Below are 47,991 nucleotides of genomic sequence, written 5' to 3' on the forward strand. Positions count from 1 at the left end.
TGATGGTGAATCTACCTATAATATAGGTTTTGATGGAGGATACTTCATTATGGATGATTTAGCTATTAAAGCCGGTTTAGGATACGGCGGCGGAAGTGAAGATTTTGTAGCTAGTGTATTATCTTATCGTTTAGGTGCTAAATACTATGTTAATTCTCAGTTTCCTATCGGAATCGATGTAACTGGTGCAAGTATTGAAGATGCAGATCAAAATCCATTATGGTTAGGTCTACAAGGAGGATATGCTTGGTTTGTTGCTGATAATGTAGCCATCGAACCTGGCCTAAGATACAATCTTTCTTTAAACGAAGATTTCACTGATGAAGGAGTATTACAATTTAATATTGGCTTTACATTATTTTTGTAATTATAACTGAAACAATAATATTTAAAAAAGAGCCTCTTGAAGGCTCTTTTTTTGTTTTAGAAATATTTTCTTTAAAACATTTAAAGCTTATTAATTTAAAGAGATCTGAAAATATCTCTTTTTTTTGTGAATATCATACAGGAAATTATATTTAAAGTTTATACCTTTAATCCTCAACAAAAATTAAAATATAACAAATGAAAAAATTATTTCTTTTAGCAATTTTTACTGTTTTTGGGTTAAGTATAACTAACGCACAATCAGATTCGGGGGATTTTACAATTGCCCCCCAAATTGGTTTAAACTTATCAAATTATACTAGTTCAGAGAATCTATCAAATAAAATACGAACTGCATTTAATATTGGTGTTGTAGGTGAATACTATTTTAGTGATAGATGGAGTCTTAGAACAGGTTTGTTTTATGATTCTAAAGGAAGTGAAATTGCTTCGAATGTTATAGAAAAACTAAATTATTTAACTATACCAATCCATGCAAATTGGCATTTTGGATCTAATAGAAATTGGTTTTTAAACTTTGGGCCAACGGCAGGTATATTGCTTAGCGCTAAGGGAGATTATCCTGATGGTGAAGTAGATATTAAGGATGCAATTGAAAGTACCTTGGATTTAGGTTTAGGATTGGGTATTGGGTATAAATTTGAGATTTCGGAGGGTACTGAGTTATTTATACATTACCAGGGATATAATGGTTTTATTGACTTAGTTGACGCAAACATAAGCTTATTTAATGCGACCTCAGCTTTCAATGTAGGTGTTATTTTTCAACCATAATAGGTTCCATTATAAACTTAAAAAGAGCTAGTTAATAACTAGCTCTTTTTTTTTAACTTTACTAAATGAAGAAACTCATAATTATCAACGGTCCTAATCTTAATCTATTAGGAAAACGTGAACCCGAAATTTATGGTGGAGAAACTTTTGATAGTTTTTTAGAGAAAATACAATCAAAATATGTAAACGTACAAATAGACTATTTTCAATCAAATATTGAAGGAGAGCTTATAAACAAGATCCAGGAGGTTGGATTTTCTTATGATGGTATTGTACTAAATGCTGCCGCTTATACACATACTTCAGTAGGCATTGGAGACGCTATTAAAGCAATTGAAACTCCAGTTGTTGAAGTACATATTTCTAATACGTTTGCTAGAGAAGCATTTAGACATCAATCTTACATATCACCTAATGCCAAAGGTGTTATTTTAGGTTTTGGTTTGCAAAGTTACATTTTAGCTATAGAAAGTTTTCTTTAGTTACTTTTTCATCTAAACGTGTGAGTAGTTCAAAATTCAACTTAAAGCAATAAATGTGATTGTTTTTTAGTTTAACTTAATGATAAACACTAACCCATGAAAACATACCGCCATTTACTAATTCTTTTTTTTGCCACTTTTTTGATTACAAACTTGAATGCTCAAGAATTTGGAATTAAAGGTGGGCTTAATATTACTTTCTTTAAAGTTGTAGAAGGAGATTTTGGCACCAATCCAGATACTGAAACTGGTGTTTATGGTGGGATTTTTGCAGTTTTTGAATTTGAAAATAATTTTCATCTGCAACCCGAATTGATATACGCTGGAGTAGGTGAGTTGAATTTTGTAAACGTACCTATTTACGTAAAATACGATGCTACAGATACTTTTCATGTACTTGTAGGACCAAGTTTAAACTACTTCTTTGATTTGTTTGCGAATAATTTTAAGGTGCGTGCAGATTTGAGTTTTGAATATGATTTTAGTCCAGATCTCAATGTGCATATGAAATATACCTTTGGGTTGGAAGAGCTATCACCCAATATATTATTCATAGGATTGGGATATAGATTATAAAAAAAGCGCTTTATTAAGTAAAGCGCTTTTTATTCAATTTAGTTATCTATTTATAGATGAATCACTTCATCATACGCATCTGCAACAGCTTCCATTACGGCTTCGCTCATTGTAGGATGAGGATGTACTGCTTTTAATACTTCATGACCTGTAGTCTCTAATTTACGGCCTAAAACAGCTTCAGCAATCATGTCAGTAACACCTGCACCAATCATATGGCAACCTAACCATTCACCATATTTAGCATCAAAAATTACTTTAACAAATCCATCTTTGTTACCACCAGCGCTTGCTTTACCTGATGCTGAGAATGGGAATTTACCAACTTTAATATCATAGCCTTGGTCTTTTGCTTGAGCTTCAGTTAAACCTACACTAGCAACTTCCGGTGAACAATATGTACATCCTGGAATGTTTCCATAATCTAAGGCCTCTACATGCATACCAGCTATTTTTTCTACACAAAGGATGCCTTCAGCAGAAGCAACGTGAGCTAAAGCTTGACCAGGTGTTACATCACCAATAGCATAATAGCCTGGAATATTAGTTTGGTAATAATCGTTCACTAAAATTTTGTCTCTATCTACGGCAATGCCTACATCTTCTAAACCAATATTTTCGATGTTAGATTTTATACCTACTGCAGATAATACAATATCTGCTTCTAAAATTTCTTCACCTTTCTTGGTTTTTACTGTAGCTTTTACACCAGTTCCTGATGTATCAACTGAAGTTACTTCAGCTGAAGTTTTAATTTTTATACCAGACTTCTTAAAACTACGCTCTAATTGTTTAGAAACTTCATCATCCTCAACCGGTACAATTTTTGGCATATATTCTACGATTGTAACTTCTGTACCCATCGAATTGTAGAAATAAGCAAATTCTACACCAATAGCACCAGAACCTACAACAATCATCTTCTTAGGTTGCTTTTCTAGTGTCATGGCTTTTCTATAACCAATGACTTTTTTTCCATCTTGTGGTAAGCTTGGTAATTCTCGTGAGCGTGCACCAGTTGCAATTATAATATGATCGGCAGAGTATTCAGTTCCTTCAACATCTACTTTTTTTCCTGGCTTTATTTTACCGTATCCTTCAATAACATCAATCTTATTTTTTTTCATTAAGAATTTGACACCATTACTCATTCCGTCAGCAACACCTCGGCTACGTTTTACAACTGCATCAAAGTCATGCTCGGCATCCTTAACTTTAAGTCCATAGTCACTTGCGTGTTTAAGATATTCAAAAACCTGAGCAGATTTTAATAAAGCTTTAGTTGGGATACAACCCCAATTTAGGCAAACACCACCTAAACTTTCTTTTTCTACAATTGCCGTTTTAAAGCCTAATTGGGAGGCTCTAATTGCTGTAACATATCCACCTGGACCACTTCCAAGTACAATTATATCATATTTACTCATGGGAAAATTTTTGTCTGAATTTTGAGGGTACGAATTTACGAAACCAAAATGGATTTATAAAAAATATAAGACATTTGTGACTTTAATTTTATCACATTAATTCAAATTTTTTGCAGGCCCCATTATTAGCTTAATATCGTGGATTTTATATCCTCCCTATTGTATGGTTTCTGAAAATACTTTGAAATGGTTTTGTTATCTATAGCTTCTCTTATCTCTGCAGTGATATCAAACCCTGATAATAAATAGAATAACTTATCTGGATAAAGACTTTTCGCTTCATTTATAAATTCTAAACCACTCATTTTTGGCATTCTATAGTCACTTATGATGTGGGTAACATCTGAAAATTCTTTTAGTTTATCTAATCCATCTATACCATCTTCAGCAAATCTTATATCGAAGTAGTCTCTAAAATTAAACTCAAAAATTCTTCTATTAAGTGTTTCGTCGTCTATGTAGAGTACTTTTACCTTTTCTTTCATGATTAATCGGTTAGTTAGAATTAGGAAATTTTAAAGTAACAGTAGTGCCTTTTTGTAATTCAGAATCAAAGGTAAGAAATCCGTTGTGTTCTTGCACTATTGAATATGAAATTGATAAACCAAGACCAGTTCCTTCACCAGGGTCTTTAGTTGTAAAAAAAGGGTCAGTAATTAGCTCGAGGTTCTTTTTGCTAATGCCTTGACCATTATCTTCTATATTAATTACAATAAATCCATCTTCATTAATGGTTGAAATATTAATAATGCCACTTTCATCAATTGCTTGTATGGCATTTCTCAAAATATTATTAAAGACTTGATGCAGTCTTCCATTGTTTCCCAATATTTTGAAGTCTGTTGCTTTGTAGGCTTTAGAAATATCTACCTTATACTTGTATTGATTACTTAGTATGGTCAAGCAATTATCAATGATATTATGGATATTACACATTTCATCAAAGCTTTCATTAGTTCTGCTGAATTGATTCAGTCCGTCAACAATATTTTTAGTTTTATCCAATCCAACTTTAATACTTTCTAATAAAAAAGTGATGTCCTCATTTTTTAGGTTATTATTACTGTAATAATCATTAAGTCCGACGTAAGCACCTTTTATGTAGTTTAAAGGATTGTTGATTTCGTGCGCAATTCCGGCAGTTAAAACACCTAAAGAAGCCATCTTATAAGTTTGCACAAGCTTAGTTTGTGCCTGTTTTAGGTTTTTTAATGTTTCCTCGAGTTCTTTATTCTTACTGTTAATGATTTCATTTTGCTCGCTCAGCATAGAATTAGTGTTCTTTAGGTCTAAATATGCACTTTTTAGATTTTGAGTTTGCTGCTCTACTAATTTCTCAAGATTTTCCTTATGAGATTCAAGCTCTATTGCTATTTCCTCTCTTTTTCTAACCTCTTTAAATGCACTTTTTACCGCTAAATCATTAATATCAAAAACTGCATAAACTGCAACTGAAGCAAAGGATAAAGATAAAAATGCATCAAAAAAGGTGTCAAACAGCAAATCAGCCTTTATATTACTATATTCTAAGAGCGTGATTTTAGCAAAAAGTAAAACCAACATTAATATATTGATTATCCAGAAATAAAATACTTTGTTTTTATTTTGAATTATCAATGGTAGCATTGTTAATGCTGTAAGCATGTAAAAAAAGGTATTTAGCCTTGACAAAGACGGTATTGTAGCACCAAGAAATATTATGCCCCATAATATTGAGGATCCACCATAAAAGATGATGTTACCAGTTAATTTTAAGCGCTTTTTATATAAGCAAAAGAGTGATGTCCAAAACACAGCATGAATCAAACCAATGCAAATAAGAATTGGTAATTGATAATCTATGTCTGGCAAAATATATGATTGATATAATGTGCTTAGTAGCGCGATTAAAGTACCTATTAATCCTACAATTACAAGGTAATATATAAAACAGGCACGGCGTTGAGTAATTTCGTCCCCTTTGGGGTAGAGTTTAAGTATCTTTTTTTTACTAAAAATAGATTGACGCATAGGAAGTTAAGATACTAGTTTTTAGAGAAAAATTCAAATTTTCTTAAGAGGAAAACTATGTGTTCGGCTGCCTCAAACTTAATAATTTAACTGCTAACAATAGAGATAGGTAGTTTAATAGTAACAGTTGTTCCTTGGAATTCTTTAGATTTAAATTGAATAGTTCCTTTCAAATCATTGATTATTGAGTATGAAATGCTTAATCCAAGTCCAGTACCTTTACCTGGTGGTTTTGTTGTGAAAAATGGATCTGTAATTTTATCGATTTGCTCTTTTTTTATGCCATGTCCATTATCAGTAATCTTAATAACTAACTGTTCACCTTTATTTTGAGTGGTGATTTTTATTTCACCATTTTCTGAAATGGCATCAAGAGCATTAGTTAATATATTATGGAAAACTTGATGAAACCTACCGTTATTTCCTGTTACGTTAAAATGATTAGCTTTAAATTCTTTAGTGATTTCTGCTTTGTATTTTATTTGCGTATTTAAAATCGCAATGCAATTGTTAAGAATACTATGAATATCACATGTCTCGTTATTATCAACATTGGTTCTACTGAATTGATTTAAACCATCAACTATATTTTTTGTTTTTTCTAGTCCTGTTTTAATACTTTCTAGCAAAAACTCAATTTCAGCTTCATTTTGATTGTCTTTGTTTTTAAAATAATCTTCAAGTCCTAAATAGGCTCCGTTAATATAGTTCAGTGGATTATTTATTTCGTGGGCTACACCAGCAGTTAAGACACCTAAAGATGCCATTTTATCACTTTGAACTAAGCGTGCTTGAGTATTTTTTAAATTGATTAATGTATTTTCTAATTCGATATTTTTTAACCTCAATTCGTTATTCCCTTTTTTAATATCAGAAAAAGCATTTTTAAGATCTATGGTTTGTTCTTCAATAAGAACTTCTAAATTAGATTTATGAAATCTTAATTCCTCAGCAATTTCCTCTCTTTTTGCTATTTCTTTCGCTGAAGAATCTAAGGCCATTTCGTTTAAGGTATAAACAGCATACATCGCTAAAGACCCAAAGGTCATAGATAAAAAAGCATCAATAAAGGTGTCGTAAAGAAGTACTGGATCCATTAGGTCACTTTCAAAAAAGTATATTTTTACATAAAGCAAACAAAGCATTACGATATTAAAAAACCAAAAAAGAAAAATCTTCTTTTTCGTTTCAATAATTAACGGTAAAAGTGTTAAGGATATTAAAATAAAGAAGTAAGTATTAAGTCTAGATAGTGGTACAGTACCACCAATCAAAATGGTTCCCCAAAGTATAGAAGTACATCCATAAAAAACTAGATTACCTGCTATTAAAAGATTTCCTTTTAAAAAATAAAAGAGGGTAATTATGAAGACAACATTGATTAGTAAAATACTAAGAATAATTGGAAGCTGAATATCAAAATTGGGTAAACTATAACTCTGAAAAATTGTACTTATCAAGGCAGCAGCAGACGCAAAAAAACCAAAAATAATAAGGTAAAAACTAAAATGAGCTCGTTTTAAAGTAATGGCATCTGTATTACCATAAACTTTAAGCACCTTTTTGTTTTGAAATAAGATTGAATCCATCTCGTTAAGATAATCAATTTATAATTTGTTATTAATAGTTTGGATCTAAATTGTTAAAGGTCTTTGTTTAATTACATGTCCTCGGTAAAATGCTTTCTTTGTTTGACTTGATTAAATTTATCAGAATTATATTCTGAGGATTTACCTTTGGGTATTGATAAGGATTGCCATCTTTCACCTTTGATAAGTTTACCAATAAAAGTAATTTGACCAACATGATACGCATAGTGCATCATTTGTCTGTTGATGCCTTCTGTAATTGTGTGACCTTGATTCCTTATATAAATTATGTCTTCTAATTGATTAGAATGAAGTGGTTGTAATGCATTAAAAAGACAATCCCATCCTTTTTGCCAATACTCCAATAGTTCTTCTTTTGTTTCAAATGACTCAATAAATTCTTCATCTCTATGGCGCCATTCCTTTTCACCATCTTCAGTTAAAAAGTTTGTCCATCGACTTAGCATATTTCCTGCCATGTGTTTAACTATTATTGAAATGGAGTTAGAATCATTACTAAACTCTTTTTTTAATTCATCAATATTTAATAGATGTATCGTTTTATCACCAAGGCTTTTGTAATATTCAAATTGCTTTATAACACTATCTAGGTAAGAGTTTGTCATTTGTTTTTAATTATAGTGAAATACGGCATTATAAATTCACGCGAAATATATTTGTGGTTTATAATGCCTAAGTTTAAAATGAACTAGTCATCAGTAACAATTTTATTGTCGTTTTTTTTATTCCATTTTTTAACAATTTCTGGTAGTTCTTCACCTTCAGCAACAAAAATAAGAGATGCAGAATTCATACAATATCTCAATCCTGTTGGTTCTGGCCCATCATTAAAAACATGGCCTAGATGAGAGCCACTTCCACTATCTATAACTTCAGTTCTCGCCATACCGTGGCTTCTATCTGCTACCTCAATGACAGCGTCTTCACTTATTGGTTTATAAAAACTCGGCCAACCTGTACCAGATCTATACTTATGTTCTGAGCTAAAAAGGGGTTGACCTGTCGCTGCAGAATAATAGGTTCCTTTCTTTTTGTTGTCCCAATATTCGCCGGTAAAAGCACGTTCTGTTCCTGCTTTTCTTAAAACATAATATTGTTTGTCGGAAAGTTGTTCTTTCCATTCTTTTTCAGTTTTTGTCACCGGAAAAGAATCTTGTGCTTTTGTTTGTTCTTTTTGCGCATTAGAATTGCAACCAAACACTACACTAATTAACGTAAGTAATAAAATCTTTTTCATAAGTTAAAAATACAAATTTTGATTAAGGTTTGAATAGTAATTATGAACAAAACCTTACGAAATTGTTATACATTATTTTTATGTTTAGGATTATAGTTTTTTTAGCTATCTTCATGCTCCGAGTCAATATTTTACAATACTTAACGGAACTATTTAGCTATTACTGATTTATATGAAAGCATTATTTTTTACAAGAGAATTTCCACCTTATGTCTATGGCGGTGCAGGAGTGCATGTAGAGTATTTAGCAGCTGAACTTTCTAAATTAATGAATATTGAAGTTAGGGCTTTTGGCGACCAAGATGTAAATGAAGACAATCTTAGAGTTAAAGGTTTCCCTTTTGAAAATTCTAATTTTGATAATGCAGACGATAAATTAAAAGCTGTATTTAAAACATTAAGTACAGGTTTAAGTATGAATGCTGAAATCATAGATGCAGATGTAGTGCATTGTCATACGTGGTATTCTCATTTTGCTGGCATTATGGCAAAACTATGTTATGGTACACCACTTGTATTAACAACACATTCTTTAGAACCTTTAAGGCCTTGGAAACGCGAACAACTTGGTCGTGGTTATGATGCTTCATCGTGGATAGAAAAAACAGCAATTGAAATGGCAGATTGTCTTATTGCGGTTTCTGAAGAAACTAAAGAAGATGTTTTAAAGTATTTTGATGTTGATGAGAGTAAAATTGAAGTGGTTTATAATGGCATCGATTTAGATCAATACGTAGTTGTGAATGAAACTGAGGTTTTAGATAGATACGGCATTGATAAAACCAAGCCATATGTGTTGTTTGTTGGTAGAATAACACGCCAAAAAGGAATTATTCATTTAGTGAACGCCATAAAATACATAGACAAAGACACTCAAATTGTGTTATGTGCGGGCGCACCAGATACAAAAGAAATTGCAGCTGAAATGGAAGCTGCTGTAGCAAAAGCTACAGAAACTAGAGATAATATTTTCTGGATAGATGTCATGCTAGATAAAAAAGATGTCATTCAGTTGTATTCTCATGCAGATGTATTTTGTTGTCCTTCAATCTATGAACCATTTGGTATAATTAATATTGAAGCAATGGCATGCGAAACTGCGGTTGTTGCAAGTGCTGTTGGTGGTATTAAGGAAGTTGTTGTAGAGGGCGAAACCGGACTTTTAATAGAAGTAGAACAGCAAACTGAAGCACCTTTTGAACCTGTTGACCCAGATAAGTTTTCGAGAGATTTAGCTGAAGGTGTTAACAAAGTGATTAATGATAAAGCATTAAGACTAAAAATGTCAAAAAATGGAAGACAACGTGTCCAAGAGTTTTTTGATTGGAAAGCGATTGCAAAACAAACTCAAGATATTTACAAATCTATAATTAGCTAAAAATGATTAACGACAAAGTTCTAAGTATCATCTTAGGAGGAGGACAAGGATCTAGATTATATCCACTTACAAAAGATAGGTCTAAGCCAGCAGTACCAATTGCTGGTAAATACAGATTGGTAGACATTCCAATATCTAACTGTATTAATTCAAATATAAAAAGAATGTACGTGTTAACACAGTTTAACTCAGCCTCTCTAAACAGGCATATTAAAAACACCTATCATTTTAGCTTCTTTAGTTCGGCTTTTGTAGATGTGTTGGCAGCGGAGCAGACCATTCATAGTGATAAGTGGTTTCAAGGTACAGCAGATGCAGTAAGACAAAGTATGCACCATTTTTTACAGCACGATTTTGAATATGCATTAATTTTATCTGGTGACCAGTTGTATCAAATGGATTTTAACGAAATGATTGAAGCGCATGAGAAGAGTGGTGCTGAAATTTCAATTGCTACACAACCTGTCAATGCAAAAGAAGCCACAGCCTTTGGGATTTTAAAAACAGATAAAGAAAATTTTATTTCATCGTTTATTGAAAAACCTGAAGCTTCACTATTACAAGACTGGACATCTCCAGTGAGTGAAGACATGGTAAAAGAAGGTCGTCATTATTTAGCGTCAATGGGTATCTATATCTTCAATAGAGATTTGTTAGTAGAATTGATGGAAGAACCAGATAAGATAGACTTTGGCAAAGAAATCATTCCAGACGCTATTAAAAATCATAAAACTTTAAGCTACCAATTTGAAGGTTATTGGACAGATATAGGAAATATAGATAGTTTCTTTGAAGCCAATCTTGGACTAACTGATGAAATACCAAAGTTTAATTTGTTTGACAATAATAGACGTATTTACACTAATGCAAGGATTTTACCAACATCTAAAATATCAGGCACCTTATTAGACAGAACTGTTATTGCGGAAGGTTGTATTGTACATGCTGCAAAAATTGAGCGTTCAGTTATTGGCATTCGTTCTCGTATTGGTGCAGAATCTACTGTTATTAAATGTTACATGATGGGCTCCGATAGATATGAATCCTTAGAAGAAGTTGAAAATAATAACATAAAGATTTTTACAGGTATTGGTGAACGTTGTTTTATTAAAAACGTCATTTTAGATAAAAACTGTCGTATCGGTGACGATGTGCGTATTAATGGTGGACCGCATTTAGCAGATGTAGAAACTGATAATTACATGGTCAAAGATGGAATTGTTGTTGTTAAAAAAGATGCTGTAATTCCTTCAGGTACCATAATACAATAGTTGCCTAAATTCATAATTGTTAAAAAGTTATCCAATTCAAACGTTGTAGTGTTTTCTTCAAAATAGATAATCTTTTTTATGAGGATATTCTATGTTAACTTCGCACTGTTTAAATAATTAACTAAAACTATGCTAAACCAAAAACGAGTAGTTATTGATTATGTTTCACCTCAAATTAATGGTGGTGAATTTTATATTAAGAGAGTTGTAAACGAAGTTGTAAATATTGACGCTAACGTACTTGTTGATGGTCACGATGTTATCGCGGCTTCAGTATTATATAAACATGAAAAAGCTAAAAAATGGAATGAAGTTAGAATGCATCATGTTGGTAATGACGAGTGGAAAACTTCATTTGTAGTTGAAAAGCAAGGTTTTTATAGCTATAAAGTGCAAGGTTGGGTAGATGATGGTTTAAACTGGCAGCATGGTATAGAAAGAAAGATTGATGATAACCAACATGTCAATTCAGAATTGCTTGAAGGTGCATTATATCTAGAACCAATTCTGAAGAAAGCATCTAAAGAAGAAAAAGATTATTTAAACTATTGTATTGACGCTTTTAGAGACGAAGCAAAATATGATGCAGCAATAAAAGAAGCCATTAGCGCAGAACTTCATGATTTATTTGTTAAATACCCAGAAAAGCATTTGGCAAATGAAACTAAAGAGCTTCAAGTATATGTAGATAGAAAGAAAGCAAGATTTAGTACTTGGTATGAGTTCTTTCCGCGTTCTGCTTCAGAAGAAAAAGGAAAACATGGCACATTTAAAGATTGCGAGCGTTTGTTACCAAGAGTCGCTCAAATGGGCTTTGATACCTTATATTTTCCACCTGTACATCCAATAGGTTACGTTAATAGAAAAGGAAAAAACAATACCACTGAAGCTTTTGAAGACGATTGTGGTTCTGCTTGGGGAATAGGTTCACCAGAAGGCGGACACAAAGACATTCACCCAAAACTAGGTACGGTTGAAGATTTTAAAGAGTTAGTACAAAAAGCTAAAGATTTAGGTATTGAAGTTGCCATGGATTATGCCTTGCAAGCTGCTCCAGACCATCCATGGGTTAAAGACCATCCAGATTGGTTTAAATGGAGACCAGACGGAACAGTGCAGTACGCCGAGAATCCACCAAAAAAATATCAAGATATCTTACCAATTTATTGGGAAAGCAAGGACTATAAAAACCTTTGGAAAGAGTGTTTAAATACCTTATTGTATTGGGTAGATTGTGGTGTTAATGTATTTAGAGTAGATAATCCACACACAAAACCGTATTATTTCTGGAATTGGGTAATGACAGAGGTAAAGAAAAAGCATCCAGATGTTATTTTCTTAGCAGAAGCATTTACAAAGCCAAAAGTAATGCAGCAATTGGCTAAGCAAGGTTATTCGCAGTCATATACATACTTTACTTGGAGAAACTCTAAGCATGAGTTGATTGAGTATATGAATGATTTAACCCAAACTGACCAGCGCGAATATATGCAACCTAACTTCTGGCCAAACACGCCAGATATTAATCCTTATCATTTACAAGGCGCTAATGAGTCAAAGTACATACAACGATATGCTTTAGCAGCAACTTTAAGTTCGAGTATTGGTATTTACGGACCTGTTTTTGAGCAGCAGATAGATGAAGCTATTCCTGGTAAAGAGGAATATTACATGTCTGAGAAGTTCGAAGTAAAACACTACGATTGGTTTATAGAAAATAAGCTAACATTATTGATTACCAAGCTAAATAATATTCGTCATCAAAACGAAGCCTTACAGCAAACTAACAATATTAAATTCTGCGATGTTCATAATGATAATCTGTTAGCATTCTACAAATGGAATGAAGATAAAACCAATGAGTTGTTGATTATCATCAGTTTAGACCAATATTATTCTCAAAGTGGAAGTGTACAATTACCAATGGCAGAATTAGATGTGCATCATGGACAACGTGTGCAATTAGAAGATTTAGTAACGTCGAGCTCATACAATTGGCATGACGAATGGAACTATGTAGAACTGCACCCAACATTACCATTTCACATATTCAAAATAACGAAGTAATATGGCTAAAAAAGAGACCAAACCAACAAAGCTTCAACCACCATATAATTTTAATAATAAATGGGAGGAATTATTAGAGAATGAGGCTTTCATTAAAGTTTTTTTGTCTGATGTATTAGAAAAATACATTGTAAAACAACGTTGGTATGGTGGTAAATCTAGTAAGTTAAAATATATAGAGCTTTCGGAATATTTTAAACTTCAAAATAATGAAGAAGTCTATTACGGTTTAATTTTAGAAGTTAATTTTTACGAAGCATTCTTTCAACATTACTTCTTACCGATTGCTTTTGTTTCAGACGAAAGTTTTGCAAAAGATGATCGGATACTACCTATAAGCATACAAGACCAAGAAGGTTTTATCATCGATGCTGTTAACCTTGACGCATTCAGACGTGTTGTTTTTGAGCGTATAAGAACAGCAGTACCAAACGATACAACAAGAGTACAATATTACAAAAGTCACCTATTTACAGAGCAAGTTTATGAATCTTCAAGATTTATGGGCTTAGAGCAGAGTAATACTTCAATTATTTATAACGATAAGTATGTGTTAAAGTTCTTTAGACGCATCTACGCAGATAGAAATCCAGATTACGAAATGAGTCGTTTTTTGTCTGAAAAGAAAGCATTTAAAAACACACCAGGTTATTTAGGAAGTATTCAAATTAAAGATCATGAAAATGTCAATATTACTATTGGTCTTATGCAAGAATTGGTGCCAAATGAGGGTGACGCCTTTGAATACTTTAAGAGTGAAATTCATAAGGTGTTCCATAATATTGATGACAAGAAAATTAATATAAAAACCTTGCCATTAGCTGAACGTTTTGAACGTTTAGGCATTAGCGATATACCACCACAAATTATTGATTGGGTAGGTTTAAATTTATTTATGAAGGTTCAAAAGCTTGCCATGCGTACGGCAGAAATGCATATTGCTTTGGGTTCTGAGTTTGAAGATACAGCCTTTACACCAACACGATTTAATGGTGATTATACGGTTTGGTTAAAGAATAGATTGTTATATCAATTTCAAAATAGACTGAATTCAGTTGAAAATAATCTACATAAGTTAGATGGTTTGGCCTTAGAACTCGCCAATGAGTTTCTAGAAAAGAAAAATGAAGTAAGAAAGCGTTTTGTTAATTTTGATTGGACGAAACTCAAAGGTGAACGACTTCGTGTACATGGAGATTACCATTTAGGACAAGTCCTCGTAAAAGATGATGACTTTTACATCTTAGATTTTGAAGGTGAACCAGAGAGCACCATTAGAGATAGAAAAGTAAAACAACCACCATTAAAAGATGTGGCAGGTTTATTTAGATCATTTCATTATGCTATTTATGCTACAATCTTTAATAATGGTGACAGTTATTCATTAAGTCAAGAAGAATTATTTGAGGCAGGTGAAATATTATATCGCTATCTTAAAAGTGTGTTTTTAGGAACATATGTTGTAGAAATACAAAACGCAAATATTAATATAGGTTACCAACAAGAACGTGTCTTTCTTTTAAAATACGCAATGCTAGAAAAGGCAGTTTATGAGTTGGGTTACGAACTTAATTCTCGCCCGAGATGGGCTGTTATACCATTAAAAGGTATCTCAAATATTATTAACGATTAATTTATTTATGGCAGAAGTAGTTGCACACAGTTTATTTACCGACTTTGATATCGATCTTTTTAAAGCAGGTAAGCATTATAGATTATATGAAAAATTTGGTTCTCATATAACAACTGTAGATGGAGTAGAAGGTGTTTATTTTGCAGTATGGGCACCAAGTGCTAAAATGGTATCTGTAATTGGAGATTTTAATTTTTGGGTTGAAGGAGAACATAAATTAAACGTACGTTGGGATTCTAGTGGTATTTGGGAAGGTTTTATTCCAGGTGCAGGAAAAGGCAGTAAGTATAAATACAAAATACAAAGTCATCATAACGACGTAAAGACAGAAAAAGCAGATCCATACGCAAGACGTGCAGAGCATAACCCTAAAACAGCGTCTATAGTTTGGGATGAACCTTACCAGTGGAAAGATACCGATTGGATGACCAAGCGTAAAAAGAATAATGCTTTAGATGCACCATTTTCAGTTTACGAAGTACATTTAGGCTCATGGAAACGCAAAGGAAATGACGGCAGCGAGTTTTTAACTTATGCTGAAATGGCTGATGATTTAGTGGCATATGTAAAGGAAATGAACTTTACACACGTAGAGTTAATGCCAATTATGGAGTTTCCATACGACCCATCTTGGGGTTATCAAATTACAGGATATTTTGCGCCAACATCGCGTTTTGGGCATCCTGAAGACTTTAAATTGTTAGTAGATAAGTTACACCAGAATGATATTGGAATTATCTTAGATTGGGTACCATCACATTTTCCAGAGGACGCTCATGGGCTAGGTTTCTTTGATGGTTCAGCGTTGTATGAACATCCAGATCCAAGAAAAGGTTATCACCAAGATTGGAAGAGTTTGATCTTTAATTACGGTCGTAATGAAGTAAAGTCGTTCTTAATAAGTAATGCCATCTTTTGGTTAGACCAGTTTCATGCAGACGGATTAAGAGTAGATGCTGTAGCATCGATGTTATTCTTAGATTATTCAAGGGAAGATGGCGAATGGGAACCAAATATTTATGGTGGAAGAGAGAATTTAGAAGCCATAGCTTTTATGCGCGAAATGAATGAAGCTGTGTATTCATCTTTCCCAGATGTACAAACTATTGCTGAAGAATCTACGGCATTTCCAATGGTATCTAAACCTACCTATATTGGTGGTTTAGGTTTTGGAATGAAATGGATGATGGGTTGGATGCACGATACGTTGCAATATTATGCTAAAGAGCCAATATATAGAAAACATCATCAAAATGACCTAACTTTCTCTATGACTTATGCATTTACAGAAAACTTTATGCTACCATTAAGTCATGATGAGGTTGTTTATGGAAAGAATTCAATTTTAGGTAGAATGCCAGGAGACGAATGGCAACGTTTTGCGAATCTCAGATTGTTGTATTGCTATATGTTTACGCATCCAGGTACAAACTTGTTATTTCAAGGTGCAGAATTTGGACAAAGTGAAGAATGGAATTTTCAGCAGAGTTTAGATTGGCATTTATTGCAGTACAAGCCACATAAAGGCGTTCAAACTTTAATAAAAGATTTAAATAAGCTTTATAAAAGTGAACCAGCGTTATTCCAAAAGCAATTTACAGCAGAAGGTTTTGAATGGATAGATTACAATGATGCAGAGAACTCTGTGTTTACCTACATCAGAAAAGGAAACAATGAAGAAGATAATCTTGTTGTAGCTTGTAATATGACTCCAGTTCCACAAGAAAATTACAAATTGGGATTACCAAAAGCAGGAAAATTAAAAGAAGTTTTCAATAGTGATTTAAAGAAATATTTTGGTAGTGGTGAGTTTAAGAATAAAGTAAAGACGACTTCAGAAACACCATGGAATTTTAGAGATCATTCAATTGAAATTACAATTCCACCATTAGGAATGGTTGTTTTTAAATACAGTTAAATAGCTTTTGCAATCAGTGAAGTATTAAAGCGTTCATCATATAAAATTGAACGCTTTTTTTAATCTTAACAATGCTAAGTAAGATTTTTAGTACACCGAAAACGTTATAGTTGAAAACTGAAAATAATTAGACTATTAACAACTTTTTAATATTCTGATTTTTCCGTTTTTTTACAACTCTTAAAGAATGACGATATGATTGTAAATACGGAATTAGAAAATAAAGGGAATTTATTTCCATCAAAAATAATTGACTTCAAGAAAGATGTAGAAACCTTATACTTCTACACAGAAAATGATGTCATACTTCAACTTAAAGTAATTAGAGATAGTGTATTACGTTTTAGATATACGACTGTAGGTAATTTTGATAATGACTTTTCATATGCAATAACTAAATATGCTAGTTATGGCTATAATAAGTTAGAGATTAATGAGGAAGATGATCATTATGAAATAACTACGTCTAAATTGAGATGTGAAATTTCTAAGGAAAGTTTAAGAGTAGCTATTTATGATGCTAAAGATGGTACACTTATAAATCAAGATGAAAGTGGTTTTCATTGGGAAGAAAACTATTACAATGGTGGAAACATTGTAAAGATGAGTAAGGTGTCTAATGATGGTGAGAGTTATTATGGACTTGGTGATAAACCAAATCACTTAAACTTAAAAGGAAAGCGTTACAGCAATTGGGTTACAGATTCTTATGCTTACGGTAAAGATACAGACCCAATTTATAAGGCGATACCTTTTTATACAGGTCTTCATCATGGTAAAGCATATGGTATCTTTTTTGACAATACCTTTATGTCGTCTTTTGACTTTGCACACGAACGTAGAAATGTAACAAGTTTTTGGGCTCAAGGTGGCGAGATGAATTATTATTTCTTCTATGGTCCAAAAATGAATGATGTCGTTGAAAGTTATACCGATTTAACAGGAAAACCACATCATTTACCACCAATGTGGGCATTAGGTTTTCACCAATGTAAATGGAGTTATTATCCTGAAAGTAAGGTTAAAGAGATTACATCTACATTTAGAAAATTACAGATACCATGTGATGCTATATATTTAGATATCGATTACATGGATGGTTTTAGATGTTTTACATGGAATAAGGAGCATTTTCCAGAACCAAAACGCATGGTAAAGGAGTTAGCTGATGACGGATTTAAAACTGTTGCTATAATTGATCCAGGAATTAAGATAGACAAAGACTATTCTGTTTTTAAAGAAGCCTTAGAGAATGATTACTTCTGTAAGCGTGCCGATGGTGATTATATGAAAGGTAAAGTTTGGCCAGGAGAATGTTATTTCCCTGATTTCACAAAACCTGAAGTACGAGATTGGTGGTCTGGATTGTTCAAAGAATTAATTGAAGAAGTTGGTATAAAAGGTGTTTGGAACGACATGAATGAACCTGCGGTTATGGAAGTTCCTAACAAAACATTTCCAGATGATGTACGTCATGATTATGATGGAAATCCTTGTAGCCATAGAAAAGCACATAATATTTATGGTATGCAGATGGCTAGAGCGACATATCACGGATTAAAGAAATACTCGCATCCAAAGCGTCCTTTCGTAATTACTCGTGCAGCATATTCTGGTACACAACGTTATACATCAACTTGGACAGGTGATAACGTGGCTACTTGGGAGCATTTATGGATTGCAAATATCCAAGCTCAACGTCTTGCGATGTCTGGATTCTCATTTGCAGGTAGTGATATAGGTGGATTCGCGGAGCAACCACAAGGAGAATTATTTACACGTTGGATACAGTTAGGTGTATTCCATCCATTCTTTAGAGTGCATTCATCAGGTGATCATGGTGATCAAGAACCATGGGCTTTTGATGAAGATGTAACTGATATTGTTAGAAAATTTATTGAAATTAGATACCAGCTATTACCTTATTTGTATACGGCATTTTGGAACTATGCAGATCATGGTGCGCCACTATTAAAATCACTTGTTCTTTTTGATCAAGAGGACGTACATACACATTACAGAACAGATGAGTTTATTTTTGGTGAACATATTTTAGCATGTCCTGTTTTAGAACCTAATGCTAAAGGAAGACGTATGTATATACCTCGAGGTAATTGGTATAATTTCTGGACTGACGAAGTTGTAAAAGGCGGTAAAGAAATGTGGGTTGATGCTGATATAGACAGCATGCCTATTTATGTAAAAGAAGGTGCCATTATTCCTAAATATCCTATTCAGCAATACGTAGGTGAAAAAGAGATTAAGGAAATCATCTTAGATGTATATTACAAAGAAGGAAAAGAAGAAAGTGAATTATACAGTGATGCTAATGATGGTTTTGACTACAAAAAAGGTCGTTATAGTTTAAGAAATTTTAAACTCACAGGTAGAACAGAAGAGTTAATTATCAACCAGTTTAAAGAAGGTAGATACACCACAACATATGGTACTTTTAAAATAAGGATTCATGGTTTACCTTTTGAAATTTCTGAAGTACAGATTGATAATAAGGTCATTGACCATTTCAATTGTAAAGATGGCGAAATCAATACTCTAATCGTTGATAAGAATTTTTCAGAACTTCATATTAAATAGTAGGATTTTGATTAGTGACTTTAGTAAAATTGAAGTGTCTAAAAAGTAGGTGCGAATTTTTCGTATTTTAGTATAACATTAAATCTTCACATTATGTCGCTAAAAAAATCAATCTCACTGGTTATAGTTGTTATCACTTTTATATCCTGTGCTACAAATCCTTTTACAGGAAAAAAGACTATGGCATTTGTGTCTAATAAACAATTGTTTCCTATGGCATTTGCTCAATATAATCAGGTATTAAGTGAGAATAATGTTCTTACAGGAACAAGTGATGCTGATATGATTACTAGAGTAGGGCAACGTATTGCTGTAGCTGCTGAGCGTTGGCTTAATGCAAATGGCCAACAAGGATATCTAGAGGATTATAAATGGGAATATAAACTTATAGAATCAGAGCAAGTGAATGCTTGGTGTATGCCAGGCGGAAAAATTGCCTTTTATACAGGAATTTTACCAATCGCTCAAAATGAGACTGGAGTTGCGGCAATTATGGGACATGAAGTGGCTCACGCATTAGCAAATCATGGTCAACAACGTATGAGTGCTGCTTATATTCAACAAGGTTTAGCCGTTGCCGGAAATGTTGCTTTAGCTAATGATCAAAGAGCTTTAGGTATTTTTAATCAATCTTACGGTATTGGATCTCAAGTATTCGGAATGTTACCTTTTAGTCGAAGTCACGAAACGGAAGCCGATAAAATAGGTGTTTATCTCATGGCAATTGCTGAATATAATCCAGATGAAGCAGCAGAATTATGGAAACGTATGAAAGCAAATAGTGGTGGTCAAGCGCCACCAGAGTTTTTGAGTACGCATCCAAGCAGTGATACAAGAATAGCTAATTTGCAAAAATTAGCGCCTAAAGCGAAAGCCGAAGCTAAAAAATTTGGTGTTACAACGTATAGGCCAATAAATTAATATAGTTCATATTATTTAACTATTTTAGAAGCCGCTCACTTGAGCGGTTTTTTAATTTTAATATATGATCGAATTACAAAAAGGTAGTAAAAAGTTATTAAATGCATGGGCATTTTATGATTGGGCAAATTCTGTATACACTTTAACTATTGCGTCTTCATTATTCCCAATTTTTTACTCTTCACTGTTTTTAACTGAAGTTAAAAAATTGACAGCATTTGGCTATGAGTTTAAGAGTACGGCACTTATTACATTTGTTACTGCTTTTACCTTTTTGGTAATAGCGTTTATGTCTCCAATTTTATCTGGTATTGCAGATTATGTTGGAAACAAAAAGTTCTTCATGAAACTGTTTTGTTATGTTGGCTCAGCTGGTTGTCTAGGTTTGTATTGGTTCGAGATAACGCCAGACAGAATTCATTTGAGTCTATTATTTTATTTTATGGGATTAATTGGCTATTGGGGAAGTTTGGTTTTTTATAATTCTTATTTGCCAGATATTGCTTTTGAGGACCAACAAGATAGCATTAGTGCAAAAGGGTTCAGCATGGGTTATGTTGGTAGTGTTGTTCTATTAATTATTAATTTAATAATGGTGATGACCCAAGAAACTGGTGAGGATAAAATGAAAATGATGCGTTATTCCTTTATTACAGTTGGCGTATGGTGGGCATTATTTAGTCAGTATTCGTTTTACTGGTTACCAAAAGGAGCCAAAACTGGAAACAAGGTAACTAAAGATGTTATTTTTAATGGTTTTAAAGAGCTGAAAGGTGTATGGTTTCAATTAAAACAGAATCTTAAATTAAAACGCTATCTCTATGCATTTTTTGTATTTAGTATGGCTGTTCAGACAATAATGCTTGTAGCAGTATATTTTGGTGAGGAAGAAATTGCTTGGGCAGATGAAGATGCTAAAACTATTGGACTTATCGGTAGTATTTTAATTATACAAATAATTGCCATATTTGGTGCGTTACTTACGTCATGGGCATCCTCTAAATATGGTAATATCAAAACACTTATTATTGTCAATTTTATATGGATGGCATTATGTTTTTATGCCTACTTTATGGTTTCTCCTTTGCAATTCTACATTGCGGCTGGTTTAGTTGGTTTTGTTATGGGCGGCATACAATCCTTAGCGAGATCAACCTATTCAAAATTTCTCCCAGAGACTGACGATACAACATCATTTTTCAGTTTTTATGATGTTGCAGAGAAAATAGGTATTGTTATAGGTATGCTTATCTATGGTACTATAGATCAAGTAACAGGTAGTATGCGTAATTCAATATTGTTTTTATTTGTGTTCTTTCTGTTTGGTATTGTTTTGTTGTATCGAGTTCCGAGACATACAGCTAAATCAAGATAATTTAAATTCAGCGGCATAAGATATTTCTTTCTTATTCCGTGTGTATGATTCTTAAATATTGTTATATTGTCATTCACTTAATTATAACTTATGAAAAAGTTTTTTATACTATCAATTTTAGCTTTAACTGTATTAACGTCTTGCGACAGAACTGTTGATTTAGCTATTGACAACCCTACAAAGTTTGAATTAGAAATAACTGTTGATACTTTGCGTGTAATGGTGCCACCAAAAGACGTAGTTTGGGTAGAAATGGGGCCAGGAGAACATCAGTTGACTCTTGAAAATGATAGTATAATTAAATTTAATTTTCAAGAATCTGTATATATGATTAATGCATCGCAATCTGAGTATTTGGTTTCTACAGAATATTACGGTACACATCCTTATGAGAATCCTATGTATCCTGGAATGAAAAACCCTTTAAGTAAAGAAGTAACGTTTTTAGGTTTTCCTTTAGAAGGTGAATATGAGGTTATAACAGACGTGATTAATAAAGTAACTTGGGATTACGGACCAAGGGAATCATTACCAGAAATGATTGAAATGGATTCATCGGACTCTTATGATACATTAAAGAAAGTCTATGATCCAAGAGAGTTTATGGACATGTTACAAAGTGCTTACGACACTTACGAAGAGTAATTAATTCATCATTCCAAAAGCAAATTTTGAAAGCCTCATTAGGAACTCATATTACGTGGGACGTCTACAACTGCAATGCAGATCAACTATCTTTTATACCAGAGATAAAACAGATTTTGAATGCTATTGTAGATGAGTTAGATCTTACGAAAGTAGGTGAGAAGTATAAACAATTTGAACCTGTAGGTGTAACAGGTTTTATTTTGTTAGAGGAAAGTCATGTCAGTATTCATACGTGGCCTGAACATCAATTTGCTGCTGTAGATATCTTTTCTTGTAGACCTTTTGATGCCGGAAAAATTCAAAAACTCTTAATGGAATCGCTTTCTTCAGACAAAGTTATTATTAAGCAAATCGAAAGAGGAGAAGCAGTTTCTGTTATTTCTTCAGATCTTATATGATAAAGTGAGACATAAACTCACAATCATCAGTAATAATTTGAGATTCTTGTGTTCTAAGATTTATAGCTGAAGCTCTATTTGTATAAAACATACCAACTTGGTAATAATAGTTCTCTAGGTCTTTATTTAAGGGATAATATTTTTGATATATTTTTTCCTGATTACCAAAATCACCATCCGATCTAGCTTCAGAATTGTTAGCGACTTCTATAGAAATATTCTCACCTAATCTGCCATAAACAGGCTTTGCCACATAATCATATAGCCCAAAGCTTTTATCTAAGTAGGTTTCTGCTAGCACTGAATTTGGGAAATTTTTAGTGATGTAAGCCAAAAACTTTTTGTTCTGCCAAATTGCCGTATATGGAGGATTTAAAACAATGACTTTATTCTTTATGATTAATTCTGAAAGGATGTTTGCCAATTCAGGTTCATCATTAAACATCCAATCCCAAGGGATTATTTTAAACAAAACATCAACTTCTTCGTATTCATCGCCAATTTGATGATACACACCTTCGTCTGAAAAAATCACTTTTTCTAAATGGGAATAGAAGGGTTTAAAACCAGCCTCGTAAGCAATGTCAATAATACAATTCACATTTAATATGTCTTCCTCATAACCAAAACAAGTCCCAAGAAATACTGGTTGATCTTTGCCTATTCGAGATTTAATACTTGATAACGTGGCGTTTAGGTCATACTTTAATGTGTTGAAGCTTTGGTGATTTCCTTTCAGCTGTTCTAACTGTAGTGGTTGCCAAAATAAGGTTTCTGGTATAGTACTACAAGTATCGGCATTAAACTCAATGATACGACCATAATCAGATTTTAAACCACCATTAATATCAAAACGACCATACAAAAAAGGATGTTGTACTTTATTTGTCCAACTATGAATAATACAGTCATGAAAGGATTGTGGAATACCTAATTCAGCTAATTTTCCCTCTTTAATGATTTTTTCTGTAGCTCTTTGAAATAAGTAAAAGGCTTCGTCAGAAATTCTACGAAACTGTTCAATTTCTGAACGATAAATACCTAATAATTCTTCTGAAAAATAATCTTCCCCAAGATACCAATGTAAGCGATGAGGAATATGTTTCTTTTTAAGGCGTTTTATTTCCTTAAAACGACTATCCTCCAAACGATCTGAACGACTTTCCACTGCCATAACCTCTAGATGATCTACCAGGAACACTTACTCTTCTTGAAGTAGCAGTGCTTTTTAAATCATTTTTTAAACTTGATGATTTATTATACGCAGTTGCGTTTTTGTAGTTGCTTTGATTAGGAGTTACATTACGTAAACTTCTATTGAAGTATGACGCCGCAAGAGAATAATATAAAATACTTCTAAGACCAGAATGATTGCTATATGAGGATTTGTCCTCTTTCATCTTTCTTAAAGATAATGTGTCAACAGTACCTTCAAGTGTATGAACAATTGCAATAGACTTGTCTTTTTCGTCAATAAGACGCTCGTCAATGATTTTGTAATCATTACCTGGTTCTATTTCTTCTACCTCTGTTATAACACCTTGAGTGGATTCATACACAGTTTCCTCTTGTGCATCTTTAATTCTAGGACTTCCGTCTTTCTCACCACAACTCTGTAATGTAATTGCCGCGGCGATGGCTGCAGCTAGTGTCATTTTTTTAGTTAAAGCTAGACCAGATATAATTTTTTTATTCATCTTTGACGACTTAATTAGCTCAAACATAATCAAATTTTTATGAATAAAAAAGCACTAATTCCATTTGCTGTATTTATTGCAGGTTTATGCTCAATCATTTATGAATTGTTGATAAGTACTACAGCTACATATTTTCTTGGTGATGGTGTTAGACAGTTTTCAATTATTATTGGAGTCTATCTTTTTTCTATGGGAATTGGGGCATTTTTATCAAAGTTTTTAAAAGATAAACCGTTACAGTTTTTTATAAATGTAGAATTTGCTTTGGGCTTTATTGGTGGTATTTCTGTACCACTTTTATATATGCTTTTTGTATATGTATCGCCAATGGTATTACAAATATCTTGTCTTGCTATTATTTTTGTTATTGGACTTCTTACAGGTATGGAAGTGCCACTTCTAACATTTGCCTTAGAAGAATCTAATATTAAGAATAATCTCTCAAATGTATTATCTCTAGATTATATAGGTGGTTTAATAGCAACACTGATTTTTCCATTTATAATTTTACCATTTGTAGGACTGTATTATTCTTCACTGATTTTTGGTATGGTTAATATTCTTTTGGGGATTGTACTTAATTACACATTACTTAAGGATAAGAAGAAAAATAGTCTTTATGGATTTATTGCAGTCATTGGACTTTTAGTTTTAGTACTTTTTGGAGGTAAATTCTTGAAGGTTTGGGATCAAAAAATTTATAAACGACCTATTGTTTTAAATGAACAAACACCTTACCAAAAGATTGTAATGACCAAGACCAAAGGTGATCTGCGATTATATCTAAATAGAGTGATACAGTTTTCGTCAGCAGATGAATACAGATACCATGAGTCTTTAGTTCATATACCACTATTAATGCATAACGATCCGAGACGTGTATTGATTTTAGGTGGTGGAGAGAATTTAGCCAGTAGAGAGGTTTTAAAACATCAATCTATTGAAAGTATTGATGTTGTTGATATAGACAGTACGATGTTCTTTTTAGCAAAAGAAAACAAGTATTTAATGGAAATTAATGAAAACGCAGCAGTAAATACAAAAGTCAATCTCATAACCCAAGATGCATTTACATATTTATTTAACAATACTAAACCCTACGATGTCATCATAGCAGATTTACCAGACCCAACTAACCAGGCGATTGCAAGATTATATAGTAAGCAGTTCTTTTTGATGGCTAAACGTAATCTACAAAAGGATGGCGTATTTGTGACTCAATCTGGTGAAGTGTATTTTTCGAATACAGTTTTTAGTTGCATAAATAACACCTTAGAATCTGTATTTGAGCATGTAGAGCCCTATCATACTTATATACCTTCTTTTGGTGATTGGGGTTTTATTATTGGTAAACACACCAACAATGAAAAAGAAATCAATTATCAGTCTTTACCAAAGGATTTGAAGTATCTCAATCAAAATCAAATAGAACAAGCATTTGTTTTTCCAACTGATATTTCTGTAAAGGAGACAAAACTTAATACGCTAGATAATCCGATCATTCTAAATTACTTCTTAGATGAATGGGCAAAATGGAAAGTAGATTTTGAGTCTGGAACGCAATAAGTTAAATATCCTTGAAGTTTGATCTAGCTTTATATCAAATCGATTATAAATTGTAATTCTAATTATTACTATTTATTTCTTAAATTTATGTGCTATGTTTAAGAAAAAAATAAAAATTTTAAGGTACTCCTTTACCTTTTTAGTTCTTTTTGGTTGTCAAAATGAACCTTATGAAGGCGAGATTGTTACGGAAGACAATTCTTGCATAATTGCCACCAATGCAACAAATATTGCATCTAATAATTTTTTTAATAGCACAGAAGAAGAATACAGCTTATTTTGTCAGGTGTATAGAGATGCCTTAGCAGATCAAATAGAAATTTGTGGTGATGAAGATGGTTCTTTGACTTTGCTCTTAAATAACCTCGGTAATTGTGAAATTGATGATCCTTGTGATGAAATTGAGACTCAAACTAACCTGGCAAGAATTGCTTTTGAAAGTGCTATCGCCAGTTCATATGAAGTACTCTGTAATGCTTATAAAGACGCTTTAGTATTTCAGATCGAAGAGTGTGGTGATGACGGTAGCTTACAAATAATTATTGACGAGTTAGGTGAATGTGAACCCGAAAACCAAATAGAAATTGCTGGTAATTGGAAATTAGTCTCATGGAATACTGATGAGTTGAGGGATTTAAATAACGATGGTATAGTAACAAATAATTACTTAGATGACATCGATTGCTTTGATAATGAAACTATTATTTTCAATTTAGATAATACTGGAACAATGTTTTTAAGATCTGAAGCTGTCTTTTCATTTACCCCAACAATGGATGGTGAAGATTTTTTTACAGTTTGTACAGACATTAATGTTGATAAAGACTTTACCTGGGTTGAAACAATCAATAGTGTTATATTGTCATTTACAGATGGCACTAGTTTGAGTCTTTTTAAGAATTCTAATTTGTACACCGCAATAGATGATGCGTTTTATGCCGAAAGTACAATTGATGATGCTGTAATAACCGAAAGAATAACATTTGTGTATGTTAAGCAGTAGATATATAATAAAAAAAGACAAGTTTTTACTTGTCTTTTTTAGATTGATTTAGTTATTTAAATTAGTTGCTAACACTACCAGAACCAGAAATTTTAGTGTCCTTATTTTTGGGTGTACCAGAATAGTTTACATCACCAGAACCAGATATTCTAACGATAAGATTGCCATTACAAACAACGTCTGCATCACCTGACCCCGAAATTTTAACAGTAACATCTTTGCTGTCCAAATCACTACCATTAAAACTACCAGATCCTGCAATTTTAGCGACCAAGTTTTCTGTTTTACCTGTGATTTCTATGTCTCCAGAACCTGCGATGCTACTTTCTAATGAATTAGTATTGACATTTAAATCAATATCACCAGATCCGGCGACTGAAATATCGAGTTCGTCTGCTTTTATTGTTCCTGAATTTTTTATGTCACCAGAACCTGCAATACCTATGTCATTTATAGATTCGTATGGTACTGTTACAATTAAGGACTTACTTGGTTTTAAATAAAACCCTTTTTTTACTTTAACTACAAGATTATTGTTTTTTACTTCTGTAATGATGTATTCCATAAGGTTAGAATCACCTTTAATTGAAATGTCTCCTTCATTTCCTTCAACTAAATGCACATCTAAAGAGCCTGATACCTTTACCCCATCATAATCATTTGTTGATCGGTTTACAGTAGTGATATCACCATTTCCTTTTACTTTCTTAGATTTCCCCCATTGTGCGTTTGCATTAATAGAGCATGTTACAAGAACTAATACTGCGATTGATTTTAAAAAATTCATTGTTTTTAGTTTAATTATTGTTAGTTTTTTGAATTTATTTTTGTTTGAAGCTAACACTACCATGTTGTGAATCGATTCTTACTACATTCCCTGAATTCTCAGTGCCGTAGTAACCTTTATATTTTTTATTATGCATGTTAGATTCTTTGTTTCTAAACACAAAGCCTTCAGAATCTCTTAATGATCCAAATTGAAAGTCTAAGTCAAAATTAAAACTAGCAGCATTATTGTAACCTATGGTTATTCCTGTAAATTGACTTTCTATGTCAACTTCTTTTACGTTTGGTGTCATCATAGAAATCTTTAGCGATCCGTGTGCAGTATTTAAATCCGCTTTAGATAATAATTCGCCAACTCTCATGGTAAGGTGTTGCGCTTTTCCTTCAATAGTATTCACCTTGTCAACTTTTAATGAGCCGTGTTGGCACTTAAAGCCTATGTTTTCAGTATTCTCAATAGAAATTTGACTGTGTTGACCTTTTAAAGCAATATTGTCTGAATTCGATATAGTTAATCTACTATGAGAAGCTGAGATTTCGCCACTTTTGATGTATTCAAAATAGGAATCTTTGGTGTGACTCATTTTAATTTCATTGTTACTAGAGAGCAATTCTTTTGTTGTTATTTTACCGTGCTCACAATTAATCTTAACGTCACCTTCTAGTTTGTCAAGAACTATTGCGCCAAATCTATTTTGTAAGAATACATTATTGCTCATTGGCACCTTAATAACATAATCAATTTCCATTTTAAGGTTCATTTTTTTACCCCAATTCCACCAATTGCTCTTATTCTTTTCTATATTCGTGATCGCAGATACTAAGTCACTACTAGATTTAAATTCTACGTCAATACCGTCAAGACGTTCTTCAATTTTCTCATCATTATTGCCACTAACTTTAATCGATATTTCAAAATCAATTTTGTTTTCATTCCATGATATGACATTAATGTTACCAAAGGAATTACTGACTTCTAGAGTAGCATTTTTATTGACAGCAAAAGATTTAGATATTGTTTTTTCCTTTGTTGACTTATAATTTACTTCCGCAGAATTTGCTATTGCTAAAAATGGAACAAGTAAGAAGTAGAAAAGTAACTTATATTGTATTGTTCGTTTCATTGTTGTCGGTTTTAAGTTGTTTTATGTTTTCAATTTCTTCCAAAACAGTATTTAAAATGTCTATTCTGCTTTGAAAATTGCTAATCATTGCATGTATAATACGCTGATCTTCGCAATTTTGCGTTAATTCAATTTTTAATGTGTTGTAGTCATTTTCTAAGTTATCAATGAGCACGAGTGCATCTTCAATTATTTTTTTTGTAATTGGTGATTGCTCTTTATTAAGCTTTCTTAATTCATTTTCAATTGTTGCCGTAAAGAAATCTTGAGTTTCAGAGAGCTCAGGTGAAACGTTGGCCAGATCCATTAGCTCTTCTTCATTATTGTTTAAGTTTACGAATACACTCAAACAAATTATTATAGATGCAGCTATAGCAAGAAATGATTTCCAATTAATACCTTTTGTTTTCTCTGTTTCTGAATTTTCAGATGTGTCTGATTTTAACTTTGATAAAAACCTATTCTCATGACCAATACCTGGGTTTTCAACATCAAATTCACCGTTTAAGGTCTCAAATAAATCATCTAAATTTTCTTTTTTCATAACTTTAGTTGTTCACGGGTTGCATTAATTTCTTTCTTAAGCTTTCCTTAGCTCTAGAAATCATAGTTCTACAATTGGAGTAAGAAATATTCATGATTTCACAAATTTCCTCATAATCATAACCTTCTATTAAGTGTAGTGTTAATCCTAAACTGTAATTGGGTTTTAAAAACTTCATTACTTTAAGAATTTGCTTTACTTTTTCACTCTTATGACTATTTTCATTAATACCTAAGTCATCTTCAACTTTATACATCACATTTTCTAAAGGCACTTCATTTTGTTTTATGGTTTTATTGTAATGAGCTATACTATTATTCACCACAATACGTTTTAACCATGCACCAAAAAGTTTGGTGTCCTCTAATGTTTCAAGTTTTGTAAACGCCGTCAAAAAAGACTCTTGCATAATGTCCTCAGCTTTAAAAGAATCTTTTACAATTCTAATTGCTGTGTTATACATTGCTTTGTTATATCTATTATAAACCTCTAGTTGTGCACGTTGGTTTTTAGATTTACAGAGCAATAGTAACTGTTCGATATTTTGATTGGTTGATGTCAAAAAAACAATTGCTTTAGTCTATAGATATAAGTTGTTACGGAGTGTTACAGTTTATTGAATAAAATTTAATCTTTTTTATGTTATCAATGGCATAACAATTGAATTTATATGAGTGTGAATAACTTTGAATATCTTATAAATTATTGATATTCAGTTTTTAATAGATAATTAATACATTTAAAAAAAATGCCAAATGTTGCGTAATGGTGACATAATGGCTTATAAATTATATGAAGAAATCTAATTTTTTAAGGCTTGACAGTTTGTCATTTCAGGATTTTGACGAAAACTCAGAATTAATTCCGTTAATGACACCAGAAGATGAAGAGCTTATAAATAATGAATCTTTACCAGAGTCACTTCCAATTTTACCATTAAGAAATACAGTTCTTTTTCCTGGTGTTGTAATTCCTATTACTGCTGGTAGAGACACTTCAATTAAATTGATAAATGATGCTAATAATGGTGGTAAGGTAATAGGTGTTGTTGCTCAGAAGGATGAAGCTGTTGAAAACCCTACTGCAAATGATATCTATAAAACAGGTACAGTGGCGCGTATTTTAAAAGTGCTTAAAATGCCTGATGGAAACACAACTGTTATTATTCAAGGTAAAAAGCGTTTTAAGGTTGATGAGATAGTTTCTGAAAAACCTTACTTAACTGCAAAAATTTCAGATTTACCTCAAACTAAACCAGAAAAAGGTAATGAAGAGTTTGGTGCTATCATTGACTCTATAAAAGATTTATCGTTAGAGATTATTAAAGAGAGTCCAAACATTCCGACAGAGGCAACTTTTGCTATTAAGAATATTGAAAGTAGTTCGTTCTTAGTAAATTTTGTATCTTCTAATATGAATCTTAAGGTTGAAGAAAAACAAGAACTTTTAAAGATTAATGATCTCAAAGAACGTGCGCTTCAGACCTTAAAATTTATGAATCTCGAATATCAAAAGCTCGAACTCAAAAATGATATTCAGAATAAGGTTCAGAGTGATATGAATCAGCGACAGCGTGAATATTTCTTACATCAGCAAATGAAGACTATTCAAGAAGAATTAGGTGGTGGCGTGTCTTCTGGCGAGGAGATTGAAGAAATGAGAGCAAGAGCTAAGGACAAACAATGGGACGAAAAGGTTGCGAAGCATTTTGAAAAAGAACTTGCCAAAATGCAACGCATGAATCCGCAAGTTGCAGAATATTCTATTCAAAGAAATTATCTAGACTTGTTTTTAGATTTACCTTGGAATGAGTTTAGCGAAGATAAATTCGATTTAAAAGGCGCGATGAAAATCTTAGATCGCGATCACTTTGGTTTAGATGATGTTAAGAAAAGAATTATTGAGTATTTGGCAGTCTTAAAACTTCGTAACGATATGAAGTCCCCAATCCTTTGTTTGTATGGACCTCCAGGTGTTGGTAAAACATCTTTAGGAAAGTCTATAGCAGAAGCAATGGGTAGAGAATATGTTAGAGTTTCTCTAGGTGGTTTACGTGACGAAGCTGAAATTAGAGGCCATAGAAAAACATACATTGGTGCAATGCCAGGTAGAATCATTCAAAGTCTTAAAAAAGCTGGCACTTCAAATCCTGTGTTTGTATTAGATGAAATAGATAAGTTATCTGCCGGTCATCAAGGTGATCCGTCTTCTGCTATGTTAGAGGTATTAGATCCAGAACAGAATAGTGAGTTCTACGATAACTTCTTAGAGATGGGATATGATTTATCTAAGGTAATGTTTATAGCGACGTCAAATAGCCTAAATACCATTCAACCAGCATTAAGAGATCGTATGGAGATTATTAATGTGACAGGTTATACTATCGAAGAGAAAGTAGAAATTGCTAAACGTCATCTATTACCAAAGCAACTAGAGGAGCACGGTTTAACGAATAAAGATTTAAAAATTGGTAAACCACAATTAGAAAAAATTGTAGAAGGTTATACACGGGAATCGGGAGTTAGAGGTTTAGAAAAACAAATTGCAAAAATGGTGCGGTATGCGGCTAAGAATATTGCAATGGAAGAGGAATATGATGTGAAAGTTTCTAATGAGGATATTATTGAAGTACTGGGAAGTCCACGATTAGAGCGTGATAAGTACGAAAATAATCATGTGGCTGGTGTCGTAACAGGTCTGGCATGGACTAGAGTAGGTGGTGATATTCTTTTTATCGAATCTATTTTGTCCAAAGGTAAAGGAAGCCTAACCATAACTGGAAACTTAGGTAAGGTTATGAGAGAATCTGCAACCATTGCTATGGAATATATTAAGGCAAATGCAGACAAATTTGATATTAACCCTGAAGTTTTTGATAAATATAGTGTGCATATCCATGTACCTGAAGGTGCTACACCAAAAGATGGCCCGAGTGCTGGGGTTTCTATGTTAACCTCTTTAGTGTCTTTATTTACACAACGCAAGGTTAAGAAAAGCCTTGCCATGACTGGCGAAATTACTTTGAGAGGTAAAGTATTACCTGTTGGTGGAATTAAAGAAAAAATTCTTGCTGCTAAACGTGCAAAAATTAAAGAAATACTTCTTTGTGCGGATAATAAAAGAGACATTGATGAAATTAAACCAGAATATTTAAAAGGTTTGACATTTCATTATGTGAAAGATATGAGCGAAGTATTAGATATTGCAATTACAAAACAAAAAGTAAAAAATGCCAAAAAGCTTTAAGCTTATATGGATTGCAGTTATACTTTTGATGAGTACGTCATTGTTTGCTCAGTCAAAAGAGCAATATAAAGATGTAACACTTAATGGTAAACCAGCTAGGCTTAATTTAATTACTGGTGAGGTTATATTGGTAAATCAAGAAGAAGTTATACGATCAGAAACCGAAACTGACACTGTTGTTTCGAAACTTGTATCTGAAGACGATTTGAAACCTAATGATATTGGAAGTTACTATTATGTGGTTAAAGATGACGAAACACTTTTGGATATCTCAAAAAAGTTTAATGTTTCATTAAAACAACTAATAGCTGCTAATAATTTGGAGTCTAGTATAGTTGATTCAGGTCAAAAGCTCAGAATTGGTAATTTTGAAAATCAAGGTAATGTAGTGGATGATAATTTCAATACTGATAAACTAGAAAATAATTCTGGCTTCCATAAGGTAAATAAAGGTGAGACGCTATATAGCTTATCAAAAAAATATAATGTTAAAGTAGAAGACTTACAACGAGAAAACAACTTAACATCAACTTTAATAAAAACAGGTCAAATACTTAAGGTTCAATTTATTAATAGAAATGAAAATAGTAATGATTGGTTAGTTAAAAAAGGTGACACTTTATATAGTATTTCAAAGAAAACCGGTCTTACAGTTGAGGCACTTAAATCTTTAAATGGACTTAAATCTAACCTTATTAAAGTAGGCCAAGTGTTACGTCTAAAGCAGAATGAAACTAACTGAAAAAATAAAAAAATCATATCAGCGTTTTAAGAGAGATTTATTTATTTTGCACACCTATGATTAAAAGGTTCGTCCAGTTTTGCGTATTATTTTTTGCATTGCCAATATTTGCGCAATTAGGTGGCGAATCTACATATCAGTTTCTCAATTTAGTATCCTCACCAAGACAGGCCGCATTAGGAGGTAAAATCATCACGAATTTTGACTATGATGTCACTGAAGCATTGTATAATCCAGCTTCAATTAATTGGCAAATGCATAACCAGCTAGCAGCAAATGTTTCTAATTATTTAGGCGATATTACTTACGGAACAGCAGCTTATGCTTATACTTGGGATAGGCGTGTACAAACTTTTCACTTTGGTGTAACCTATATTAATTATGGTTCTTTTGATGGCTATGATGTTAATGGTGTGTCCACTGGCTCTTTTGGTGGTAATGAAGCTGCAATTTCATTTGGTTATAACTACAATATTCCATTTACCGATTTTTATGTAGGCGCAAACGTAAAGATTATTACATCTCTATTAGAACAATATAATTCTATTGGTGGTGCTGTAGATATTGGTGCCATGTATATTAATGAAGATTTAGATTTTCATGCTGCTTTAACCATAAGGAATCTAGGTACACAATTCACAACATACGCAGGTTTAAACGAACCTTTACCATTTGAAATTAACTTTGGAATGTCTCAAACCTTAGAAAATGTTCCTATTAGATGGCATTTAACTTTAGAGAACCTGCAGCAATGGAACATTGGTGTTTCAAACCCAGCAAGAGCCACTACAGATTTAGATGGTAACCAAACTCAAGAAGAAGTCAGTTTTTTGAATAATGCATTACGACACCTAATTCTTGGTGCTGAGTTATGGCCAGATAGAGGTTTTAACTTAAGAGTTGGGTATAACTTTAGAAGAGGTGAAGAATTACGAATTGTTGATCAAAGAACCTTTTCTGGGATTTCTGCAGGTATTTCAGTAAGATTGAATAAAATGCGTTTTAGTTATACGCATGCCAGATATACCAGTGCATCTAATACAAGTTTCTTCGGGCTTCAAATAGATTTGGATAACAGAAGAAGATAGATTATACTGCAACATATTTTCGCATTACATGAATAAAATTATAATCGCAATAGATGGCTTTTCTTCTACAGGTAAAAGCACAATCGCTAAACAATTGGCAAAAGCCTTAAATTATGTTTATGTTGATACTGGTGCGATGTATAGAGCAATCACTTATTTCGCTATAGAAAACCAATTGATTGGATCTGAATTTTTTGATTCTGATAAACTTGTTTCGAGATTAGATGAAATAAATATTACGTTTCAATTCAATGAGGAATTAGGTTTTGCAGAGGTATATCTTAATGATAAGAATATCGAAAAAGAGATTCGAACTCTCAAGGTTTCGAAATATGTAAGTCCAGTCGCTGCAATTTCAGAAGTGCGACAAAAACTTGTTCAGCAACAACAGTTAATGGGAATTGATAAAGGCATTGTTATGGATGGAAGAGATATCGGTACTGTTGTTTTTCCAGATGCAGAGCTAAAAGTATTTATGACGGCTTCGGCAGAAACGAGAGCAAAAAGACGCTATAAGGAATTGCTAGATCGAGGTCATAATTTAGTTTATGAAGATGTATTAGAAAATGTTACAACAAGAGACAGAATAGATTCTACACGTGAAGATTCACCTCTAGTAAAAGCAGAAGGTGCGGTTGAAATAGATAATTCAGATTTAACTATTGAAGCGCAGATAGAAATGCTGCTTAACCTTGTAAATGATATGCAATAAAAAAAGCGACTGGTCACTGAGGTTCTCGAAGTGCAGTCGCCTTTTTTATTTTAAAAAGATCTTTTTTATAAGTTAGGAATCACTAACTCTTGATCTGGATGAATTAAATCTGGATTTTTTAAGATATCTGTATTTGCTTCAAAAATAGCTTTGTACTTCATAGCATCACCATAATAGTGTTTTGCAATTTTACCTAAAGTCTCACCAGAAGCTACAGTATGTCTTGCATATACTGACTCATCAGCTACTTTTATGTCTGCCATGATGTCTGAAGGATTATCACCACCAGCAGCTTTGATAGCATCCCACAATAAGTTTTTTTCGTATTGTGTTGCAGCAGTACCCCAAACTTTTAATTTCCCGTCTGATTCCTCAATTTTACCGTTTTGGATGTTTAATTTTTCACCTAAGTCTAATACGCTTTGATATTTTGCTTTTACCATAATATAATTTAGTTTTTAATAATTAATAGTGAGTTTATATGTGTCTCGTAAAAATATCATTTTAAAAATTATTTCTTGTGAAAAGTTCTGTCATTTTTGATATTCTACAGATAAGACACAGGTAATTTATATTGGTCACACCTAAGTTCTTAAGTTTTGTTATTCAGGCAATTAGTTAGTGACTTTTTGATATGTCGTCCAATGACGGTTATTATTATCATCAAAGTACCATAACTCTAAAGCATTACTATTTATGAAGTATTCTCTCTAATAAGTATTAACGTTTTCTGTAGAATAAGTTATCACATTATTTTCTAAGTTAATGGAAAATGTCCCTGTACCAGTTATATTGTTATGAACATAAGTGTTGTAATTTCCTCTTAGGTCATTTGAATTATCATCATCTAAAAACTCTATAAAATCACAGCATAAATCCTCTAGTGACATCACGTTATTAAGTCCTTCAGCTTTAATTTCCCATAAACTAAGAAGTTCGTTTTCTTCTAAAGGATTGCTACTTTCGTCATCACTATTGCAGCCAATAGTTAGACATAACACTACAAAAGCAATATACATTTGATACTTCATTTTATTTTTGTTTGAAATTAAAAACTTACTAAATAAGGTATGTTTATGAAACATTATAAATATGTTAATTACCAGTTTAGTATATTATACAGGTAAATTGTTTGTTAATAATTTGAAAATGATTAATTTTGCGCTCCTTTTTAGCGGATTAGTGAAAGACGAAAAGGAACGATTTAAACTATAATTAATACTTCTGTGAGTTTTCGCAAGACTTTCAAACCATCACAGAATACAAATTTTAATCAGCAATTATGGCTGAAGAAAAAACAAACAATGCTGAAGTTGAAGCAACTGCAGCAACTACAGTAGAAGCTCCAGTAGTCTCTGAAGCTCAAGCAAATCCAGAAAAATTCTTAAAAGAGTTCGATTGGCACAATTACGAAGAAGGAATTGAGCAAGTAGCTGACAGTAAACTTGAAGAATTTGAAAAATTAGTATCAGAAAACTTTGTTGACACATTAGATGACCAAGTTGTAGAAGGTGTAGTAGTACATATTACTGACAGAGATGCAATCATCGATATCAACGCTAAGTCTGAAGGTGTAATTTCTCTTAACGAGTTCCGTTACAACCCAGATTTAAAAGTTGGAGATAAAGTAGAAGTATTAATTGACGTACGTGAAGATGCTACAGGTCAATTAGTATTATCTCACAGAAAAGCTCGTGTAATCAAGGCATGGGATAGAGTTAATAAAGCTCACGAAACTGGTGAAATCGTAAATGGTTTTGTAAAGTGCAGAACAAAAGGTGGAATGATTGTTGACGTTTTCGGAATCGAAGCATTCTTACCAGGTTCTCAAATTGATGTTAAGCCAATTAGAGATTACGACCAGTACGTAAATAAAACTATGGAATTTAAAGTTGTGAAAATCAACCACGAATTCAAAAACATAGTTGTTTCTCACAAAGCGCTTATCGAAGCAGATATCGAAGAGCAAAAGAAAGAAATCATTGGTCAATTAGAAAAAGGACAAGTATTAGAAGGTGTTGTTAAAAACATTACTTCTTACGGTGTATTTATTGATCTTGGTGGTGTTGATGGGTTAGTACATATTACAGACTTATCTTGGTCTCGTATCAACCATCCAAACGAGATTGTAGAATTAGACCAAAAATTAAATGTTGTAATCTTAGACTTTGATGAGAACAAGTCTAGAATTCAATTAGGTCTTAAGCAATTATCTAAACATCCATGGGAAGCTCTTGGAGAAGAAGTTAAAGTTGGTGACAAAGTAAAAGGTAAAGTAGTTGTTATTGCAGATTACGGTGCTTTTGTTGAAGTTGCTGAAGGTGTTGAAGGATTAGTTCACGTAAGTGAAATGTCTTGGTCTACACATTTACGTTCTGCTCAAGATTTCGTTGCAGTTGGTGATGAGATTGAAGCACAAATCTTAACTTTAGATAGAGAAGATCGTAAGATGTCCCTAGGTATTAAGCAATTAGCTCCAGATCCATGGACAGACATTACATCTAAATATCCTGTAGGTTCTAAGCACACAGGTGTTGTACGTAACTTTACAAACTTTGGTGTATTCGTAGAATTAGAAGAAGGTATCGACGGATTAATTTACATCTCTGATTTATCTTGGACTAAGAAAATTAAGCACCCAAGTGAGTTTTGTAATGTAGGTGATAAGTTAGATGTAGTTGTATTAGAATTAGACGTAGATGGTCGTAAATTATCATTAGGTCATAAACAAACTACTGATAACCCATGGGATAAATACGAAACTGAGTTTGCTCTTGGTACATCTCATACTGCTGCTATTACAGATGTAGTTGATAAAGGTGCTACTATTGCGTTCAACGAAGATATCGTTGCATTTATTCCTTCTCGTCACTTAGAGAAAGAAGATGGTACTAAGTTAAAGAAAGGTGAAGAGGCAGAATTCAAAATCATTGAGTTCAATAAAGAATTCAAGAGAGTTGTAGCTTCTCATACTGCAGTATTTAGAGAAGAAGAAGCTAAGATTGTTAAGCAGGCTGTTAAGAAAGCAGAAGCTGCAGCAGCTGAGGCTAAACCAACTCTAGGTGATGCTAATGATGCTTTACAAGCACTTAAAGATAAAATGGACGGAAAGAAGTAATTCAATCCTATTTTTATAAATATTAAAAGCCTTTTGATTTCTCAAAAGGCTTTTTTTATGAGTCTTCATTTTGTTTGAAACTCTAATTATTTAGCTTAACTTTGTTACCCAACAACGTTTGGATACTACATGAGTCAAAAAGTATTACTTAACTCTAAAGAAGTCAATATAATTCTTCATCGATTGGCTTGTCAACTTATTGAAAATCATGATGATTTTTCTGAAACTGTATTAATTGGTATTCAGCCTAGAGGAAAGTACTTAGCAAACCGATTAGCCGAGATGCTCACCAAGGATCATAAGATTAAAGACCTTCAATTAGGTCATCTGGATATTACCTTTTTTAGAGATGATTTTAGAAGAGGCGATAAACCTTTAGAAGCCAACACGACAGAAATAGATTTTATTGTCGAAGGAAAAAATGTTGTTTTCATTGATGATGTATTATATACTGGTCGTAGTATAAGGTCCGCATTAACTGCAATTCAATCTTTTGGTAGACCAAATAATATTGAGTTGTTGACATTAATAGACAGACGATTTAGTCGTCATTTACCAATACAGCCTACTTATAAAGGAAGACAAGTAGATGCTATAGAAGAACAAAAAGTTAAGGTGCATTGGGTAGAAAATGATGGTGAAGATGTTGTGTATTTAATAGATAAATAAGAATTGTTAGATTATGAGTGAATTAAGTGTCAATCACTTATTAGGAATAAAATATCTTAAAAAAGAGGATATAGATTTAATATTTGAAACTGCTGATCAGTTTAAAGAAGTTATAAATAGACCGATTAAAAAGGTTCCTTCACTTAGAGATATTACAATTGCCAATTTATTTTTTGAAAATTCAACTAGAACCAAACTATCCTTTGAATTGGCAGAAAAAAGACTTTCTGCAGATGTTATTAACTTTTCGGCATCACAGTCTTCGGTAAAGAAAGGAGAAACACTTATAGATACAGTAAATAACATCTTATCTATGAAAGTAGATATGGTAGTTATGCGTCATCCGAATCCAGGTGCTGGTGTATTTTTATCTAAACATGTTAATGCAAGTATTGTAAATGCCGGTGATGGTGCGCATGAGCATCCAACACAAGCCTTATTAGATTCTTATTCAATCAGAGAAAAACTTGGCACTGTTAAAGGGAAAAATGTGGTGATTGTGGGTGATATTTTACATAGTAGGGTAGCACTTTCTAACATATACGCACTGCAGTTACAAGGTGCTAATGTTATGGTTTGTGGACCAAAAACCTTATTACCAAAGTACATAAAAGATCTTGGTGTAAAGGTTGAGACTAATCTTAGAAAAGCCCTTGAATGGTGTGATGTGGCTAATATGCTTAGAGTTCAAAATGAGCGTATGGATATTAGTTATTTTCCATCAACCAGAGAATATACACAACAGTTTGGTGTAAATAAGGAACTTTTAGATAGCTTGAACAAGGAGATTGTTATCATGCACCCAGGACCAATAAACCGTGGTGTAGAGATTACTAGTGATGTTGCTGATTCTGATCAGGCGATTATACTAGATCAGGTAGAAAATGGCGTTGCCGTGCGTATGGCTGTAATTTATCTATTGGCTTCAAAAATTAAAAAGTAAAATTATGATTATTGATAAGGACGAAAATATCACAATTATCACTCAAGAAAAGCTCTCTGTTACGGCTTTAGTTAAAGCTATTGAGTCGAGTTATGATAAATTTAAAAATCACCATATCATAGTCAGTTTAACTTCCATAAAATCAATTTCATTACAAGATATCATTGAGTTTTTAAGGGTTTCTAATGCACATAGAAGCGATAATAAGTCTTTTGTAATTATTACGGATGAAGTGAATTTAGATGAAATGCCAGATGAACTTGTCGTCGTACCAACAATGCAGGAGGCGTATGATATCATTGAGATGGAAGACATAGAACGCGATTTAGGGTTTTAGTCTATGAAATTAACCATATTAGGCTGCCATAGCGCAACACCTCGAACCAATACCAATCCTACTTCTCAAGTTTTAGAGATTAAAAATCGTATGTTTTTAATAGACTGTGGTGAAGGTACGCAAGTAGAATTAAGACGCAATAAAATTAAGTTTTCAAGGATAAAGCACATTTTTATTTCGCATTTACATGGTGATCATTGTTTTGGTTTAGTAGGTTTAATTTCTACATTTCGTTTATTAGGTAGAGATACAGATTTACATATTTATGCACCTAAAGGTCTAAAAGAAGTCATTACGCTTCAATTAAAATTATCAGATTCTTGGACAAATTATAACCTTTATTTCCATGAGTTAACATCAAAGGATTCAGAATTAATTTATGAAGATGACAAAGTAGAGGTGCACACCATTCCATTAGATCATCGTGTTTACACAAATGGTTTTTTGTTTAAAGAAAAAATAGGTGAACGAAAATTAGATATGAATGCAGTATTAAATCACAATATTGATGTTGCTTATTATAGAAAACTTAAGCAAGGTTTTGATGTTGAAGATAATAATGGCAACCTTATCAAGAACGAAACTGTAACAAAACCACCTTTAAAACCAAAAAGCTACGCCTTTTGTAGTGATACTGCTTATAATGAATCTATTTTACCTATTATAAAAAATGTAGATGTGTTGTATCACGAATCTACCTTTTTAGAAAAAAATGAGCAATTGACAGAACCTACCAAGCATAGTACAGCAAAACAAGCGGCTAGTATAGCCAAACAAGCTAATGCAGGCACACTTATACTAGGTCATTATTCAACAAGATATGATGATCTAAGTTTATTTAAACAGGAAGCTTCTGAGATTTATAGTGAAACTATAAAATTGGCAAAAGATGGGAAACAATTTAACTTTGAATAACTTCTAATTAAATTCCTTTAAACCCTGCATCCATTCTATGGCCTCGTCAAGGCTACTGCAACGCTTTAAACTTTTATTATAAAATTTCTTCTCTATAGTTGCATTAATAAAGTTTGTGGTATCATAGGCTACTATTGCAGCCGCCACTAAGTAATCATGGTCATTACTATTTAAATCTGCCCAAACATTAGGGTCAAAAGAATAAGAGTTAATTCTATTAGCGATATAACCATAAGATTGCCCTTTTTTAAACTCAAAAGGTGGATGAGTAAAAAATTCAACTAGTAAATCTAGATTGACATGGATGCCACTTTTTAATTCAGAAATTATCAGGTTGTTTTCAGTAAGATATAAATCACCAGAGTCTAGTGAAAATTTCTGATATTTAAGTAAACGCGAATATTTACTGTTTTCAAAGTTCATGATAAGGGATGAATCATTAATTTTGCAATAAACTAATAAATTTTTAATAATACCGTAAAAACAATTGATTTTATTATGAATTCGGATTTAGGTAAGTACAGAAAATCATACGAAAAGCAACAGTTATTGGAAGAAAATCTCTCTGACAATCCTATGGAAGTTTTTCAGAAGTGGTTTCATGAAGTGGATAATAATTTCAATGTGGCAGAAACCAATGCTATGACTATTTCTACTATTGGTTTAGACGGTTTTCCTAAAAGTAGAGTAGTGCTCTTAAAACAATTTACTTATGAAGGTTTTATTTTTTACACTAATTACAATAGTGAAAAAGGAAAGGCGATAAGTAAAAATCCTCACGTTTGTTTATCTTTTTTTTGGCCAGACGCAGAAAGACAAATCATTATAAAGGGTAAGGCAGAGAAGATTGCAGAGAATTTAAGTGACGGTTATTTTGAATCTCGCCCTAGAGGAAGTCAATTAGGAGCTTTAGTATCCAACCAAAGCGATGTCATTGCTAATAGAGAAGAATTAGAAGATAAACTTAAAGCATTAGAAATTAAGTTTGAAGGCAAAGAAATTCCAAGACCAAAACATTGGGGAGGTTTTATTGTAAAGCCTCAAGAAATAGAGTTTTGGCAAGGTAGACCAAATAGGCTTCATGATAGAATTAGGTATCGCTTAGATGATGAATATTTCTGGATAATGGAACGACTTTCATCCTAATTTTTTTGAATAAAGAAATAACTCACACTTTTGTACATTTCATCGAAAAACAAAGCTTATTGTCGGCTTAATTGTTTAAATATATGTATATTGTCTATGAATTTAGCAGTTAACTGATTTGCCCCAATGAGTTGACGTTTTTTTCAAAAGAATAGATTTAGACCCCAAATCTGAATCCAAAACTTAACCTACATTATGAAAACTTATAAGCTTCTGCCAGTATTGGCTCTTGTATTAAGTATGGGGTTGACCTCATGCTCAACTGAAAGTGTTAGTGATGATATTGAATCAATTGAAGTGCCTGTAGCCCCACAGGCAAAACAGATTGAAATAGAGATTATGGAACTGATTAATGCACATAGAATTACTTCTGGTCTAAATCCGTTAAATGATCACGTAACTGTAAAAGCTGTTGCATTTACACATACAGATTACATGATTGAAGAAGATAATGTGTCTCATGATAATTTCTTTTTAAGACAACAAAGCTTACAAGACAATGCAAATGCAAATATTGTATCTGAAAATGTGGCATATGGTTTTAATTCTGCCGAAGCAGTTGTAAATGCTTGGTTAAATAGTCCAAGTCATAGAGAAACAATAGAAGGAAATTTTACAGATTTTGATATCTCTGCTGAACAAAATAATGAAGGTAGATGGTATTTTACGAATATATTTATAAAGCGATAATATGCTTTAAAAGTTGATTAATAGCTAATTGAAAAAGAGTTGCAAGAGATTGCAACTCTTTTTTCGTGCTTTATGTTAAGTTGTATATATAATTCCTCAAAACGTACAAGTTCATTTTACAACTAATATATAGTAGAAGTTATTGAAGTTCATTTATGCTTAGTGTTATTTTATAGTACTTTATAACGTGTTTCAATGCAATGAATCAAAAGACTTAATGGTATTTTACATTGGCATTGAATAAGCTTGTGAACACCTCTGCACTAATTTCTTGAACAGAACATAAATGTATCAACTAGACTAAATGCTTTCATTATTTTAATATTCACTATCTATCAATTTTAACTACTAGACATAAAAAAAGCAAGCCCCATTAAAGCTAGCTTTTTCAATTTATAAGTAATGTTGAGGAAAATAATCTATTCTTTGACTATATAGAAATATGATCGTCTGTTTAACTGATGTTCTTCTTCTGTACATTTCACACCATCAGCACATTCATTAAGTAACTGGTCTTCACCATAACCTATTGCACTTTCTATTCTATTGGCTTCTATACCTCTAGAAATAATATACTCTCGTGTAGATTTAGCACGTCTATCTGATAACTTTCTGTTATATCGTTTTGTACCTCTACAATCTGTATGAGATTCTATTTTAATCACCATTGTAGGATGTTTACGCAAAACATCAACAATATTTTCTAATTCATATTGTGCGTCTGTTCTAATATTCCATTTGTCAAAATCGAAGAAAATAGGGTTAATTACAATCTGATTATCAATAATTAATGGTTCTAATTCTAGGTCTAATTTATGCTCTTTTTCGTTTTCAAAATCAGTTTCAAGAGGTTTTTGATCTGATTTATAATCTGGTTTATCACCAACAATAGTGTACTTTTTGTCGCAATCTACTTCAAAAGTATAGGTGCCATCTTGTTGAGTAGTAATCTCTTCAATGATTTTACCGGTTTCATCAATAAGTTTAACTGTAACACCTGTTAGTATGATTTCAGTCTTACTGTCTTTCGCAACACCTGTTACAGTTTGCTTGCACTCAGTAATATTAAAACTGTATATATCATCACTACCTTTTCCGCCTGGTCTATTTGATGAGAAATACCCTATTTGTGTATCAGAATCAATAAAAAATGCAAAATCATCATACCCGCTATTTAGAGGTGCTCCAAGATTTTCTGGATCTTTGCGTTCTTCATTCTTAAGAATATCAGACTTAAAAATATCTAATAGACCAAGGTTTAAGTAACCGTCTGATGAAAAGTAAAGTGTATTATCCTTACTTACAAAAGGGAACATTTCTCTTCCTTCAGTATTTACTTTTTCACCTAAATTTTCTGGCTCACCAAATGTGCCATTATCATTTATTGCAACAGAGTAAATATCAGTTTGTCCTAAACCACCTTCGCGATCAGAAACAAAGTATAATGTTTTATCATCAGGACTCAAGGCTGGATGACCCGAAGAGTACACCTTATCGTTAAAAGGTAATTCTTTAATGTTAGTCCAATTACCATCAATTAATTTAGCACTATAGATCATTAAATGTGTTGTGCCTTCTTTGTCATATTCTATTCTGTTGCGCTTATTTACATCATCTCTTGTAAAATACATCGTTTTTCCATCACTGGTAATAGCAATGGACGCTTCATGATAATCAGTGTTAACATCCTCAGATTCTATTTTAACTTCAGAACTATCGTATTTTACAGCATTTCCAGTCTGAGTGAATGAAACTTGATATAGATCTAAAAATGGTTCTTTATTCCAATCATAAATCTCGCTATCTTCATCACGAGCAGAGGCAAAGTAAACAGTATTGTCATGCACAAAACCGCCAAAGTCTGCTAATGGTGAATTAAATTCAAAATTCTCGATATTTACAATTGTTTCTTTTGGACTGGTCAGCTTATCGTAAATATCAACTTCGTCAGGATTATAACCTTTTAGTCTACTATCTCCAGCTTGAGCGTCACTTAATTCTTTAAACCACTTATCAGCTTCTTCAAAATTACCAATACTTCTTAAGGATTGAATATATTTATAGACATATTCCGCATCAAGATTTTTATAATTCTTCATTGCTTCACCATACCAAAATGCAGCTTTCTCTGAATTAGAGTTGTTGTAATAAGCATCACCTAATCGAGTAAGTACATGTTTGCTATCATTTCCTTTTTCGTAGGCTTTCTCGTATAGCTCAATAGCCTTTACATATCCATAATTCTTAAAAAACTTATCAGCAAGTTTAGTCTGTGAATATGAAACTGATAATCCAAAAACGAATAGAAGTGTTAATATTCTTATCTTCATAATATCTTTATTTTAGAAGTATCTAGGTGATTTAATTCGTCTACTTTTAAATACTTCGAACATTAATAGTACTTCATGAGTACCACTCGTGTAAGGTCTAAGGTCTGAAATAGGGTATTCATATGCATAACCAATTCTTAATTGCTTAGAAACTTGGAAATCTGCAATACCACCAATTGCTGATGCCCATTGATTTACCCTATATGCACCACCCAACCAGAATGTTTCATTAAACAAAAAGTTTGCCGAAATGTCAAAAGATAATGGCGCACCGTTAGTAGCCTTTAATAGAACTGATGGTTTTAACTTTGTTGTAGCACTTAAGTCAAACACATAACCACCAGTAAAATAGTAGCTTATACGCTCTAAAGCAGCATAATCAATTGAGTTTTCTCGTCCTTTATTATAATCTGTATTTAATATTCTAGGTGCAGATAATCCAACATACCACTTCTGTGAATGCCAATATACTCCAGCACCAAAATTTGGACTCCATCTATTTGATAAATCATTAAAGAAAGGGTCATCCACAACCGAAGAGTCATTCAATAATTCCTCATCTAAAAAGTAATGTGTAAATCCACCTTTTATTCCAAATGCCAATTCGTGATTTACTCCTGTTCTAATGGTATATGAAAAATCTCCATAGATATATGAAAAGTTTTCAAACCCTAGTTTATCGTTAATAAAAGATAAACCTAAACCTACCTTATCATTTCTCAAAGGAGAATGAATTGATAAAGTTTGAGTTTCTGGTCCACCTTCAAGTCCAACCCATTGACTTCTATGTAATCCAACAGCACTGAATGTTTCTCTACTTCCTGCATAAGCCGGATTAATGGAAATAGTATTAAACATATATTGCGTAAATTGAGGTAACTGCTGAGCAAAAGCTGTTGATGTCACTAGCAGAAAAATCGCAATATTTAAAAATTTAGATAACTTCATCGGTTAAGTTTATTTATCTGTTGCTACGTAGATTGGTCCATTAAATGGTGCTAATCCACTATTTCTTAAATTAATAATGTAGTAGTATGTTCCAGTTGGGACTTTTCCAGAACTTCCTACCGAAGAACCTTGTACTTCTCCGTTCCAATTATTTTGATAATTATTATTCTCGTAAATTTTAGCTCCCCAACGGTTGAATATTTGTAGTTCTACAACAAAACCACAATCTTCAACTCCAGTTATAGTAAAGAACTCATTGTACATGTCTCCATTTGCTGTAACTGTCTTTGAAATAATTACGTCTTCAGCTCCACAAGGTAAAACAACACAATCATCGTTTACACTCACGGTCACTTCAGCTTCAGCAGGACAACCAACATCTGTAATAGAGTAAAGGAATGTATAATCACCAACTTCAACTGTAGAAGGATCGAAGAAACTATCATTGATAATTGCATTTCCTGAAACAACAGTCCATGTACCGTTAGTATTAAATTCTCCAGATAATAAATCGAATAAGTCGATTTCTAGATCTTCAATACATAGGTCAATATTTGATGGTGTAATAACATTACTAACCTCTACGGTGACAGTTTGAACAAAATCTATAGTATTACCACAATCGTCAGTAACTGTCCATGTTCTAGTGATTACATAATCTTCAATGTTATCAGTTTGAGTAGATGATTCATTAAAAGAGACACTGATATCGTTAGAACAATTATCTTCAAATATTAAATTAGGAGCATCTGGAACTTCGTCGCAACTTACTAGTAAATCTTCTTCAAATGGTGTTACTAGAGCAGGTGCTGTATTGTCTGATACTGTAATGATTTGTATATGAATTGATTCGTTACCACAACTGTCAATTGCAGTCCAAGTACGTTCGATTAAGTAATCTCCTACACAACCACCATTGGTAATTTCTTCATTGAATACTACGTCAACTATACTATCACAATTGTCTGAAGCAGTAAGTATGTCTGCTTCTGGGACTGCATCACATTCTACATCTAAGTCAGAAGGTAAATTTTCATTAAAAGATGGGGCAGTGGTGTCTTGTACAGTAATTATCTGTACTTGAGAATCAGCTTCATTTCCACAATCATCTGTCAATGTCCAGGTACGTGTAATTATGATTTCGTTTGGACAACTACCATCTTCTATAGCATCTGAATAAGTTGCTTCTAAATCTTCCGCACAATTGTCAGCTTCATCAGTAACATCACCAGTTGAGACTAAGTCAGTAACATCTACGTCACATTCTATGGTAATATCAGCTGGTGCAGTAAACGTCGGCGCAGTCGTATCTTGAACAGTGATAGTTTGTGTATGAATAGTTTCATTACCACATTCATCAGTGGCAGTCCACGTTCTAGTTAAAGTATATTGGCTAGCACAAGCACCATCAGTTTGAGTTTCATCAAAGGTTACAGTTGCATTAGCATCACAGTTATCAGACGCTGTTAATGTCTCTGCAGTAGGCACGGCATCACATTCCACAGTCACATCTGCAGGCAACGTCTCATTAAATGTTGGTGCAGTCGTATCTTGAACAGTGATAGTTTGTGTATGAACAGTTTCATTACCACATTCGTCAGTTGCAGTCCACGTTCTAGTTAAAGTATATTGGCTAGCACAAGCACCATCAGTTTGAGTTTCATCAAAGGTTACAGTTGC

At 32.7% G+C, this 47,991-nt stretch carries 45 protein-coding genes (1 of these 45 only partly in view); 27 read left to right on the plus strand and 18 right to left on the minus strand.

The window, feature by feature from the left end; all coding sequences use genetic code 11:
* From HRU50_RS11265 to HRU50_RS11280, 4 genes are all read left to right on the plus strand, one after another.
* A protein-coding gene (locus tag HRU50_RS11265; protein WP_296351186.1) for a hypothetical protein crosses the window boundary here: on the plus strand, window positions 1-367 show its 3' portion. The gene continues 158 nt to the left of window position 1, outside the view; only the last 367 of its 525 coding nucleotides appear in the window; its start codon lies beyond the left edge, outside the window; it ends in the stop codon at window positions 365-367.
* A gap of 197 nt (window positions 368-564) precedes the next feature.
* Complete coding sequence (locus HRU50_RS11270; RefSeq protein WP_296351187.1) at window positions 565-1,161, plus strand: porin family protein; 597 nt, start codon at window positions 565-567, stop codon at window positions 1,159-1,161.
* A 65-nt stretch (window positions 1,162-1,226) separates the two neighbouring features.
* Window positions 1,227-1,643: a type II 3-dehydroquinate dehydratase gene (gene aroQ / locus HRU50_RS11275; RefSeq protein ID WP_296351188.1), complete on the plus strand. Its 417-nt coding sequence runs from the start codon at window positions 1,227-1,229 to the stop codon at window positions 1,641-1,643.
* 96 nt (window positions 1,644-1,739) lie between these two features.
* Entirely contained in the window at window positions 1,740-2,219 is a 480-nt protein-coding gene (locus HRU50_RS11280) for a hypothetical protein (RefSeq protein WP_296351189.1), read from the plus strand.
* Window positions 2,220-2,269: 50 nt separating this feature from the next.
* On the opposite strand, the gene lpdA is transcribed toward HRU50_RS11280, so the two are convergent.
* The 6 genes from lpdA to msrB form a co-directional block, all read right to left on the minus strand.
* Window positions 2,270-3,646, minus strand: coding sequence for a dihydrolipoyl dehydrogenase (gene lpdA, locus HRU50_RS11285; RefSeq protein ID WP_296351190.1), 1,377 nt, complete (start codon window positions 3,644-3,646; stop codon window positions 2,270-2,272).
* Between the two features lie 125 nt (window positions 3,647-3,771).
* The gene (locus HRU50_RS11290) at window positions 3,772-4,131 is read right to left on the minus strand and encodes a response regulator (protein WP_296351191.1); all 360 of its coding nucleotides are present in this window, start codon (window positions 4,129-4,131) and stop codon (window positions 3,772-3,774) included.
* 10 nt (window positions 4,132-4,141) lie between these two features.
* Window positions 4,142-5,497: an ATP-binding protein gene (locus HRU50_RS11295; RefSeq protein ID WP_296351192.1), complete on the minus strand. Its 1,356-nt coding sequence runs from the start codon at window positions 5,495-5,497 to the stop codon at window positions 4,142-4,144.
* 245 nt (window positions 5,498-5,742) lie between these two features.
* Window positions 5,743-7,245 (minus strand): ATP-binding protein, encoded by a 1,503-nt coding sequence (locus HRU50_RS11300; protein ID WP_296351193.1) that lies wholly within the window; start codon window positions 7,243-7,245, stop codon window positions 5,743-5,745.
* A gap of 71 nt (window positions 7,246-7,316) precedes the next feature.
* Entirely contained in the window at window positions 7,317-7,871 is a 555-nt protein-coding gene (locus HRU50_RS11305) for a DUF1572 family protein (RefSeq protein WP_296351194.1), read from the minus strand.
* An 83-nt stretch (window positions 7,872-7,954) separates the two neighbouring features.
* The gene (msrB, locus tag HRU50_RS11310) at window positions 7,955-8,503 is read right to left on the minus strand and encodes a peptide-methionine (R)-S-oxide reductase MsrB (protein WP_296351195.1); all 549 of its coding nucleotides are present in this window, start codon (window positions 8,501-8,503) and stop codon (window positions 7,955-7,957) included.
* A gap of 172 nt (window positions 8,504-8,675) precedes the next feature.
* Between msrB and glgA the strand changes: the two genes are divergently transcribed.
* The 10 genes from glgA to speD all read left to right on the plus strand — a co-directional run bounded on the left by glgA (window position 8,676) and on the right by speD (window position 22,707).
* Window positions 8,676-9,881 carry a glycogen synthase gene (gene glgA, locus HRU50_RS11315; protein WP_296351196.1) on the plus strand — a complete coding sequence of 402 codons (1,206 nt, stop codon included), beginning with the start codon at window positions 8,676-8,678 and terminating at the stop codon, window positions 9,879-9,881.
* A gap of 2 nt (window positions 9,882-9,883) precedes the next feature.
* A complete protein-coding gene (locus tag HRU50_RS11320) occupies window positions 9,884-11,152 on the plus strand; it encodes a glucose-1-phosphate adenylyltransferase (protein WP_296351197.1) in 1,269 nt (422 codons plus the stop codon).
* 129 nt (window positions 11,153-11,281) lie between these two features.
* The gene (locus tag HRU50_RS11325) at window positions 11,282-13,219 is read left to right on the plus strand and encodes an alpha-1,4-glucan--maltose-1-phosphate maltosyltransferase (protein WP_296351198.1); all 1,938 of its coding nucleotides are present in this window, start codon (window positions 11,282-11,284) and stop codon (window positions 13,217-13,219) included.
* 1 nt (window position 13,220) lies between these two features.
* Entirely contained in the window at window positions 13,221-14,852 is a 1,632-nt protein-coding gene (locus HRU50_RS11330) for a trehalose synthase (protein ID WP_296351199.1), read from the plus strand.
* Between the two features lie 7 nt (window positions 14,853-14,859).
* Window positions 14,860-16,770 (plus strand): 1,4-alpha-glucan branching protein GlgB, encoded by a 1,911-nt coding sequence (gene glgB / locus HRU50_RS11335; RefSeq protein ID WP_296351200.1) that lies wholly within the window; start codon window positions 14,860-14,862, stop codon window positions 16,768-16,770.
* A 195-nt stretch (window positions 16,771-16,965) separates the two neighbouring features.
* A complete protein-coding gene (locus HRU50_RS11340; RefSeq protein ID WP_296351201.1) occupies window positions 16,966-19,365 on the plus strand; it encodes a glycoside hydrolase family 31 protein in 2,400 nt (799 codons plus the stop codon).
* A 93-nt stretch (window positions 19,366-19,458) separates the two neighbouring features.
* A complete protein-coding gene (locus HRU50_RS11345; protein ID WP_296351202.1) occupies window positions 19,459-20,286 on the plus strand; it encodes a M48 family metallopeptidase in 828 nt (275 codons plus the stop codon).
* A gap of 64 nt (window positions 20,287-20,350) precedes the next feature.
* Window positions 20,351-21,661, plus strand: a complete 1,311-nt coding sequence (locus HRU50_RS11350; RefSeq protein ID WP_296351203.1) for an MFS transporter — start codon at window positions 20,351-20,353, stop codon at window positions 21,659-21,661.
* A 90-nt stretch (window positions 21,662-21,751) separates the two neighbouring features.
* Window positions 21,752-22,306, plus strand: a complete 555-nt coding sequence (locus tag HRU50_RS11355) for a hypothetical protein (protein ID WP_296351204.1) — start codon at window positions 21,752-21,754, stop codon at window positions 22,304-22,306.
* A 26-nt stretch (window positions 22,307-22,332) separates the two neighbouring features.
* A complete protein-coding gene (gene speD, locus HRU50_RS11360) occupies window positions 22,333-22,707 on the plus strand; it encodes an adenosylmethionine decarboxylase (protein WP_296351205.1) in 375 nt (124 codons plus the stop codon).
* On the opposite strand, the gene HRU50_RS11365 is transcribed toward speD, so the two are convergent.
* Window positions 22,700-23,881 (minus strand): glutathionylspermidine synthase family protein, encoded by a 1,182-nt coding sequence (locus tag HRU50_RS11365; protein WP_296351206.1) that lies wholly within the window; start codon window positions 23,879-23,881, stop codon window positions 22,700-22,702. The genes speD and HRU50_RS11365 overlap by 8 nt on opposite strands.
* Window positions 23,844-24,404, minus strand: a complete 561-nt coding sequence (locus tag HRU50_RS11370; RefSeq protein ID WP_296351207.1) for a hypothetical protein — start codon at window positions 24,402-24,404, stop codon at window positions 23,844-23,846. Before HRU50_RS11370 ends, HRU50_RS11365 begins: the two co-directional genes overlap by 38 nt.
* A 39-nt stretch (window positions 24,405-24,443) precedes the next feature.
* Between HRU50_RS11370 and HRU50_RS11375 the strand changes: the two genes are divergently transcribed.
* Together HRU50_RS11375 and HRU50_RS11380 are read left to right on the plus strand one after the other, a co-directional pair.
* Window positions 24,444-25,970 (plus strand): polyamine aminopropyltransferase, encoded by a 1,527-nt coding sequence (locus HRU50_RS11375; protein WP_296351208.1) that lies wholly within the window; start codon window positions 24,444-24,446, stop codon window positions 25,968-25,970.
* A gap of 94 nt (window positions 25,971-26,064) precedes the next feature.
* Entirely contained in the window at window positions 26,065-26,973 is a 909-nt protein-coding gene (locus HRU50_RS11380; protein WP_296351209.1) for a hypothetical protein, read from the plus strand.
* Window positions 26,974-27,034: 61 nt separating this feature from the next.
* On the opposite strand, the gene HRU50_RS11385 is transcribed toward HRU50_RS11380, so the two are convergent.
* Genes HRU50_RS11385 through HRU50_RS11400 form a run of 4 tightly spaced genes read right to left on the minus strand, consistent with a single transcriptional unit; the run spans window position 27,035 to window position 29,989 of the window.
* Window positions 27,035-27,760 (minus strand): head GIN domain-containing protein, encoded by a 726-nt coding sequence (locus tag HRU50_RS11385; RefSeq protein WP_296351210.1) that lies wholly within the window; start codon window positions 27,758-27,760, stop codon window positions 27,035-27,037.
* Window positions 27,761-27,794: 34 nt separating this feature from the next.
* On the minus strand, window positions 27,795-28,883 hold the full coding sequence (locus HRU50_RS11390) for a hypothetical protein (protein ID WP_296351211.1): 1,089 nt from the start codon (window positions 28,881-28,883) through the stop codon (window positions 27,795-27,797).
* Window positions 28,861-29,427: a hypothetical protein gene (locus HRU50_RS11395; RefSeq protein ID WP_296351212.1), complete on the minus strand. Its 567-nt coding sequence runs from the start codon at window positions 29,425-29,427 to the stop codon at window positions 28,861-28,863. Before HRU50_RS11395 ends, HRU50_RS11390 begins: the two co-directional genes overlap by 23 nt.
* A gap of 4 nt (window positions 29,428-29,431) precedes the next feature.
* Window positions 29,432-29,989, minus strand: coding sequence for a sigma-70 family RNA polymerase sigma factor (locus HRU50_RS11400; protein WP_296351213.1), 558 nt, complete (start codon window positions 29,987-29,989; stop codon window positions 29,432-29,434).
* 230 nt (window positions 29,990-30,219) lie between these two features.
* Between HRU50_RS11400 and lon the strand changes: the two genes are divergently transcribed.
* Genes lon through cmk form a run of 4 tightly spaced genes read left to right on the plus strand, consistent with a single transcriptional unit; the run spans window position 30,220 to window position 35,215 of the window.
* Window positions 30,220-32,673, plus strand: a complete 2,454-nt coding sequence (lon, locus tag HRU50_RS11405) for an endopeptidase La (RefSeq protein WP_296351214.1) — start codon at window positions 30,220-30,222, stop codon at window positions 32,671-32,673.
* Window positions 32,657-33,415 carry a LysM peptidoglycan-binding domain-containing protein gene (locus HRU50_RS11410; RefSeq protein ID WP_296351215.1) on the plus strand — a complete coding sequence of 253 codons (759 nt, stop codon included), beginning with the start codon at window positions 32,657-32,659 and terminating at the stop codon, window positions 33,413-33,415. Before lon ends, HRU50_RS11410 begins: the two co-directional genes overlap by 17 nt.
* Before the next feature lie 56 nt (window positions 33,416-33,471).
* Window positions 33,472-34,503 carry a type IX secretion system protein PorQ gene (gene porQ / locus HRU50_RS11415; protein WP_296351216.1) on the plus strand — a complete coding sequence of 344 codons (1,032 nt, stop codon included), beginning with the start codon at window positions 33,472-33,474 and terminating at the stop codon, window positions 34,501-34,503.
* 28 nt (window positions 34,504-34,531) lie between these two features.
* Entirely contained in the window at window positions 34,532-35,215 is a 684-nt protein-coding gene (cmk, locus tag HRU50_RS11420) for a (d)CMP kinase (RefSeq protein WP_296351217.1), read from the plus strand.
* Between the two features lie 65 nt (window positions 35,216-35,280).
* Here the strand turns inward: cmk and HRU50_RS11425 are convergent, their stop codons facing one another.
* Both HRU50_RS11425 and HRU50_RS11430 read right to left on the minus strand, forming a co-directional pair.
* Entirely contained in the window at window positions 35,281-35,658 is a 378-nt protein-coding gene (locus tag HRU50_RS11425) for a LysM peptidoglycan-binding domain-containing protein (protein ID WP_296351218.1), read from the minus strand.
* 267 nt (window positions 35,659-35,925) lie between these two features.
* Entirely contained in the window at window positions 35,926-36,246 is a 321-nt protein-coding gene (locus tag HRU50_RS11430) for a hypothetical protein (RefSeq protein WP_296351219.1), read from the minus strand.
* Window positions 36,247-36,497: 251 nt separating this feature from the next.
* Here HRU50_RS11430 and rpsA point away from each other — a divergent pair, with 251 nt between their 5' ends.
* From rpsA to HRU50_RS11455, 5 genes are all read left to right on the plus strand, one after another.
* Window positions 36,498-38,333: a 30S ribosomal protein S1 gene (rpsA, locus tag HRU50_RS11435; protein ID WP_296351220.1), complete on the plus strand. Its 1,836-nt coding sequence runs from the start codon at window positions 36,498-36,500 to the stop codon at window positions 38,331-38,333.
* Between the two features lie 129 nt (window positions 38,334-38,462).
* Window positions 38,463-39,002: a bifunctional pyr operon transcriptional regulator/uracil phosphoribosyltransferase PyrR gene (gene pyrR / locus HRU50_RS11440; protein ID WP_296351221.1), complete on the plus strand. Its 540-nt coding sequence runs from the start codon at window positions 38,463-38,465 to the stop codon at window positions 39,000-39,002.
* Between the two features lie 13 nt (window positions 39,003-39,015).
* The gene (locus tag HRU50_RS11445; protein ID WP_296351222.1) at window positions 39,016-39,945 is read left to right on the plus strand and encodes an aspartate carbamoyltransferase catalytic subunit; all 930 of its coding nucleotides are present in this window, start codon (window positions 39,016-39,018) and stop codon (window positions 39,943-39,945) included.
* A gap of 4 nt (window positions 39,946-39,949) precedes the next feature.
* On the plus strand, window positions 39,950-40,282 hold the full coding sequence (locus HRU50_RS11450; protein ID WP_296351223.1) for a ribonuclease Z: 333 nt from the start codon (window positions 39,950-39,952) through the stop codon (window positions 40,280-40,282).
* A 3-nt stretch (window positions 40,283-40,285) separates the two neighbouring features.
* Window positions 40,286-41,197, plus strand: a complete 912-nt coding sequence (locus HRU50_RS11455) for a ribonuclease Z (RefSeq protein WP_296351224.1) — start codon at window positions 40,286-40,288, stop codon at window positions 41,195-41,197.
* 3 nt (window positions 41,198-41,200) lie between these two features.
* Here HRU50_RS11455 and HRU50_RS11460 read toward each other — a convergent pair whose 3' ends face one another.
* On the minus strand, window positions 41,201-41,620 hold the full coding sequence (locus HRU50_RS11460; protein ID WP_296351225.1) for a hypothetical protein: 420 nt from the start codon (window positions 41,618-41,620) through the stop codon (window positions 41,201-41,203).
* Window positions 41,621-41,695: 75 nt separating this feature from the next.
* Here HRU50_RS11460 and pdxH point away from each other — a divergent pair, with 75 nt between their 5' ends.
* Window positions 41,696-42,343, plus strand: coding sequence for a pyridoxamine 5'-phosphate oxidase (pdxH, locus tag HRU50_RS11465; RefSeq protein WP_296351226.1), 648 nt, complete (start codon window positions 41,696-41,698; stop codon window positions 42,341-42,343).
* Between the two features lie 195 nt (window positions 42,344-42,538).
* Window positions 42,539-43,033 (plus strand): CAP domain-containing protein, encoded by a 495-nt coding sequence (locus HRU50_RS11470; RefSeq protein ID WP_296351227.1) that lies wholly within the window; start codon window positions 42,539-42,541, stop codon window positions 43,031-43,033.
* 419 nt (window positions 43,034-43,452) lie between these two features.
* Here the strand turns inward: HRU50_RS11470 and HRU50_RS11475 are convergent, their stop codons facing one another.
* The 3 genes from HRU50_RS11475 to HRU50_RS11485 form a co-directional block, all read right to left on the minus strand.
* A complete protein-coding gene (locus HRU50_RS11475; RefSeq protein ID WP_296351228.1) occupies window positions 43,453-45,363 on the minus strand; it encodes an OmpA family protein in 1,911 nt (636 codons plus the stop codon).
* Window positions 45,364-45,375: 12 nt separating this feature from the next.
* A complete protein-coding gene (locus tag HRU50_RS11480) occupies window positions 45,376-46,311 on the minus strand; it encodes a type IX secretion system membrane protein PorP/SprF (protein ID WP_296351229.1) in 936 nt (311 codons plus the stop codon).
* Between the two features lie 9 nt (window positions 46,312-46,320).
* The coding region (locus HRU50_RS11485) for a gliding motility-associated C-terminal domain-containing protein (protein WP_296351230.1) at window positions 46,321-47,991 on the minus strand (1,671 nt) is incomplete at its 5' end.

The organism is Winogradskyella sp., assembly GCF_013213835.1.
Classification (GTDB): domain Bacteria; phylum Bacteroidota; class Bacteroidia; order Flavobacteriales; family Flavobacteriaceae; genus Winogradskyella.

Excerpts from the sequence above, each read along its gene's own strand:
- HRU50_RS11270 (WP_296351187.1), top strand. The coding sequence starts at position 565 with ATGAAAAAATTATTTCTTTTAGCAATTTTTACTGTTTTTGGGTTAAGT.
- aroQ (WP_296351188.1), top strand. The coding sequence starts at position 1,227 with ATGAAGAAACTCATAATTATCAACGGTCCTAATCTTAATCTATTAGGA.
- HRU50_RS11280 (WP_296351189.1), top strand. The coding sequence starts at position 1,740 with ATGAAAACATACCGCCATTTACTAATTCTTTTTTTTGCCACTTTTTTG.
- lpdA (WP_296351190.1), bottom strand. The coding sequence starts at position 3,646 with ATGAGTAAATATGATATAATTGTACTTGGAAGTGGTCCAGGTGGATAT.
- HRU50_RS11290 (WP_296351191.1), bottom strand. The coding sequence starts at position 4,131 with ATGAAAGAAAAGGTAAAAGTACTCTACATAGACGACGAAACACTTAAT.
- HRU50_RS11300 (WP_296351193.1), bottom strand. The coding sequence starts at position 7,245 with ATGGATTCAATCTTATTTCAAAACAAAAAGGTGCTTAAAGTTTATGGT.
- HRU50_RS11305 (WP_296351194.1), bottom strand. The coding sequence starts at position 7,871 with ATGACAAACTCTTACCTAGATAGTGTTATAAAGCAATTTGAATATTAC.
- msrB (WP_296351195.1), bottom strand. The coding sequence starts at position 8,503 with ATGAAAAAGATTTTATTACTTACGTTAATTAGTGTAGTGTTTGGTTGC.
- glgA (WP_296351196.1), top strand. The coding sequence starts at position 8,676 with ATGAAAGCATTATTTTTTACAAGAGAATTTCCACCTTATGTCTATGGC.
- HRU50_RS11320 (WP_296351197.1), top strand. The coding sequence starts at position 9,884 with ATGATTAACGACAAAGTTCTAAGTATCATCTTAGGAGGAGGACAAGGA.
- HRU50_RS11325 (WP_296351198.1), top strand. The coding sequence starts at position 11,282 with ATGCTAAACCAAAAACGAGTAGTTATTGATTATGTTTCACCTCAAATT.
- HRU50_RS11330 (WP_296351199.1), top strand. The coding sequence starts at position 13,221 with ATGGCTAAAAAAGAGACCAAACCAACAAAGCTTCAACCACCATATAAT.
- glgB (WP_296351200.1), top strand. The coding sequence starts at position 14,860 with ATGGCAGAAGTAGTTGCACACAGTTTATTTACCGACTTTGATATCGAT.
- HRU50_RS11340 (WP_296351201.1), top strand. The coding sequence starts at position 16,966 with ATGATTGTAAATACGGAATTAGAAAATAAAGGGAATTTATTTCCATCA.
- HRU50_RS11345 (WP_296351202.1), top strand. The coding sequence starts at position 19,459 with ATGTCGCTAAAAAAATCAATCTCACTGGTTATAGTTGTTATCACTTTT.
- HRU50_RS11350 (WP_296351203.1), top strand. The coding sequence starts at position 20,351 with ATGATCGAATTACAAAAAGGTAGTAAAAAGTTATTAAATGCATGGGCA.
- HRU50_RS11355 (WP_296351204.1), top strand. The coding sequence starts at position 21,752 with ATGAAAAAGTTTTTTATACTATCAATTTTAGCTTTAACTGTATTAACG.
- HRU50_RS11365 (WP_296351206.1), bottom strand. The coding sequence starts at position 23,881 with ATGGCAGTGGAAAGTCGTTCAGATCGTTTGGAGGATAGTCGTTTTAAG.
- HRU50_RS11370 (WP_296351207.1), bottom strand. The coding sequence starts at position 24,404 with ATGAATAAAAAAATTATATCTGGTCTAGCTTTAACTAAAAAAATGACA.
- HRU50_RS11375 (WP_296351208.1), top strand. The coding sequence starts at position 24,444 with ATGAATAAAAAAGCACTAATTCCATTTGCTGTATTTATTGCAGGTTTA.
- HRU50_RS11380 (WP_296351209.1), top strand. The coding sequence starts at position 26,065 with ATGTTTAAGAAAAAAATAAAAATTTTAAGGTACTCCTTTACCTTTTTA.
- HRU50_RS11385 (WP_296351210.1), bottom strand. The coding sequence starts at position 27,760 with ATGAATTTTTTAAAATCAATCGCAGTATTAGTTCTTGTAACATGCTCT.
- HRU50_RS11390 (WP_296351211.1), bottom strand. The coding sequence starts at position 28,883 with ATGAAACGAACAATACAATATAAGTTACTTTTCTACTTCTTACTTGTT.
- HRU50_RS11395 (WP_296351212.1), bottom strand. The coding sequence starts at position 29,427 with ATGAAAAAAGAAAATTTAGATGATTTATTTGAGACCTTAAACGGTGAA.
- lon (WP_296351214.1), top strand. The coding sequence starts at position 30,220 with ATGAAGAAATCTAATTTTTTAAGGCTTGACAGTTTGTCATTTCAGGAT.
- HRU50_RS11410 (WP_296351215.1), top strand. The coding sequence starts at position 32,657 with ATGCCAAAAAGCTTTAAGCTTATATGGATTGCAGTTATACTTTTGATG.
- porQ (WP_296351216.1), top strand. The coding sequence starts at position 33,472 with ATGATTAAAAGGTTCGTCCAGTTTTGCGTATTATTTTTTGCATTGCCA.
- cmk (WP_296351217.1), top strand. The coding sequence starts at position 34,532 with ATGAATAAAATTATAATCGCAATAGATGGCTTTTCTTCTACAGGTAAA.
- HRU50_RS11425 (WP_296351218.1), bottom strand. The coding sequence starts at position 35,658 with ATGGTAAAAGCAAAATATCAAAGCGTATTAGACTTAGGTGAAAAATTA.
- HRU50_RS11430 (WP_296351219.1), bottom strand. The coding sequence starts at position 36,246 with ATGAAGTATCAAATGTATATTGCTTTTGTAGTGTTATGTCTAACTATT.
- rpsA (WP_296351220.1), top strand. The coding sequence starts at position 36,498 with ATGGCTGAAGAAAAAACAAACAATGCTGAAGTTGAAGCAACTGCAGCA.
- pyrR (WP_296351221.1), top strand. The coding sequence starts at position 38,463 with ATGAGTCAAAAAGTATTACTTAACTCTAAAGAAGTCAATATAATTCTT.
- HRU50_RS11445 (WP_296351222.1), top strand. The coding sequence starts at position 39,016 with ATGAGTGAATTAAGTGTCAATCACTTATTAGGAATAAAATATCTTAAA.
- HRU50_RS11450 (WP_296351223.1), top strand. The coding sequence starts at position 39,950 with ATGATTATTGATAAGGACGAAAATATCACAATTATCACTCAAGAAAAG.
- HRU50_RS11455 (WP_296351224.1), top strand. The coding sequence starts at position 40,286 with ATGAAATTAACCATATTAGGCTGCCATAGCGCAACACCTCGAACCAAT.
- HRU50_RS11460 (WP_296351225.1), bottom strand. The coding sequence starts at position 41,620 with ATGAACTTTGAAAACAGTAAATATTCGCGTTTACTTAAATATCAGAAA.
- pdxH (WP_296351226.1), top strand. The coding sequence starts at position 41,696 with ATGAATTCGGATTTAGGTAAGTACAGAAAATCATACGAAAAGCAACAG.
- HRU50_RS11470 (WP_296351227.1), top strand. The coding sequence starts at position 42,539 with ATGAAAACTTATAAGCTTCTGCCAGTATTGGCTCTTGTATTAAGTATG.
- HRU50_RS11475 (WP_296351228.1), bottom strand. The coding sequence starts at position 45,363 with ATGAAGATAAGAATATTAACACTTCTATTCGTTTTTGGATTATCAGTT.
- HRU50_RS11480 (WP_296351229.1), bottom strand. The coding sequence starts at position 46,311 with ATGAAGTTATCTAAATTTTTAAATATTGCGATTTTTCTGCTAGTGACA.